The following is a 55,777-nucleotide window of genomic DNA, read 5'->3' on the forward strand; positions in this document are numbered from 1 at the left end:
GGCGGCACGGGTGGGCACAGCCCACGGTGCCGGGGGCCGCGAACGGAGGCGCAAGCACGGTGCAGGCGGGGCGTCGCCCGCGGTGCGGGGAGGAGGGAAGTCCCGCCCAGCGCCCCAGGCACTGGCGGACGGCAGATACTCTGGAAGGCGACCTGTCAGCCCGCCCCCAGATCCGAGGATTCGCGACCGCCGTGTTCGATACTCTCTCCGACCGCCTCGCAGCGACATTCAAGAACCTCCGGGGCAAGGGCCGCCTGTCCGAGGCGGACATCGACGCCACGGCGCGCGAGATCCGCATCGCCCTGCTCGAGGCGGACGTGGCCCTCCCCGTCGTCCGCGCCTTCATCAAGCAGATCAAGGAGCGCGCGGCCGGCGCCGAGGTCTCCCAGGCGCTCAACCCCGCCCAGCAGGTCATCAAGATCGTCAATGAGGAGCTCATTGGCATTCTGGGTGGCGAGACCCGGCGCCTGCGGTTCGCGAAGACCGCGCCGACGGTCATCATGCTCGCGGGTCTGCAGGGTGCCGGTAAGACGACCCTCGCGGGAAAGCTGGGCCTCTGGCTGAAGGGGCAGGGCCACTCCCCGCTCCTGGTGGCGTGTGACCTGCAGCGCCCGAACGCCGTCAACCAGCTGAGCGTCGTCGCGGAGCGCGCCGGCGTCGGCGTCTACGCGCCCCAGCCGGGCAACGGCGTGGGTGACCCGGTCCAGGTCGCCAAGGACTCGGTCGAGTTCGCCAGGACGAAGCAGTACGACGTGGTCATCGTCGACACCGCCGGTCGTCTCGGCATCGACCAGGAGCTGATGCAGCAGGCCGCGGACATCCGCGACGCCGTCAGCCCCGACGAGGTGCTCTTCGTCGTCGACGCGATGATCGGTCAGGACGCCGTCAACACGGCCGAGGCCTTCCGGGACGGCGTCGGCTTCGACGGCGTCGTCCTGTCGAAGCTCGACGGTGACGCCCGTGGTGGTGCCGCGCTGTCGATCGCGCAGGTCACCGGGCGTCAGATCATGTTCGCCTCGAATGGCGAGAAGCTGGACGACTTCGACGCGTTCCACCCGGACCGCATGGCGTCCCGCATCCTCGGCATGGGCGACATGCTCACGCTCATCGAGAAGGCCGAGCAGACCTTCTCGCAGCAAGAGGCCGAGAAGATGGCCTCGAAGTTGGCCTCCAAGAAGGGCCAGGACTTCACGCTCGATGACTTCCTGGCTCAGATGGAGCAGGTCAGGAAGATGGGCAGCATCAGCAAGCTGCTCGGGATGATGCCCGGCATGGGGCAGATCAAGGACCAGATCAACAACCTCGACGAGCGGGACGTCGACCGCACCGCCGCCATCATCAAGTCGATGACGCCCGGCGAGCGCCAGGAGCCGACGATCATCAACGGCTCGCGGCGTGCGCGTATCGCCAAGGGTTCGGGTGTCGAGGTCAGCGCCGTCAAGAACCTGGTGGAGCGGTTCTTCGAGGCGCGGAAGATGATGTCCCGCATGGCCCAGGGCGGCGGCATGCCGGGTATGCCCGGGATGCCGGGCATGGGCGGCGGCGCCGGCAAGCAGAAGAAGAAGCAGAAGCAGGCCAAGGGCAAGCAGCGCTCCGGCAACCCGATGAAGCGCAAGCAGCAGGAGCAGGAGGCCGCCACGCGCCGCGAGCAGGGCGGTCAGCCCGGTGGCGCGTTCGGTCTTCCGGGCGGGCAGGCCGGGCAGGACTTCGAGCTGCCGGACGAGTTCAAGAAGTTCATGGGCTGAGGTTCTCGCCGTCGCGCGCGTTCCTTCTCGTACGAGATCCAGGGCGCTCCTCTACGGAGGGGCGCCCTCGGTGCGTTCCGGGCGGGGGAGCGGGTGCCCGGGTATGCTTTGTGACGTAACGTCCCCATATGAGCAACCCTGTGCCGCCGCGCCAGGCGCCCGATCAGCCGTGGCGCTCCGAGGGCGCGCCCCCGCCCGAGCCCACACCGCCGCCGAAGAAGAAGATGCCGGGCGGGTGGGGGAGTCTCATCCTCACCGCGCTCATCGTCTATCTCATCGCGAACCTCGTGCTGTCGTTCTTCAACGACGGCGACGAGCCGACCATCTCGTACACGGAGTTCAGCAAGCAGGTCGACGACGGCAACGTCACGAAGATCTACGCCAAGGGTGACGCGATCCAGGGGCAGCTCAAGAAGGAGCAGCCGAACCCGGACGGCGACAAGGGGAACTACACCAAGTTCACGACGCAGCGGCCCGCCTTCGCCGACGACAAGCTCTGGGACGACCTGACCAAGCACCAGGTCACCGTCACCGCCGAGCCCGTGGTGCAGGAGCGCAGTTTCCTCTCCAACCTGCTCATCTCGCTCGCCCCGATGCTGCTTCTCGTGGTGCTGTGGATCTTCATCGCGCGGCGCATGAGCGCGGGCATGGGCGGCGGTGGCGGCATGCTCGGGCGCAAGACGCCGCCCAAGCCCGTCGAGCTGGAGCCCGGTGCCAAGCGGACGACGTTCGAGGACGTGGCCGGCATCGACGAGGTCGAGGGCGAGCTCAATGACGTCGTCGACTTCCTGAAGAACCCCGACGCCTATCGCACGATGGGCGCCAAGATGCCGCGCGGCGTGCTCCTCGCGGGGCCGCCCGGCACCGGCAAGACGCTGCTCGCACGCGCCGTCGCGGGCGAGGCGGGCGTGCCTTTCTTCTCCGCGTCCGCCTCGGAGTTCATCGAGATGATCGTGGGCGTGGGCGCCTCGCGCGTACGGGAACTCTTCGCCGAGGCCCGCAAGGTCGCCCCCTCGATCATCTTCATCGACGAGATCGACACCATCGGACGCGCACGGGGTGGCGGCAGCGGGATGGGCGGGCACGACGAGCGCGAGCAGACCCTGAACCAGATCCTCACCGAGATGGACGGCTTCTCGGGCGCGGAAGGCGTCATCGTGCTCGCCGCCACCAACCGGGCCGACATCCTCGACCCCGCCCTCACCAGGCCGGGCCGGTTCGACCGCGTCGTCAACGTCTCGCCCCCCGACCGCGGCGGCCGCGAGGCCATCCTCAAGATCCATACGCGGGCCATTCCGCTGGCCGACGACGTCGACCTCGCCCAAGTCGCCCGTACGACCCCGGGCATGACCGGCGCCGAACTCGCCAACCTCGCCAACGAAGCCGCCCTCCTCGCCGTCAAGCGCAAGCAGAAGACGGTCACGCAGTCCGACCTCTCCGAAGCCATCGAGAAGGTGCAGCTGGGCGCCGAGCGGCCGCTGGTCATGCCGGAGGAGGAGCGTCGGCGCACGGCGTATCACGAGAGCGGGCACGCCCTGCTCGGCATGCTGCAGCCGGGCGCCGACCCGGTCCGCAAGATCACGATCGTCCCGCGCGGGCGGGCCCTCGGCGTGACCCTCTCGACTCCGGACTCCGACAAGTACGCCTACACGGAGGAGTATCTTCGCGGTCGAATTATCGGTGCCCTAGGGGGCATGGCTGCCGAACACGTCGTCTACGGAGTCATCACCACCGGCGCCGAGAACGACCTGGAGCAGGTCACCAACATCGCGCGCGGCATGGTCGGCCGCTGGGGCATGAGCGAGCGCGTGGGCCGTCTGTCGGCCCTCCCGAACGACGCCCAGCAGGCCTACGGACTCGCGGCCGCCCCGGAGACCCTCGACGCCATCGACGGCGAGATGCGGCGGATCGTCGACGAGTGCTACGAGAGCGCCTGCCGCCAGCTGCGCGAGCACCGAGGGCAACTGGACGACCTGGCCGCGGCGTTGCTGGAGAACGAGACGCTGGAGGAGGCGGAGGCGTACCGGGTCGCGGGCATCACACGGATGTCCAAGGACGGCTAGCGCCCCGGCGAGGAGGGCCCGGGCGCCCGATCGGGGTCCTGGCCCCTACGTCGTACGCGCGATCAAGTACCGGAAGACGTTCGGCATCCACACCGTCCCGTCCCTGCGCCGGTGCGGATGCAGCGCCTCAGCGAGTTCCTTGTCGACCTGCGCCTGGTCCGTCGCGCCCACCGCCGCGTCGAACAGCCCCGTCGAGAGCAGCCCGCGGGCCGCGCTCTCCATGTCCGCGTACCCGAAGGGGCACGCCACACGCCCCGAGCCGTCCGGCTTGAGCCCTGCCCTGTGGGCGACCTCCTCCAGGTCGTCCCGCAGCGCGGGGCGCCAACTGCCCGTACTGCGCAGGGGGTCGGCGAGCTTGGTCGCCACCCGCAGGACCGAAGAGGTCGCACACCGCTCCGGCGGACCCCATCCGGCGAGCACCACAGGGGTGCCCCGGGCGGCGAGCGGCGCGGCCGCCTCCAGGAGGGCCGACAGGCCTTCGGAGTCACCGGCCATGCAGCCGATCGGGTGGAACGCCGTCACCATGTTGTACGGGAGTGCGTCCGGGCCCGCCGCGTCCGCCGGGCCGCCCTCCACGAGCCGGGTGTCGGTACGCGCGCGTGCGCCCCCGGCGGTGTCCGGCAGCAGGCGTTCGCGCGCCAGGGCGAGACGTTCGGGGGCCGACGGATCGACGCCGGTGACCGCGGCGCCCCGCGACGCCGCCATCAGCAGGGCGAGGCCGGAGCCGCAGCCGAGGCCGAGGAGCCGGGTGCCCGTGCCCACTTCGAGCCGTTCGTACACCGCCTCGTAGAGCGGGACCAGCATCCGTTCCTGTATCTCCGCCCAGTCACGCGCGCGTGCCCCCAGGTCCACGCGAGGGGTCGCGCCCGCGTGGAGGTGGTGCGACTGCACGAGCGTTGGTGTCATCGAAAGCGCCCCAATCCGCCGAGAGTTACTGCCGTGCCGGAATTCAACGGTTCGTCCGCCCCCGTGTAGTGCGCTCGCACTCCCCCCGTATGCCAGAGAACTCCGCATCCGTCGTGGCGTCCAGAGGTTGTGGGCCAATGCTTGTGTGCCACCGTTGTGCGCCCCCTGGGGGATAAGGATTCCCGCTCTCCGGGGCCCCGCCCCTACGATGCGCGCCATGGCCAAAACACCCGTGCTCACGCCCCAGGCGGACGATTTCCCGCGCTGGTACCAGGACTTGATCAACAAGGCCGAGCTGGCCGACAACGGCCCGGTGCGCGGCACCATGGTGATCCGACCGTACGGGTACGGCCTGTGGGAGCGGATGCAGCAGGACATGGACGCCCGCATCAAGGCGACCGGCACCCAGAACGCGTACTTCCCGCTCTTCATCCCGCAGTCGTACCTGACCAGGGAGGCCGAGCACGTCGAGGGCTTCGCGCCGGAGCTCGCCGTCGTCACGCACGGCGGCGGCAAGGAGCTGGAGGAGCCGGTCGTCGTCCGCCCCACCTCGGAGACGATCGTCAACGAGTACTTCTCCAAGTGGGTGCAGAGCTACCGCGACCTGCCCCTGCTGATCAACCAGTGGGCCAACGTGGTCCGTTGGGAGATGCGCCCGCGCCTGTTCCTGCGCACGTCGGAGTTCCTGTGGCAGGAGGGCCACACCGCCCACGCGACGTACGAAGAGGCCCGCGACTTCGCCGCCCTCATCCACCGCCACGTCTACGGAGACTTCATGCGGGACGTCCTCGCCATGGACTTCGTGCTGGGCCGCAAGACCGCCAAGGAGCGCTTCGCCGGCGCCATCAACACCCTCACGCTCGAAGGCATGATGGGCGACGGCAAGGCCCTCCAGCTCGGCACCAGCCACGAGCTCGGCCAGAACTTCGCCAAGGCCTTCCACACCCAGTACCTGTCCAAGGACGGCAAGCAGGAACTGGTCTGGCAGACCTCCTGGGGCAGTACGACGCGGCTGGTCGGCGCCCTGGTGATGATGCACGGCGACGACGACGGCCTGCGCGTGCCGCCGCGCCTCGCGCCCGTCCAGGCCGTCGTCCTCGCCATCAAGGGGGACGACGCCGTGCTCGCCAAGGTCCGCGAGATCGGCGAGACCCTGACGGCCGCAGGCGTCCGCGTCCAGGTCGACGACCGCACGGACACCCCCTTCGGGAGGCGCGCCGTCGACTGGGAGCTCAAAGGGGTGCCGGTCCGCATCGAGGTCGGCCCGCGCGACCTGGAGAACGGCACCGCGATGCTGGCCCGGCGCATCCGGGGCGGCAAGGAGCCGGTCGCGATCGACGCCCTCGGCGCCCTGCTGCCCACCGTCCTCGAAGAGGACCAGGAACTGCTCCTGACCCAGGCCCGCGAGCGCCGTGAGTCCCGCACCGCGGACGTCCGCACCCTCGACGAGGCCGTGGAGGCGACCGCCGCGGGCAACTGGGCGCGCATCCCCTGGGCCGTGCTCGGCGAAGAAGGCGAGGCCGGGCTGGCCGAGCACTCCGTGACCGTACGGTGTCTGGTCGCGGAGGACGGGGCGGTGCCGGAGGCCGATGAGACCCCGGGTAACGTCGCTCTTGTGGCCCGCTCCTACTGAGGAGGGTGCCTCCGCTACCGACGCGCTCGATCCCGGCTCGTACGCCTGCCTCGGCAACACAAGCCCCGGCGCGAGGAGTTGCCCTACGCGCCGGGGCGTACGCGCCACTACGTACCGGCTTGATGCGAGCTGTGAAGCTTCTCCGCAGATCAGCGCACCCGCCCTCGTCCGGACGCATCAACGGCAACTGACGGGTACGTGCAAATTATTTGAGATGCCCCGGAATGGAACCCCCAGGGCCCCCGGCTCGTTGTTCACGACGTGAGCACGACACCACCTGTTCTCGCCGCAGAGCTGGCACAGGCGTGGGCCGACATTCAGCGGCACCACCCCGAGCTGCCCGACCTTGCCGCGCCCGAATCCCTGATCGGAGAATCGTCGTCCGCCTGCGGCGCCGAGCTCTCCTTCGAGCGACTGCTTCATGAGGCAGTCCATGGCATCGCCGCCTCGCGCGGCGTACGCGACACCTCACGCGCCGGCCGCTATCACAACCGCAGATTCCTGGCGATCGCCGAGGAGCTGGGCCTTGACCACTCCGACGAGCCGCACCCCAGCAGCGGCTTCTCGCTGGTCACGCTCAACCCCGAGGCGAAGAAGCGCTATCGCCCGACGATCGAGCGGCTGCAGCGCGCCCTGAAGGCGCACACCGCAGCGACGACCGCGGACACCGCACGCAGCTTCCGGGGCCCGGCCGCCCGGCACGGCTCCTCCGGAGGCGGCGTGCGCGTCAAGGCGGTCTGCGACTGCGGGCGCAACGTCCGCGTCGTGCCGTCCGTGCTCGCCCAGGCGCCGATCATGTGCGGCGGCTGCGGCAAGCCCTTCCGCATCCCGGAAGCGATCGGCGCGGGCGTGGGCTGAGCTGGTGCGGGGCGGCCGAACCGGGTTTCGGTCGCCCCGTCGGCGTATGGCACAATGGCTAGCTGTACTCGACAGCCGCATAGGACCCCTCTCTCCTCCGGCTGACGCGTCCATCGGGCACTCGAGTACCGCAACCCCACGCGGCATCGTCGTTGTGCCCACCCACGTCAAGACCAGGAGACACCACTCCCGTGGCAGTCAAGATCAAGCTGAAGCGTCTGGGCAAGATCCGTTCGCCTCACTACCGCATCGTCGTCGCCGACTCCCGTACCCGCCGTGACGGCCGGGCCATCGAGGAGATCGGTCTGTACCACCCGGTGCAGAACCCCTCGCGCATCGAGGTCAACTCGGAGCGTGCCCAGTACTGGCTGTCCGTCGGCGCCCAGCCGACCGAGCCGGTCATGGCCATCCTGAAGCTCACCGGTGACTGGCAGAAGCACAAGGGCCTGCCGGCCCCGGCGCCGCTGCTCGTCGCGGAGCCCAAGGACAAGCGCGCCGCGTTCGAGGCCTTCACCAAGGGTCTCGAGGGCGACGACGCCAAGGGCGAGGCCATCACCCAGAAGGCCAAGAAGGCTGACAAGAAGGCGGACGAGGCCGAGGTCGCGTCCACCGAGTCGACCGAGGCCTGAGCATGCTCGAGGAGGCTCTCGAGCACCTCGTGAAGGGCATCGTCGACAACCCCGACGACGTGCAGGTCGCCTCGCGCAACCTGCGCCGCGGACGCGTCCTCGAGGTCCGGGTCCATCCCGACGACCTCGGCAAGGTGATCGGCCGTAACGGCCGCACCGCGCGCGCTCTGCGTACCGTCGTGGGCGCCATCGGCGGCCGCGGTGTCCGCGTCGACCTCGTCGACGTGGACCAGGTTCGCTGAACCGGGTTCCCAGGACCGATAGGTTCGTAGAACCACAGCAGCACCGGCTCGGGCCGGGGAGGGCTTCAGGGCCTTCCCCGGCCCGTAGTCGTTGGATGAGGAGAAACGCAGTGCAGTTGGTAGTCGCCCGCATCGGCCGGGCCCACGGCATCAAGGGCGAGGTCACCGTCGAGGTCCGCACCGACGAGCCGGAGCTGCGGCTCGGCCCCGGCGCCGTGCTCGCCACCGACCCCGCCGCCACGGGTCCGCTGACCATCGAGACCGGCCGGGTGCACAGCGGCCGCCTCCTGCTGCGCTTCGAGGGCGTGCGCGACCGCACGGGCGCCGAGGCGCTGCGCAACACGCTCCTGATCGCCGAGGTGGACCCGGAAGAGCTCCCCGAGGACGAGGACGAGTACTACGACCACCAGCTCATGGACCTCGACGTCGTCACCAAGGACGGCACCGAGGTCGGCCGGATCACCGAGATCTCGCACCTGCCCTCGCAGGACCTGTTCATCGTGGAGCGCCCCGACGGCAGCGAGGTCATGATCCCCTTCGTCGAGGAGATCGTCACCGAGATCGACCTGGAGGAGCAGCGGGCGGTCATCGACCCGCCTCCGGGGCTCATCGACGACCGCGCCGAGATCGCCTCCACGCGCGACGCCGAAGCGGCTTCGGAGGACCAGGCGTAATGCGGCTCGACGTCGTCACGATCTTCCCCGAGTACCTGGAACCCCTGAACGTCTCCCTCGTGGGCAAGGCACGCGCGCGTGGGCAGCTCGACGTCAACGTGCACGACCTCAGGGAGTGGACGTACGACCGCCACAACACGGTCGACGACACCCCCTACGGCGGCGGCCCCGGCATGGTCATGAAGACCGACCCCTGGGGCGCGGCACTCGACGACGTGCTCGCCGACGGGTACGAGAGCGGGGCGCACGGGCCCGTCCTGGTCGTCCCCACGCCCAGCGGACGCCCCTTCACCCAGGAACTCGCCGTCGAACTCTCCGAGCGCCCCTGGCTGGTCTTCACGCCCGCGCGCTACGAGGGCATCGACCGCCGCGTCATGGACGAGTACGCGACCCGTATGCCCGTCTACGAGGTATCCATCGGCGACTACGTCCTCGCGGGCGGAGAAGCCGCCGTACTCGTCGTCACGGAGGCAGTGGCCCGGCTCCTGCCCGGTGTCCTGGGCAACGCCGAGTCCCACCAGGACGACTCCTTCGCGCCCGGAGCCATGGCCAACCTGCTCGAAGGCCCCGTCTACACGAAGCCTCCCCAGTGGCGCGGGCACGGCATCCCGGACGTCCTGCTCAGCGGCCACCACGGCAAGATCGCGCGCTGGCGCCGTGACGAGGCGCTGCGGCGCACCACCCGCAACAGGCCCGATCTGATCGAGCGTTGCGACCCCGGCGCCTTCGACAAGAAGGACCGCGAGATGCTCTCGATCCTGGGGTGGCGGCCGGGGCCCGACGGCCGATTTGGGCGAGACCCCGAAGCCGTGGAAGAATAGACCGCTGCTGTACGTCCAGCGTGCGCCCCTGCCACAGGGGGATCGACCGTTGCTCACCGTGTACACGGGGATGGTCCAGACGCCCGCCCGACGCGATCAGCTAACGAATCCTTCATCACGAACTCCCGCTGATGACCTGTGGCATCGGCGAAGAAAGCAGACGATCATGGCTAACCTGCTCGACTCGGTCGACAGCGCGTCGCTGCGCAGCGACATCCCGTCCTTCCGCCCGGGTGACACCGTCAACGTCCACGTCCGCGTCATCGAGGGCAACCGCTCCCGTGTGCAGCAGTTCAAGGGCGTAGTCATCCGTCGCCAGGGTGCCGGCGTGCGCGAGACCTTCACGGTGCGCAAGGTCTCCTTCTCCGTCGGCGTCGAGCGCACGTTCCCGGTGCACACCCCGATCGTCGAGAAGATCGAGCTCGTCACCCGCGGTGACGTCCGTCGCGCGAAGCTGTACTACCTCCGTGACCTGCGCGGCAAGGCCGCGAAGATCAAGGAGAAGCGCGACAGCTGAGCTCGCGCGCGGGTCCACATCGGGGCCGGATAGCATCTGGCCCCGATGGACACCGAAGCACGGCACACGGAGCGCGACCGCTCCTCCCCACCCTCCGATTCCGGAGACGTCACGAACGTCCCCGAAGCATCCGAGGAGGCGGAGGAACGGTCGCGCTCCGTTTTCATGTCACTGGTCTCCTGGCTGCCGGGCGGCCGGATCACCCTGTCGATCCTGGTGTGCATGGGGTTCCTGCTGCTCCTGAGCACATTCGTGGTGCAGCCCTTCCAGATCCCCAGCGGCTCCATGGAGCCCGCGTTCCGGGTCGGGGACCGCGTGCTCGTCAACAAGTTGGCGTACCGTTTCGGTTCCGAGCCGCAGCGGGGTGACGCGGTCGTCTTCGACGGCAGCGGCTACTTCGGAGACGCCAACTACATCAAGCGGGTCGTGGGCACAGGGGGAGACCGGGTGGTCTGCTGCGACAGGCGGGGGAGGGTCAAGGTGAACGGCGAGCCCATCGACGAGCCGTACCTGTACCCCGGCGACACCCCCTCGCAGGTGCCCTTCAAAGCCGTCGTCCCTGAAGACAGCCTCTTCGTCCTCGGCGACCACCGCAGCGACTCCCGGGACTCCCGCGACCATCTGGGGCAGCCCGGCGGCGGCATGGTCCCCGTCGACGAGGTGATCGGCAGGGCCGACTGGATCGTCTGGCCCATCGGCCACTGGACGTCCCTGGAGCGCCCCGACAGCTACGCGCGCGTGCCGGCACCAGGCGGCGCGCATGGGTAGCCGCGGGCGGACACGCTCCGGCCACCGTGCGGACACCGGGCTGCCCACCGGGTCCCGGCCGACCGGCGATCCCGTACTGCCGGGCCGGGCCGAGCGGCGCAAGCTGGCCAAGAAGGTCAAGCGGCGCAGGCGGCGTTCGGCGATCAAGGAGATACCCCTCCTCATAGGCGTGGCCCTGCTGATAGCCCTCGTCCTGAAGACCTTCCTGGTGCAGGCCTTCGTGATCCCCTCGGGTTCCATGGAGCAGACGATCCGGATCGGTGACCGGGTCCTGGTCGACAAACTCACACCCTGGTTCGGGTCGAAGCCGGAACGCGGCGACGTCGTCGTCTTCAAGGACCCCGGCAACTGGCTCGAAGAGGAACAGGGCAAGAAGAAGGACGACCCCGTGGTCGTCAAACAGATCAAGGAAGGCCTCACCCAGATCGGTCTGCTGCCCTCCGACAGCGAACGGGACCTGATCAAGCGCGTCGTCGGCGTCGGCGGCGACACCGTGCAGTGCTGCGACAAGAACGACAAGGTCACCGTCAACGGAGTGCCGCTCGACGAGCCGTACATCCACCCCGGGGACAAGCCCTCGGCCTTCGAGTTCAAGGTGAAGGTCCCTAAGGGGCGCCTGTTCATGATGGGCGACCACCGCAGCGACTCGGCCGACTCCCGGTTCCACCGCACCGAGAAGTTCAGCGGCACCGTCGCCGAGGACCAGGTGGTGGGGCGGGCTCTGGTCATCGCCTGGCCCTTCGGCCACTGGCGCAAACTGGAAGAGCCGGACACGTACGCGTCCGTACCCGACGCGCGTGCGGGGTCGGACACCGTCACAGGGGCGTCGCATAGGGTGGCCCCCGGCGATCGATACGGATTGATCCGACTCCCGACCCCTGCGGAACTCCCGCTCGTTATGGGAGTGGTGGGCCTGCATCGCATCTGGGGCAGGCGGCGGCACGGACTGAGGAGTGGATGTGGGGGATTTGGCGGTCGGCGCACGATCCGGACACGAAGGGCCCGAGGAGCGGCCGGGGCGATCCGACGAGCCGGTCGACGAGGCCGTCGCGGACGGTGTGAACCCCGGGAGTGACGCCGTGGGAGGCGACGGCGAGGCGAAGAGCGGGCAGGACGGCAAGCGGCCGAAGAAGCCCCGCTCCTTCTGGAAGGAGCTTCCGCTCCTCATCGGCATCGCCCTCGTCCTGGCCCTGGTCATCAAGACCTTCCTGGTGCAGGCGTTCTCGATCCCCTCGGACTCGATGCAGGACACGCTCCAGCAGGGCGACCGGGTCCTCGTCGACAAGCTGACGCCGTGGTTCGGCTCCGAGCCCGAGCGTGGCGAGGTCGTCGTCTTCCGGGACCCGGGCCACTGGCTCGACGGCGAGCCGACCCCCGACCCGAACGCGGTCCAGCGGGTGCTCGGCTGGGTCGGTCTGATGCCGTCCGCCGACGAGAAGGACCTCATCAAGCGCGTCATCGGCGTCGGCGGCGACACCGTGGAGTGCAAGGGCACCGGACCGGTGAAGGTCAACGGCAAGGCGCTGAACGAGCCGTACGTCTTCCCCGGGAACACCCCGTGCACCGTCGACGACCAGGGCGGCCAGTTCAAGGTCACCGTTCCCAAGGGCAAAATCTGGGTCATGGGTGACCACCGGCAGAACTCGCTGGACTCCCGCTACCACCAGAACCAGCCCGGCGGCGGTGCGGTGCCCGTGGACAACGTCGTGGGCCGCGCCATCGTGATCGCCTGGCCGCCCACCCGCTGGGCGACGCTGCCCAAGCCGGACACCTTCGACCAGCCGGGCATCAACGCGCTCGCCGGTGCGGCCCCGGGCGCCCTCGGGCTCGCCGGTGCGGTGCCGATCGTGCTGTGGCGCAGGCGTCGGCTCACGGTGGCGGCCGCACAGGGCGCGAGGGTTACTGGTGGAGGTACCGACAGGTAGGGTGCCGTCCCAGATCGCCGATCTTCCGCCGTACCCACGGGCGGCGGGGTCGTCTTGAGACGGGGGAGCACCGGGATGAGCAGGACACGTCGTACGGACGAGGGCCGCGGACGGCTCGGCAGCGTGCTGTCGGGTGTCGCCGTGGCCCTCGGCTGTGTGCTCTTCCTCGGCGGGTTTGCCTGGGGCGCCGTCCAGTACCAGCCGTACACCGTCCCGACCGGATCCATGACGCCGACCATCGGCTCCGGTGACCGGGTTCTCGCGCAGCGGATAGACGGCGACGACGTGCGCCGCGGTGATGTCGTCGTCTTCAAGCAGTCGACCTGGGGCGACCTGCCCATGGTCAAGCGCGTGGTCGGCGTCGGCGGCGACAGGATCGCCTGCTGCGAGGACGGCAAGCTGACCGTCAACGGCAAGGAAGTCGCAGAACCGTATCTCCCCGAGGGCAAGGGCGCGTCGGCCACCGGCATCCCCACCACGACCGTCCCCAAGGGCCGCCTCTTCCTGCTCGGCGACGAGCGCAGCGGCTCCCTGGACTCCAGCGTGCACCTGGGCGACGCGGACCACGGCTCGGTGCCGCGCGATGCCGTACAGGCGCGGGTCGACGCGGTGGCCTGGCCCATGGACAAGTTCGGGATGCTCGAACGCCCCGAGGGCTTCGCGGACATGCCGGGCGGCATCTCCCGGCCGGGGCCGCTGCGGATGGTGGTGATCGCGGTGGTGGCCGGCATGGTGCTCGTCCTCGGCGGCGCGGCGTACGGCCCGATCGCCAAGCGGATCGGCCGCAGGCGCGGGACGAGCAGCCCGCGGGAGGCGGCCACCGGTGTCGGATGAGGAAGCCGTGTCGCCCATGACGTCCGAGTCCGGGCGGCCGCTGCGCAGGGTCGCGCGGGTGGTGCTCCTCGACCCGTGCGACCGCATCCTGCTGCTGTACGGCCATGAGCCGGAGGACCCGGCGGACGACTGGTGGTTCACGCCGGGCGGCGGCCTGGAGGGCGACGAGACGCGCGAGCAGGCGGCCCTGCGCGAGCTGCGCGAGGAGACGGGCATCACGGACGTCGAGCTCGGCCCCGTCCTGTGGCAGCGGATCTGCTCCTTCCCGTTCGACGGGCGGCGCTGGGACCAGGACGAGTGGTACTTCCTCGCCCGTACGTCACAGACGGCGACCGCCCCCGAAGGGCTGACGGAGCTGGAACGGCGCAGTGTCGCCGGAGCACGTTGGTGGTCGTGCCGGGAACTGACCGAGGCTCATGAGACGGTGTATCCGACCAGGCTCGCCGAGCTGCTTCGCAGACTGCTCGACGAGGGGCCCCCGAACCGGCCCGAGATCCTCGACACGGAAATCGTGTAGGGGCTCGCGGGGCTGACGCACAATAGGGGGACGCACGGCTGAAGGGGAACATGCCATGAGCGCCGAGGACCTCGAGAAGTACGAGACCGAGATGGAGCTGAAGCTCTACCGGGAGTACCGCGATGTCGTCGGTCTGTTCAAATACGTGATCGAGACCGAACGGCGCTTCTACCTCACCAATGACTACGAGATGCAGGTGCACTCGGTCCAGGGCGAGGTGTTCTTCGAGGTGTCCATGGCGGACGCCTGGGTGTGGGACATGTACAGGCCCGCCCGTTTCGTGAAGCAGGTGCGGGTCCTCACGTTCAAGGACGTGAACATCGAGGAGCTGAACAAGAGCGACCTCGAGCTTCCGGGCGGCTGAGCACCGCCGGGGCGCGGGGGCGTTCACGTTCACTCGGCCGGGTGGCGGAGTTTTCCACAACCGGCGAGTAGTGCACCAAGATCCAATAGGTGCGCGCTGATCCGTGACCGTGGGTGCCGGAGGTGGTGCCCACATGAACGCACGGGGAGCACTCGGGAAGTACGGCGAAGAACTGGCCGCGCGGCGGCTGGTCGAGTCCGGCATGACGGTTCTGGAGCGCAACTGGCGCGCGGGCAGAGCCGGTGAGATCGACATCGTGGCGATGGACGGCGAGGCCCTCGTCGTCTGCGAGGTCAAGACGCGCAGGGCGGGCCTCGCGGGCCTGCCCTTCGAACACCCCATGGCATCCGTCGGCCCGGCCAAGGTGGCACGGCTGCGGCGGCTTGCTGAGCACTGGATCGAGGAGCGCGGAGGACTACCGCCCGGCGGCGTCCGCATCGACCTGGTCGGCGTCGTGGTCCCCCGGCGCGGCGCACCCGTCGTCGAGCACGCGCGAGGGGTGTCCTGATGGGATTCGCGCGTACGTGTTCCGTGGCCCTGGTCGGCGTCGAGGGCGTGGTCGTCGAGGTGCAGGCCGATCTGGAGCCCGGCGTCGCGGCCTTCACGCTGGTGGGACTGCCTGACAAGAGCCTGACCGAGAGCCGCGACAGGGTCAGGGCGGCGGTGGTCAACTCGGGCGGCGAATGGCCCCAGAAGAAGCTCACCGTGGGGCTGAGCCCGGCGTCGGTGCCCAAAGGCGGCAGCGGCTTCGATCTCGCGGTGGCCTGTGCCGTGCTCGGGGCGTCCGAGCGGATCGACCCGAGAGTGCTCGCCGACATCGTGATGATCGGCGAGCTGGGACTCGACGGACGGGTGCGGCCCGTCCGCGGAGTCCTGCCCGCCGTCCTCGCGGCGGCCGACGCGGGGTACGAACAGGTGGTCGTCCCCGAGTGCACCGCCGCCGAAGCCTCCCTCGTGCCGGGCGTCTCGGTCCTCGGCGTACGGAGCCTGCGACAACTCGTCGCGGTCCTCACCGACGAGCCGGTGCCGGACGAGGAACCGGAGGAGGCGGGGCGGCCCGACCCGATGCTCGCCGGGCTCTGCGTGCCGGGCACGGGGGTCGGCACGGGCCTCAGCGGCGCCCTGGACGACGCCCACGCCCTCGACCTGGCCGAGGTCGTGGGGCAGACGTCGGCACGCACCGCCGTGGAGGTGGCCGCGGCCGGATCGCACCACCTCTTCCTCCAGGGACCGCCGGGAGCCGGGAAGACGATGCTCGCGGAGCGGCTGCCCGCCATCCTGCCCCGGCTGTCCCGCGAGGAATCGCTCGAGGTCACTGCCGTGCACTCGGTCGCGGGCATGCTGCCTCCGGGCAGGCCACTGGTGGACGTCGCGCCGTACTGCGCGCCGCACCACTCCGCGACGATGCAGTCGCTGGTGGGCGGCGGCAAGGGGATCGCCAGGCCCGGCGCGGTCTCGCTCGCCCACCGAGGCGTGCTCTTCCTGGACGAGGCACCGGAATTCAGCAGCCAGTCCCTGGACTCCCTGCGCCAGCCCCTCGAATCCGGGCATGTGGTGATCGCACGCAGCGCCGGAGTGGTGCGGCTGCCCGCCAAGTTCCTGATGGTGCTCGCCGCCAACCCCTGTCCCTGCGGTCGGCATACGTTGCTGGGGGACGGCTGCGAGTGCCCCGCGTCCGTCGTCCGCCGGTATCAGGCACGGCTCTCCGGCCCGCTGCTCGACCGCGTCGACCTGAAGGTGGAGGTGGAGCCCGTCACCCGGTCCGAACTGGCGGGGTACGGCACGCCGGGGGAGACCACGCGGACCGTCGCCGACCGGGTCCGTGCCGCGCGTGAGAGAGCGGTCGCCAGGCTGGTCGGCACCGGCTGGCGGACCAACAGCGAGGTCCCGGGGCACGCGCTGCGCACACGCTGGCCCGCGGCACCCGGCGCCCTGGACGCGGCCGAGCTCGACCTGGAGCGCGGCTTCCTGACCGCCCGTGGACTCGACCGCGTCCTGCGGGTGGCGTGGACCGTCGCGGACCTCGCGGGGCACGACAGGCCCTCCGCGCAGGATGTGGCCCTGGCGCTGCAGCTGCGCACCGGAATCGCGCGCGGCGTGCCCATGGCGATCGGATCGGGGACATGACCACCGGATCCGCGCCGGGCGAGGAGCGGCTCGCCCGGGTCGCACTGACGCGGGTGCTCGAACCGGGAGACGCCGTGGCCGGGCGGTGGCTCCGCGAACACGGGGCCGTCGAGGTGCTGCACCGGATCGGCGCGGGCGACGAGCGGCTGCCGGGCGTGACCGGGCGCCGGTGGGAAGGGCTGCGGGCGCGGGCCGCCAGGATACGGCCCGAGCAGGACCTTGAGGTGGCGCGGGGCGTCGGGGCGCGATTCGTGATCCCGGGGGACGGGGAGTGGCCGGTGCCCCTGGACGACCTGGGCGACGCACGGCCGGTCGGGCTCTGGGTGCGCGGACGGCCCTCCCTGCGGTTATGGGCGCTGCGGTCCGTCGCCGTCGTCGGGGCGCGGGCCTGCACGGAGTACGGCGCGCACATGGCGGCGGGGATCGGCGCGGGGCTCGCGGAGCGCGGCTGGGTCGTGGTGTCCGGTGGGGCGTACGGCGTGGATGGCGCCGCGCACCGGGGAGCGCTGGGCGCCGGTGGGGCGACCGTGGCGGTGCTCGCCTGCGGGGTGGACCGGCCCTATCCGCGCGGGCATGCCCAGTTGATCGGGCGGATCGCGGAACAGGGCCTCGTCGTCGGGGAGTTGCCGCCGGGCGATCATCCGACGCCGAGCCGGTTCATCCTGCGGAACAGAGTGATCGCCGCGCTGACCCGGGGCACGGTGGTGGTCGAGGCCGCGTACCGGAGCGGCGCACTCGCCACGGCGCGCGGCGCCCAGGAGTTGGGGCGCTTCACCATGGGGGTGCCGGGGCCCGCGACCAGCGGACTCTCCGCCGGGGTGCATGAACTCCTGCGGGGCGACGGTGTCCTCGTGACCGATGCCGCGGAAGTCGTCGAGCTGGTCGGGGACATGGGCGAGCTGGCGCCGGAGCGGCGGGGCCCCGTCGTGCCGCGCGATCTGCTCGCCCCGGGAGCGGCGAGGGTGCTGGCCGCGCTGCCCGCGCAGGGGTGCACGGTGGCATGCGACATCGCTCGTGGCGCGGGGACGACCGAGGACGACGCCGTAAGTCGACTGTACGAGCTTCGCTCTCTCGGGTTCGTCGAACGACACGGCGATGGCTGGCAGTTGACACGCCAGGCGTTTCTGTCCGTCTCCAGCGCCGGAGGTGAATCGTGACCGAGCGTGTTCCACCGGACGGATGACACCCGACGACCTTGGGAAATCGTGCAGTTGACAGTCCGGAATCGTCACGCAGCGCGATGAAATCGACTGCTTGGCACACCCAGCGGAACGTATCTGCGCACGCAGGATCCCATAGTCTTCGCACACTGCGACACTTCAGTCACGCTACGCTCACAAGGATTCCGACGCGGACAGGCGAACCAGACGGACAACCTCATTCACTTCACGCAAGCTCCCCACCGCACCGAACCGAGCGGCGCCGACGAATCCGGCGACTCGCGCGACCGCGACCTCACCGACCGACGCAACCTCAACAGTTCACGGCAGAACGGCTCAAGGCGACGAATGCCCCAGCACACCTCAGGGTCCGACCGGGCAGCGGTTCCCCCCGCTGCCCGTAGCGGGGAGCGGGAGCGGCCCCCCGCTCCCTCGTCGCTGGACGAGTTGTGGCGGTCGTACAAGGAGACCGGGGACGGGCGGCTGCGGGAGCAGCTGATCCTGCACTACTCGCCGCTGGTGAAGTACGTCGCGGGACGGGTGAGCGTGGGGCTGCCGCCCAATGTGGAGCAGGCCGACTTCGTCTCGTCGGGGGTGTTCGGGCTCATCGACGCCATCGAGAAGTTCGACATCGAGCGGTCCATCAAGTTCGAGACCTATGCGATCACCCGCATTCGCGGGGCGATGATCGACGAACTGCGGGCGCTCGACTGGATCCCGCGTTCCGTGCGGCAGAAGGCACGCAATGTCGAGCGGGCCTACGCCACCCTGGAGGCCCAGCTCCGCAGGACGCCTTCGGAGAGCGAGGTCGCCTCGGAGATGGGGATCGCGCTGGAGGAACTGCACGCCGTTTTCAGCCAGTTGTCGCTCGCCAACGTGGTGGCGCTGGAGGAGCTGCTGCACGTCGGCGGCGACGGCGGCGACCGGCTGAGCCTCATGGACACCCTTGAGGACCACGCGGCCGACAACCCCGTGGAGGTCGCGGAGGACCGGGAGCTGCGCAGGCTCCTCGCGCGGGCGATCAACACGCTGCCGGAGCGGGAGAAGACCGTCGTGACGCTCTACTACTACGAGGGGCTCACGCTCGCCGAGATCGGTCATGTGCTGGGTGTGACCGAGAGCCGGGTGAGCCAGATCCACACCAAGTCGGTGCTGCAATTGCGGGCGAAGCTGGCGAGTTTTGGGCGCTGAGTGCGCTGAATCGTCCCTGCCCAGCGGGGTGTGAGCGGGGAGTCACTCCCGCGCGGGGCGTCCCGTCCGTAAAGTGGAGCTGTGCCAAGGATTCGAGCGGCCTCTGTGGCCGAGCACCGGTCGATGCAGCGCGGCGCCCTGCTGGACGCTGCGCGATCCCTGCTGTCCGAAGGCGGTACGGAGGCGTTGACCTTCCCCGCCCTCGCCGAGCGCACCGGGCTCGCCCGGTCGTCCGTGTACGAGTACTTCCGGTCACGGGCCGCCGTGGTGGAAGAGCTGTGCGAGGTCGACTTTCCCGTCTGGGCCGCGGAGGTTTCCGCGGCGATGGAGGGAGCGGAATCGGCAGAGGGCAAGGTCGAGGCGTATGTGCGTCGGCAGCTGGCGCTGGTCGGGGACCGGCGTCACCGTGCGGTTGTGGCCATCTCCGCGAGTGAACTCGACGCCGGTGCCCGCGAGAAGATCCGGGCCGCGCACGGCGGGCTCATCGCGATGATCGTCGAGGCGCTCGAGGCCCTGGGGCACGAGCAGCCCCGGCTCGCGGCGATGCTGCTGCAGGGCGTCGTGGACGCGGCCGTGCGGCGGATCGAGCTCGGTGCCGCGGAGGATCCGTCGGCCATCACCGAGGCGGCCGTCGCCATGGCCCTGCGGGGCGTGCGGGGCTGAGACCCCGCTCATCGGCCGCGCGGCGTCAGCGGCAGCAGTCGTGAGGGCCCCCGGCGCAGCAGCCACGGGGGCAGCAGGGTCAGCGGGTTGAGGTAGGTCCCGGCTCTGCGCAGGCCCCAGTGCAGGCAGCTGTCGGGGCAGTGGCCCGTCGGGGATTCCAGGACGCCCACCGGGTCGCCCGCGTCCACCTCGGCGCCCTTCTTCAGCGTGGCCCGCACCGGTTCGTACGTCGTACGCAGGGGCGGATCCCCGGCGCCGTCCAGCTCCACCGAGATCACGCCGCGGCCCGCCACGCGTCCGGCGAAGGAGATCCGGCCCGGGGCGACCGCCCGTACCGGGGTGCCCTCGGGGGCGGCGAGGTCCACGCCGCGGTGGCCCGCCGCGTACGGCGTTGCAGGCGGGTCCCAGCCTCGTACGACCGGAGGGTGGGTGCCCACCGGCCAGGTCGTGGCCGTCGGTGTCGTGTCCGGCGGTGGGGCAGGGGGCGGGGGCAGGAAGGTCGCGAGCAGGGCCGCCAGCGTCGGCAGCAGCAGTTCCGGGCGCGGGGGAGACATGGGAGAACCGTCCCGTGCCGGGCGGCGCCGTGGGGATCTTGGTCGGGATCTGTGGGTTACCGGCCGGTTGTGGACAGTCCCGTCACCCGGACGGGGACGGCGCCGCCCCCCGGCGCACGCCCGGACACCCGGCGCACGCCCGGTCGCGGATACCCGAGGAACGGGGCTCGGACGCTCCTGGGCAGCGGCGTCACCCGGTACCTCGCGGGTCCCGTACACTTCTTGTGGCGATCCGGGTCACCGGGTCGACTTCGCACGCCCCAACATCAGGCCATGAAACAGCCGGTGTCAGCGCCCCTCGGTCCCTAGTGGCAAGGCGCAACGCGGGCGTCAGGCGCGAGTGCCGTCCGGCACACGCGGCACAACCGAGAAACTCAAGGAGAACGGCCATGGCCGTCGTCACGATGCGGGAGCTGCTGGAAAGCGGCGTCCACTTCGGTCACCAGACCCGTCGCTGGAACCCGAAGATGAAGCGCTTCATCTTCACCGAGCGCAACGGCATCTACATCATCGACCTGCTCCAGTCGCTGTCGTACATCGACCGCGCCTACGAGTTCGTCAAGGAGACCGTCGCCCACGGCGGCACGGTCATGTTCGTCGGCACGAAGAAGCAGGCGCAGGAGGCGATCGCCGAGCAGGCGACCCGCGTCGGCATGCCCTACGTCAACCAGCGCTGGCTGGGCGGCATGCTCACCAACTTCTCGACCGTCTACAAGCGTCTGCAGCGCCTCAAGGAGCTCGAGCAGATCGACTTCGAGGACGTCGCCGCGTCGGGCCTCACCAAGAAGGAGCTTCTCGTGCTCTCGCGCGAGAAGGCCAAGCTGGAGAAGACCCTCGGTGGTATCCGCGAGATGCAGAAGGTGCCCAGCGCCGTCTGGATCGTGGACACCAAGAAGGAGCACATCGCGGTCGGCGAGGCCCGGAAGCTCAACATCCCGGTCGTCGCCATCCTCGACACCAACTGCGACCCCGACGAGGTCGACTACAAGATCCCGGGCAACGACGACGCGATCCGCTCCGTCACCCTGCTCACCCGCGTGATCGCCGACGCCGTCGCCGAGGGCCTCATCGCCCGTTCCGGCGTTGCCGCCGGTGACTCGAAGCCGGGCGAGAAGGCCCAGGGCGAGCCGCTGGCCGAGTGGGAGCGCGACCTGCTCGAGGGCGAGAAGAAGGCCGACGAGGCCCCCAAGGCTGACGAGGCCGCCGAGGCCCCCAAGGCCGAGGACAAGCCGGCCGAGGCCGCTGCCGAGGCGCCCGCCGCCGAGGCTCCGGCCGCCGAGGCCCCGGCCGCGGACGCCGAGCAGGCCTGACCCTCACAGGTTCGGTAGTTGACGGCGGGGGCCCGATCGGCCCCCGCCGTTCACCCGTAGACCTTCGTAGATCTTTCAGACTTCGAGAGAGAATTTTCGATCATGGCGAACTACACCGCCGCCGACGTCAAGAAGCTCCGTGAGCTCACGGGCGCCGGCATGATGGACTGCAAGAAGGCGCTCGACGAGGCCGAGGGTGATGTCGACAAGGCCGTGGAGGCCCTGCGCATCAAGGGCCAGAAGGGCGTCGCCAAGCGCGAGGGCCGCTCCGCCGAGAACGGCGCCGTGGTCTCCCTCATCGCCGACGACAACACCTCCGGTGTCATCGTCGAGCTGAAGTGCGAGACGGACTTCGTCGCCAAGGGTGAGAAGTTCCAGGCCGTGGCGAACAACCTCGCCGCCCACGTCGCCAAGACCTCCCCGGCCGACCTCGAGGCGCTGCTCGCGTCCGAGATCGAGGCCGGCAAGACCGTCCAGGCGTACGTCGACGAGGCCAACGCCAACCTCGGCGAGAAGATCGTCCTCGACCGCTTCGCGCAGTTCTCCGGCGCCTACGTCGCCGCGTACATGCACCGCACGATGCCCGACCTGCCCCCGCAGATCGGTGTCCTCGTCGAGCTGGACAAGGCCGACGCCGACCTCGCCAAGGGTGTCGCGCAGCACATCGCCGCCTTCGCGCCGAAGTACCTCTCCAAGGAGGACGTGCCGGCCGAGGTCGTCGAGTCCGAGCGCCGCGTCGCCGAGGAGACCACCCGCGCCGAGGGCAAGCCCGAGGCCGCGCTGCCGAAGATCGTCGAGGGTCGCGTCAACGGCTTCTTCAAGGAGGCCACCCTCCTCGGCCAGCCGTACGCGCTGGACAACAAGAAGTCGGTCGAGAAGGTTCTCGCCGAGGCCGGTGTCACCCTGAAGCGCTTCTCGCGCATCAAGGTCGGCATCTGAGTCCGTACCGCGATCGACGGTAGACCCCGCTAGGGTCGACAGCGGTCGCCCGCGCACGGCACCTCGTGCGTGACGTACGACCGCAGGATCTGACGAGGAGGCCATTGCCGAGCATGGGATGCGAACAACACCCCGCCGGCAGTGGCCTTCTTCGTATGTGTGCCAAGTAAGAGATAGCGAGAACCACATGACCACCAAGGCCGACTCTAAGAGTGACGACGGCAAAGTTGCCGGGCGTTTCCTCCTGAAGCTCTCCGGCGAGGCGTTCGCCGGTGGGGGCGGCCTCGGTGTCGACCCCGACGTGGTGCACGCCATCGCGCGTGAGATCGCCGCCGTCGTCCGCGACGGCGCCCAGATCGCCGTCGTCATCGGCGGCGGCAACTTCTTCCGCGGTGCCGAGCTCCAGCAGCGCGGCATGGACCGGGCCCGTTCCGACTACATGGGCATGCTCGGCACGGTCATGAACTGCCTCGCCCTGCAGGACTTCCTGGAGAAGGAAGGCATCGACTGCCGCGTCCAGACCGCCATCACCATGGGGCAGGTCGCGGAGCCGTACATCCCGCTGCGCGCCGTGCGTCACCTGGAGAAGGGCCGTGTGGTCATCTTCGGTGCGGGCATGGGCATGCCGTACTTCTCCACCGACACCACCGCAGCGCAGCGAGCCCTGGAGATCGACGCCGAGGCGCTGCTCATGGGCAAGAACGGCGTGGACGGCGTCTATGACTCCGACCCGAAGACCAACCCCGACGCGGTGAAGTTCGACGCGCTCGGCTACGGCGAGGTCATCACCCGCGACCTCAAGGTCGCCGACATGACCGCGATCACGCTGTGCCGGGACAACAAACTGCCCATCCTCGTCTTCGAGCTGCTCTCCGAAGGCAATATCGCCCGTGCCGTCAAGGGTGAGAAGATCGGCACACTCGTGGGCGACCAGGGAAACCGGGCCTGACCCCAGGGACCTGGGCCAGTCTCAAGGGACGTGCGCGAGACGCCCCTTGAGGGGATGGACAAAGCCCTGCCGGTCGGACACCGTGCAGGAAAGAGACGCGACGCAGCCGGCCGCCCCCGTGCAATGCCGGGCCTACTCAAGACACGCAGGAGCAAGTGGTGATCGAAGAGACCCTCCTCGAGGCCGAGGAGAAGATGGAGAAGGCCGTCGTGGTCGCCAAGGAGGACTTCGCCGCGATCCGCACCGGCCGTGCGCACCCGGCGATGTTCAACAAGATCGTGGCTGACTACTACGGCGCGCTGACGCCGATCAACCAGCTGGCCTCGTTCTCGGTGCCGGAGCCGCGGATGGCCGTGGTGACCCCGTTCGACAAGAGCGCGCTGCGCAACATCGAGCAGGCGATCCGCGACTCCGACCTCGGCGTCAACCCGAGCAACGACGGCAACATCATCCGTGTGACGTTCCCCGAGCTCACCGAAGAGCGCCGCCGCGAGTACATCAAGGTCGCCAAGGCCAAGGCCGAGGACTCGAAGGTGTCGATCCGCTCGATCCGCCGCAAGGCCAAGGACGCCCTCGACAAGCTCGTCAAGGACAAGGAGTCCGGCGAGGACGAGGTGCGCCGCGCCGAGAAGGAGCTCGACGACACCACCGCGAAGTACGTCGCACAGGTGGACGAGCTGCTCAAGCACAAGGAAGCCGAGCTGCTCGAGGTCTGACCGAGGTCTGATCGAGGCTGATCGAAGTCTGAGGAATCAGGAAAGCGATCCGTGAACGACTCTTCCTGGGGGGCGCCGCCCAGAGCCGGGTATTGGGGGCCGCCCGACCAGGGGCCTGCTCAGGGGGCGACCCCCGCAGGTCCCGCGTACGATGCGCAGGACGCGCTGTTTCCGTCTGAGACGCAGCCCATGCCCATCGTGCCCGAGGTACCCGTGAGCGGCGGAGACCAGGACGACGACCGGGGGGCCACTCGGATGGGCGGCCCCCTGTTCCGTGACGAGCCTCCGCAGGAGCCCATGCCCAGCGCACCACAGCCCGCCCCGGCAGCACCGCAGAAGAAGAGCGCGGGCCGCGACCTCGGGGCGGCCATAGGAGTCGGTGTGGCACTCGGCGCGGTGATCATCGCGTCGCTGTTCATCGTGAAGGCCGTCTTCGTCGGCGTCATAGCGGTCGCCGTCGTAGTCGGTCTTTGGGAGCTCACCTCCCGGCTCGAGGAGCGCAAGGGCATCAAGGCTCCGCTGGTGCCGCTCGCGGTCGGCGGCGCGGCGATGGTCGTCGCCGGCTATGTCCGCGGCGCCGAGGGCGCCTGGGTGGCGATGGCGCTCACCGCGCTCGCCGTCCTGGTGTGGCGCATGACCGAGCCGCCCGAGGGCTATCTGAAGGACGTCACGGCGGGGGTCTTCGCGGCCTTCTACGTCCCGTTCCTCGCGACCTTCGTGGCGCTGATGCTCACCGCGGACGACGGTGCGCAGCGGGTGCTCACGTTCCTGCTCCTGACCGTGGTCAGCGACACCGGGGCGTATGCGATCGGCTGGCGCTTCGGCAAGCACAAGCTGGCCCCGCGCATCAGCCCCGGCAAGACCCGCGAGGGCCTGGTCGGCGCGGTCACCTTCGCGATGGCCGCGGGTGCACTGTGCATGCAGTTCATGATCGACGACGGGACCTGGTGGCAGGGCCTGCTGCTCGGCCTCGCGGTCGCAGCCAGCGCCACGCTCGGTGACCTCGGCGAGTCGATGATCAAGCGGGACCTCGGGATCAAGGACATGGGCACGCTGCTGCCGGGCCACGGCGGGATCATGGACCGGCTCGACTCCCTGCTGCCGACCGCTCCGGTGGTCTGGCTGCTGCTCGTGGTCTTCGTCGGCTCCGGCTGAGCCGGGTCCGTCCCGCGGATCTTGTACGGGCCCCCTTCCTGCACCGGGAGGGGGCCCGTTGTCGTAGAGTCCCGGCCATGGGGCGGGCACGAGTGGAGAAGGACGGCACCTACCACGGGGATCTGCCGTGCAAGTGGTGCGAGACGCTGATAGGGCAGGGCGGGCGGCGCAGGCCGCGCCTGTACTGCCGGACGTCGCACCGCTGGAAGACCTACGGATCCCGGGTGGCCGTGGTGATCGGCGGGGTCTTCGGCTGAGGCCCGGGATCTTGACCTGAGACGGGGGTCGACGGGGGCCGGCCGGGCGGCATTTTCGGCCGCGAGAGGCATGGGCGTGCATCTGCGACACTAGTAGAGCCATGCCTAAGCCCGGAGAACTCACTTTCGTCGCCCCCCGCGGAGCCAAGAAGCCGCCGCGGCACCTCGCCGACCTCACGCCCGCAGAGCGCAAGGAGGCGGTTGCCGCCATCGGCGAGAAGCCGTTTCGCGCCAAGCAGCTGTCGCAGCACTACTTCGCGCGGTACGCGCACGACCCGGCGGAGTGGACCGACATCCCCGCCGGTGCGCGCGAGAAGCTCCGGGAGGCGCTGCTGCCGGATCTGATGTCCGTGGTGCGGCACATCAGCTGTGACGACGACACCACCCGCAAGACGCTCTGGCGGCTCTTCGACGGGACGCTCGTGGAGTCGGTGCTCATGCGGTACCCGGACCGGGTGACCATGTGCATCAGCTCCCAGGCGGGCTGTGGCATGAACTGTCCGTTCTGTGCCACGGGACAGGCCGGGCTCGACCGGAACCTGTCGACCGGTGAGATCGTGCACCAGATCGTGGACGGCATGCGGGCGCTCCGCGACGGCGAGATCCCGGGCGGCCCCGCGCGGCTTTCCAACATCGTCTTCATGGGCATGGGCGAGCCGCTCGCCAACTACAAGCGGGTCGTCGGCGCCATCCGTGCGCTGACCGACCCGGAGCCGGACGGTCTCGGGCTCTCGCAGCGCGGGATCACGGTGTCGACGGTGGGGCTCGTGCCCGCCATCCACCGGTTCTCGGACGAGGGCTTCAAGTGCCGCCTCGCGATCTCGCTGCACGCGCCGGACGACGAGCTGCGCGACACCCTCGTACCGGTCAATACGCGGTGGCAGGTGCGGGAGGTGCTCGACGCGGGGTGGGAGTACGCCGCGAAGTCGGGGCGTCGCCTCTCCATCGAGTACGCGCTGATCCGGGACATCAACGACCAGGCGTGGCGTGGTGACCGGCTCGGGCGGCTACTCAAGGGCAAGCCGGTGCACGTCAATCTCATTCCGCTGAACCCGACGCCGGGCTCGAAGTGGACGGCGTCGCGGCCCGAGGACGAGAAGGCGTTCGTGGAGGCCATCGCCGCCCATGGGGTGCCGGTGACCATCCGGGACACCCGTGGCCAGGAGATCGACGGAGCGTGCGGCCAGCTCGCCGCGTCCGAGCGGTAGGCCGAGGGGTAGTCTGGCGGGCGTACGTCCTCGTACACACATCTGCATATTCCGACAGGGGAGCGCCACAGCGCTGAGAGTGCGGCACCTTGGACAGGTGGGCCGCAGACCCTCTGAACCTCGCCCAGGTCATTCTGGGTAGGAAGTTCGGTCATTACTCAAGCTGTTGCGCCCTGCACGCGGATCGCTCGGTCCGCGCGCAGGGCCGCGTCTTCTCCTGGTCACCCAGGAGGAAGTTCCAGTGAGCACCACCAAGAAGGTCACGTTCACCGCCGTCGCGGTGGGCATCGGGCTCGTCGCGGTCTCCGCGTGCGGCAGCTCCGACAGCGGGTCGGGGAAGACCGACTCCAAGAACGTCACGCTCGTCAGCCACGACTCCTTCAACGTCTCCAAGGACGTACTGAAGGACTTCGAGAAGCGCTCCGGATACAAGGTCAACGTCCTCAAGGACGGTGACGCGGGCGCCGCGGTGAACAAGGCGATCCTGTCCAAGGACAACCCGCAGGGCGATGTCTTCTTCGGCGTCGACAACACCCTGCTCTCGCGCGCGCTCGACAACGGGCTCTTCCAGTCGTACGAGGCCAAGGGCTCGGACAAGATCAAGCCCGAGTTCCGGGTCGACCAGGACAAGCACCGGGTCACGCCCGTCGACAGCGGTGACATCTGCGTCAACTACGACAAGAAGTACTTCGCCGACAAGAAGCTGGCGCCGCCGAAGTCCTTCGACGACCTGGTCAAGCCCGCGTACAAGGACCTGCTCGTCACCGAGAACGCCTCGACCTCGTCGCCCGGGCTCGGCTTCCTGCTCGGCACCGCCGCCAAGTACGGCGACGACGGCTGGCAGGACTACTGGAAGAAGCTCAAGGCCAACGGCGTCAAGGTCGTCGACGGCTGGGAGCAGGCCTACAACGAGGAGTTCTCCGGGTCCTCCGGCGGCAAGAAGGCCAAGGGCGACCGGCCGCTCGTCGTGTCGTACGCCTCGTCCCCGCCCGTCGAGGTCCTCTACGCCAAGCCGCAGCCCAAGCAGGCGCCGACCGGCGTCGCGACCGGCACCTGCTTCCGGCAGGTCGAGTACGCGGGCCTGCTCAGCAACGCCAAGAACGAGAAGGGCGGCAAGGCGCTCCTCGACTTCCTCGCGGGCAAGGAGTTCCAGGAGGACATGCCGCTGAACATGTTCGTGAACCCGGTGCGCGAGGGCACCAAGCTGCCCGAGCTGTTCACCGAGCACGGTGTGACGGTCGACAAGCCCGAGACCATGGCCCCCAAGAAGATCGCCGACAACCGTGAGCCGTGGATCAAGTCGTGGACCTCGCTCGTACTGAAGTAGCCAAGGCCCGCTCCCGCGCGGGACTGAGCAGGGGAAGCGCGGCGCGGCTCGGTCTGATGGCCGTGCCCGTCGCGTTCTTCGCGCTCTTCTTCGCCTATCCGGTCACGGCGATCGTCGCGCGCGGGCTGCACATCGACGGGGTCTGGCAGTTCGGGCGGATCGCGGACGTGCTCGGGCAGTCCGACATCCGGCACGTGCTGTGGTTCACCACCTGGCAGGCGCTCGCGTCGACCGCGCTCACGCTGTTGATCGCGCTCCCCGGCGCGTATGTCTTCGCGCGCTTCGACTTCCCGGGCAAGCAGGTCCTCCGGGCCGTCGTCACGGTGCCGTTCGTGCTGCCGACCGTCGTCGTCGGGACGGCCTTCCTCGCGCTGCTCGGGCGGGGCGGGCTGCTCGACGAGCTGTGGGGCGTGCGCCTGGACACCACGGTGTGGGCGATCCTGCTCGCGCACGTCTTCTTCAACTACGCGGTCGTCGTACGGACGGTGGGCGGCCTCTGGTCGCAGCTCGACCCGCGGCAGGAGGAGGCCGCGCGGATGCTCGGGGCCTCCCGGTTCCGTGCCTGGCGGACGGTGACGCTGCCCGCGCTCGGCCCTGCGGTGGCCGCGGCCGCGCTCATGGTCTTCCTCTTCACCTTCACCTCGTTCGGTGTCGTGCAGATCCTCGGAGGGCCCGCGTACTCCACGCTCGAAGTGGAGATCTACCGGCAGACCGCACAGCTGCTCGACCTGCCGACGGCCGCCGTCCTGACCCTGGTGCAGTTCGCGGCGGTGGGGCTGATCCTCGCGATCCACGCGTGGACGGTGCGGCGGCGCGAGAGCGCGCTGAAGCTGGTCGACGCCTCGACGGTGGCGCGGCGGCCGCGCGGGGCGGGGCAGTGGACGCTGCTCGGCCTGGTCATGGCGACGGTCGTCGTACTGATCCTGCTGCCGCTCGGGGTGCTGATCCAGCGCTCCTTCGGAGGCGCCGCCGGTCCCGAGGGCTTCGGATTCGCGTACTACAAGGAGCTGACCTCGGCGGAGGGCGGCGCCTTCCTGGTGCCGCCGATCGAGGCGGTCTGGAATTCGCTGCAGTACGCGGTCGTGGCCACGGCCATCGCGGTCGTCATCGGCGGGCTTGCCGCGGCCGCGCTCACCCGGCGCGCGGGACGTCTGGTCCGGGGGTTCGACGCGCTGCTCATGCTGCCGCTCGGGGTGTCCGCGGTGACCGTGGGCTTCGGGTTCCTGATCACGCTCGACAAGCCGCCGCTCGATCTGCGGTCCTCCTGGATCCTGGTGCCGCTCGCGCAGGCGCTGGTGGGCGTGCCCTTCGTCGTCCGCACCATGCTGCCCGTCCTGCGCGCGGTGGACGGACGGCTGCGCGAGGCGGCGGCCGTGCTCGGGGCGTCGCCGCTGCGGGCCTGGCGGGAGGTGGACCTGCCGATGGTGCGGCGGGCGCTGCTCATCGCCGCCGGGTTCGCGTTCGCCGTGTCGCTCGGCGAGTTCGGGGCGACCGTCTTCATCGCGCGGCCCGACAACCCGACGCTTCCGGTCGCCGTGGCGCGGCTGCTCGGGCGGGCCGGTGACCTCAACTACGGGCAGGCGATGGCCCTTTCGACGATTCTCATGGTGGTGTGCGCGGTGTCGCTGCTGCTCCTGGAACGCATCCGCACCGACCGCACCACGGGGGAGTTCTGATGACGACCGCCTTGCTGAGCCTGCGCGACGCGACGGTGCGGTTCGGGGCGCGGGCCGTGCTCGACGCCGTCGACCTCGATGTCGCCCCGCACGAGATCGTGTGCGTGCTCGGGCCGAGCGGCAGCGGCAAGTCGACGCTGCTGCGGGCGGTCGCCGGGCTGCAGGGGCTCGACGCGGGACGGGTGCTGCTCGACGGGCAGGACCAGAGCGGGGTGCCCGCGCACAAGCGGGGCGTCGGCCTGATGTTCCAGGACCATCAGCTCTTCCCGCAGCGCGATGTGGCGGGCAACGTCGCCTTCGGTCTTCGTATGCACGGTGCGTCGCGCGGTGAACAGGCCGACCGGGTCGCCGAGTTGCTGGAGCTCGTCGGGCTGCCGAAGGCGCAGCGGCGTGCGGTGGCCGCGCTGTCCGGCGGCGAACAGCAGCGGGTGGCCCTCGCGCGGGCGCTGGCTCCGCGGCCCCGGCTGCTGATGCTGGACGAGCCGCTCGGGCAGCTCGACCGCTCGCTCAGGGAGCGGCTCGTCGTCGAACTCCGGGAACTCTTCGACGAGTTGGGTACGACCGTGCTGGCCGTCACGCACGACCAGGGCGAGGCCTTCGCGCTCGCCGACCGCGTCGTCGTGATGCGGGACGGGCGGATCGCCCAGTCCGGCACGCCGCTTGAAGTGTGGCAGCACCCCGCGGACGAGTTCGTGGCGCGGTTCCTCGGTTTCGACAACATCGTCGGGGCGACCGTGTCGGGCGGCGGCGCGGACACGGTGTGGGGCAAGGTCCCGGTGCCCGACGGCACCCCGGCGGGGCGGCACAGGATCCTGGTGCGCCCGGCCGGTGTGCGGCTCGTCCCCGCCGACGAGGGGCTGCCGTGCGCGGTGACCGCGCGCACCTTCCGCGGCACGCATGTCGCCGTGCATCTGCAGCCGAAGGAAGGGCCGCGTCTGGAGGCGGCGTGCGCGCTGCGTCGGGCGCCCGCTGTGGGGGAGGCGGTCGGGGTCGTTTTCGACGCGGACGACGTGGTGGTGCTCGCCGGGGAGGCGGGGCGAAACACAGGTGCCGCCCCGGCGAAGTCGATCTAAGGTTCGATTCATGACGACACTGAGCCATGATCGGTACTGCGACGAAGTCACCCACCAGCTCGACCTGCTGAGGACCACGCTGGCCGGAGCCGACCTCTCCGTCACCGTGCCGACCTGCCCCGACTGGACGCTGGGGCAGCTCGCCCGGCACATGGGCGGGGCGGTGCGCTGGAGCGGGCACCTCGTGGCGACCCGCGCCGAGCGGAACGTCGCCGACGAGGCCGTGCCGAACGCGACGGGCCCCGAGGGCGACGACCCGGCCGCCCTCGACGACTGGCTCGCCGGGACCGCCGAGTTCGGCGCGCGCACCTTCCGCGACGCCGGTGCCGGGGCCGCGGTGTGGTCGTGGACCGAGGACCACACCGCGGGATTCTGGGCGCGGCGCATGACGCACGAACTGGCGATCCACCGTGCGGACGCCGCGATCGCCGCCGGGGTCGCGTACGAGGTCGCGCCGGAGGTGGCGGCCGACGCGATCGACGAATGGCTGGAGATCGTCCAGTTCGTGCAGCGCGTCTCTCCCGAGGACAGCGCGTCCGAGCTGAAGGGCGCGGGACGCAGCATCCATCTGCACGCCACCGACGCGCCCGCCGGCCTCGACGCCGAGTGGCTCATCGAGTTCGGCGACGACGGGTTCACCTGGCGGCGCGGGCACGCGAAGGCGACGGTCGCGCTGCGCGGGCCGCTCACCGAGGTGCTGCTCGCCTTCTACCGGCGGCGGCCGCTGGACGCCGGTGGCGTGGAGGTCCTGGGGGAGCGGGAGTTGCTCGACTTCTGGCTGGAGCGCGCGACGTTCGGCTGAGGTCAGCCCGGTGCCGAGGGCCTGACGAGCCCCAACTCGTACGCCAGGATCACCGCCTGCGCCCGGTCGCGCAGTTCCATCTTGGTGAAGAGGCGGTTGATGTGCGTCTTCACGGTGTGGTCGGTGATGGTCAGGCGGTCCCCGATCTCCGCGTTCGACAGGCCCTGCGCGATGAGGACGAGCACCTCGGCCTCGCGGGCCGTCAGGCCGTCGATGTCCCGTGCCGGGGGTACGGCGGCCCGCTGGCGCGCGAACTCGGCGACGAGGCGCTGGGTGATCTCGGGCGAGAGGAGCGCGTTGCCCGCCGCCACGACCCGTACGGCGTGCAGGAGTTCGGGGAACGTGCAGTCCTTGAGCAGGAACCCGGAGGCTCCGGCGGCCAGCGCCTCGTACACGTACTCGTCGAGCCCGAAGGTCGTCAGGATCAGCGCCCTCGTCGTGCCGCCGGACGCGGCGAGGATCTCACGGGCCGCGTCGATGCCGTTCTTGTGGGGCATGCGGATGTCGAGGAGGACCAGGTCGGGGCGGTGCTCGGCGGCGATCCTGACGGCCTCGGCGCCGTCCTCGGCCTCGGCGATCACCTCGATGTCGTCCTGGGTGTTGAGGAGGTTCACGAATCCGGTGCGGACGACGGCCTGGTCGTCGGCCACGAGGGTTCTGATCACGCGGGTCCCGTTCTGGTGCGGTGCGCTCCATGTGTGCGGCGCGTCAAAGGGTGTGGTCACCACGGCAGTTCCGCCTCCACCGTGAAGCCGCCGGTGCGGCCCGCGCCCGCGGTGAGGCTGCCGCCGACCAGGGCCGCGCGCTCGCGCATGCCGGTCAGGCCGTGGCCGCGCGACGAGCCGCCGTCCGGCGGGCCGGGTCCGTCGTTGGCCACGCGGAGCGTCAACCGGTCCTTGCGGTAGCCGAGTTCGACCACGGCGTGGGCGCCCGGCGCGTGCTTGCGGGTGTTGGTCAGGGACTCCTGCACGATGCGGTACGCCGAGAGTTCCCAGGCCGCGGCGAGCGGCACCCGGTCACCGGTGACGCGCAGTTCGGCGCTGCCGCCCACCGCCCGGTGCTGTTCGAGGAGTTCGCCGAGCCGGTCGAGGGTGGGTTGCGGGGCGGTCGCCGCGGTCTCCTGAGCGGTGCACTGGGGGGTGCGCAGGACGCCGAGGAGACGGCGCAGTTCGGCCATCGAGTCACGGGCCGTGCCCGCGATCTGCTGGAAGCCGTCGCGGGCCTGCGGGGTGAGGCCCGGTGTCGTGTACGTGGCGCTCTCCGCCTGCACGGCGATCATCGACACCGAGTGCGAGACGATGTCGTGCAGCTCGCGGGCGATCGCCGCCCGCTCCGCCGCCGCGGCATGCCGCCGCTCCATCGCGATCAACTGGGCCTGGGCGAGCGCCCGTTCGTGCCGTGTCTCCTCACGGGCGCGCACCGCGTCGCCCATGCTGACCGCGCCGAGGATCACCGCGGAGAGCCCGAACGCCTCGGCGAACAGGCCCAGCGAGCCCGCGTTGCCGAGTGCGGGCACATCGGGGAGGCGGTCGTCGCGGGCCCAGCTCAGGATGTGCCACAGGTTGGTCGCGAGCGCGCCGAGCGTGCCGCCGGCCACCAGCAGCGCCGGGTGCAGGACGCGGTGGCGGCCGAGGACGTAGCAGCCGATGAGGCCACTGATCATCACGGCGATCGACAGGGACGTGTCGGCACCGAAGCTGAGCAGCCCGGCGGCGACGGTCACCAGGGCGACCGGCGGGAAGGCCCTGCGCCACATCAGGGAGGCCGTGGAGACCAGGATCGCGGTCGCGTTGGTCACCGAGCCGGGGAACGCCATGAGTTCGGCGGCCGCCCCCGCGGTCAGGGCCGCGCCGGTGATCCACGGGTAGGCGGGGGCGGCGGCCAGGGCGCGCAGGCGCCGCCGCAGGGCGGTCGGCCGTCGCGGGGCGGCTGGTGCAAGCGGGGTGGCTGGTGCCAGTGGGGCGGCCGGGGCCCGCCGGGCGGTCGGCTCCGGCACGGTGGTCGGTTCCGGCGAGGCGGTCGGTTCCGGCGGGGTGGTCGTGCTCATGGACCCGATTCTTCCGGCCCTGCCGGGGCGGCTGCGTCGGCGTCAGGGTGGAGGCGGTCGGCGGATGTCATGCCACGGGTTGACGTGCGGGTCCGGAGCCTCGGGTGACGCCCGGTGCGCCGCCGCTTCCTAGCGTGGGGTCATGCCTCGCACCCTTGTCGTCACCAATGACTTCCCGCCCCGGCAGGGCGGCATCGAGACCTTCGTGGACCTGCTCGTACGACGCTTTCCGCCCGGCTCGGCCGTCGTGTACACCTCCGCCGAGCCCGGCGACACGGCGTACGACCGGACGTTCCCCCACCCCGTCGTACGCGACAGGGCGCGCACCCTGCTGCCCACCCGCCGCACCGGGGAGCGTGCCGTGGCCCTCGCCCGGCGGTACGGCTGCGACCGCGTCTGGTTCGGGGCCGCGGCGCCGCTCGGGCTGCTCGCCGGGCGGCTGCGGCGTGAGGCGTCGGTGCGGACGGTGGTCGCCACCACGCACGGCCACGAGGTGTGGTGGGCCCGCACCCCGGGCGCGCGGGCGCTGCTGCGGCGCATCGGGGCCGGGGCCGACTGCGTGACGTATCTCGGGGACAGCACCCGCGGGCCCGTCCGGTGGGCGATGGATCCCGGGGTGCGGTTCGAGCGCCTGGTGCCGGGGGTCGACGCCGCGGGGTTCAGGCCCGGCGTCGACGGGCGTGCGGTGCGGGAGCGGTACGGGCTCGGCGACGGCAGGCCCGTCGTCCTGTGCGCCTCCCGGCTCGTGCCGCGCAAGGGGCAGGACACCCTGATCGAGGCGCTGCCGATGGTGCGCAGGGCGGTCGCCGACGCCACGCTGCTGCTGGTCGGCGCGGGGCCCTACGAGTCCAGGCTGCGCCGGCTCGCCGAGGAGCACGGCGTCCAGGACGGCGTCGTCTTCGCGGGCGGCCACCCGCACGAGGCGATGCCGCCCTTCTACGCCGCGGCCGACGCCTTCGCCATGCCGTGCCGCACCCGCAGGCGCGGCCTGGAGGTGGAGGGGCTCGGCATCGTCTTCCTGGAGGCGGCCGCGGCGGGACTGCCCGTCGTGGCGGGCGACTCGGGCGGCGCGCCGGACACCGTGCGGGACGGCGAGACCGGTTACGTCGTCGACGGCCGCTCCCCGGCGGCCGTCGCGGACCGCCTCGTACGACTGCTGAGGGACCGTGAACTCGCCCGTTCCATGGGTGAGAAGGGGCGGGCGTGGGTGCGCGGGGAGTGGAACTGGGACCGGTCCTACGAGGCGCTCGCGGAGCTGCTGGAGGGGTGAGCGGACCGTGGGGCGTGGGCCGGAAGGAGGGCGGTGAGCGTGCCGGGTGCCTCCTCCACCGTGTCCACCAGTGCGATCCGCGACTCCATCGACCTCGCGCGCGCCAGCGCCTGCAGCAGCGGCCAGGCGGGCAGGCGCTCCGTCCAGTGCGCCCGGTCCACCAGGACCATCGGGGTGGGTTCGCCCCGCGACTCGTAGTAGTTGGGGGTGGCGTTGTCGAAGATCTCCTGGACCGTGCCCGCCGCGCCGGGCAGGAAGACGACGCCCGCGTTCGAGCGGGCGAGCAGGCCGTCCTCGCGGGTGGCGTTGGCGAAGTACTTGGCGAGGTGCGCCGCGAAGGCGTTCGGCGGCTCGTGGCCGTAGAACCAGGTGGGGATGCCCACCGAGGATCCGCCGTCCGGCCAGCGCTCGCGGACGGCGAAGGCGGCCTTCGCCCATTCGGTGACCGACGGCGTGAACGACGGCGCCTTGGCGAGGAGTTCGAGGGCCTCGTCCAGCATCTCGTCGTCGAAGGGGGCCGCGTAGGCGCCGAGGTTCGCCGCCTCCATGGCGCCGGGGCCGCCGCCCGTCGCGACGGTGAAACCGGCCCGGGCCAGCTCGCGGCCGAGCCGCGCCGCGCCCGCGTACGCGTCCGTGCCGCGGGCCATCGCATGCCCGCCCATGACGCCCACCACCCGCGCCCCGACGAGGAGTTCGTCGAGGGCGTCGGAGATGGAGTCGTCGTGGATGGCGCGCAGCATCGACGAGAAGACGTCACCGTCCGCCTTGGTCCGCTGGAACCAGGCGTACGCGTGGGCGTCCGGTGTCGCGTCGTACCCGCCGTCGGCGAGCCCCGCGAACAGGTCGTCGGGGGAGTAGAGCAGACCGCGGTAGGGATTGAACGGCAGTCCGGGGACCGGCGGGAAGACCAGCGCCCCCGCGGACCGCACCCGGTCCGCCGCCTCCTGCCCCATCGGGCAGCCGAGGAAGACGGCGCCCGTCACGTCGGCGGTGAGCAGCGCGGACGTGCGCCCCGTCAGGTCGACGGCCTGGACGCGGTACCCGGAGAGGGTGCCGCGGGCCGAGACCTCGTCGAACTCGGCGAGGGTCTCGATCTCGCGGTCCTCGCCGGGGAGTTGCGGGGCGGATGCGTGTTCGGGGTTCGGCTGCATCCGCCCATGCTAAGCAGCACCTGGCCGGGCGGGCTCGGTCAGCCCTTGACCTCGGACGGGTCCATCCACATGACCTCCCAGGTGTGGCCGTCCAGGTCGTCGTAGGCGCGGCCGTACATCGTGCCGTAGTCCTGGACCTTGCCGGCCGTGCCGCCCGCGGCGATCGCCTTGTCGACGAGCTCGTCGACCTTCTCGCGGCTCTCGGCGCTCAGACAGATCAGGGTCTCGCTGACCTTCGTCGGGTCGGCGATCTCCTTCTGCGTGAAGTTCGCGTAGTGCTCCTTGCTCAGCATCATCGCGATGATGGTGTCGCTGATGACCACGCACGCGCAGTCGTCGGACGAGAACTGCGGGTTGATCCCGTAGCCGAGCTCCGTGAAGAACTTCTTCGACGCCGCGACGTCGTTCACGGCAAGGTTCACGAAGATCATCTGCTGGTACATGAGCGTCTCTCCCGGTGGGTGCGTGTCCCGTACGTGTGTGCCTTACGGAGGGGTAGACAGCCGTTCGATCAGGAACTCATCGCCCGTCACGAACTTTTTTCCCACGCGTTTCTTCACGGCGCGAGCGGCAGCGCCGCCAGCTCCGCGACCACCCAGGTCAGCGGCCCGAACACGGCGGCGAGCGCACCCGCCCGCAGCGCCGCGGAACTCCGCAGCATCGTCGCGGGCGCCCCGAGCCGCAGCAGCGCGGCCGTCGTGTGCGAGCGGGCCTGCCTGGCCTCGATCGAGGCCGTCGCAAGCGTCAGCACCGCGCAGCCCGCGACGAGCAGCGCCCCGAGGGCGGTGAGCGGCCCGACGTCCGGGCGCGGCCCCGCATAGAGAACGACCGAGGCGTACGCCCCCGACGCCACCGCGCACACCACACCGAGCGGCCGCCCGATGCGCCGCGCCTCCTGCTGGAGGACGCGCCCGGCGAGCAGCCGCACCGCCCCGGGCCGCACGGACTGCAGGACCCGGCCGCACAGATGGGTGAGGCCGGGGCCCGCGAGCGCCAGGCCCAGTGCGGTCAGCGCCCAGCCCGCGAGCACGCCCGCCGGGCTGCCCGCGAGCCCGCCCGGCATGGGGAAGCCGGTGCCCGTTCCCGGCCCGTCTCCGGAACGGCTCGCGTACGTCTCGACGGCGAGGCCCGCGGCGAGCAGCGCGACGCCCCAGGGCAGGCCGCTCGGGGCGGCGGCCGGGGCGTCCGGTTCCGCCTCGGGCCCGGTGCCGCTCGTCGTGCCCGCCTTGGCGGTCCGCGGCCGCAGCACCAGGGCGCTCGCGGCCGACGCGATCACGGGGACCAGGGCGAGCAGGGTGAGCGCGGCGGCGAGCGGCAGCGGCTCGTCGGCGGCGAGCAGTTCGGCCGCCGCCCCGTCGAACGGCAGGCCCGACAGGTCGCCGCGCAGATGCAGGAAGAAGAGCAGCGCCAGCATCGAGCCGAGGGTGCACGCCACCGCGGTGGAGATCGCGGCGAGCACCATCAGGCGTCCCGGCCCGAGGCCCACCGCGGAGAGTCCGGCGCGCGGCCGGGTGCCCGGGTCGGTGCGGGCCACGGCGACGGCGAAGTACACCGTCGCCGCGATCGGCGCGACGCACCAGGCCAGGCGCAGGACGGCGCCCGCGCCGGGGTGTTCCATCGCGTACGCCAGGGTGCACAGGAGCAGGAAGCCGGTGCCCGCGGCCGCGGCGGCGACCAGCAGGCGGCGCAGCTGGACGAGCGGGTGGGCGCCGCGGGCTAGACGGAGAGCGAGCACGCGGCCCGGCCTTCCGCGTCGGTGGCGCCGGCCACCGGCCTCGCGAGGTCGCCGGAGCCCGGCAGGTGCACCGTGTTCACCCGCCGTCCGTCGAGCAGCGTGATGGTGCGGTCGGCGAGGGTGGCGACCTCCGCGTCGTGCGTGGCGAGGACGACGGTGATGCCGTGCGAGCGGGCCGCGGTCGTCAGGGTGCGCAGGACGTGCGCGCGGTCGGCGCGGTGCAGCGGGGCGGTGGGCTCGTCGGCGAAGAGCACGGACGGCGTGGTGACCAGGGCGCGGGCGATGGCGACGCGCTGGCGTTCGGCCTGGAGGAGGGCGTGCGGGCGCTTGCGGGCGCACATGCCGATGTCGAGGCGCTCGAGCCACTCCTGGGCGGCGGGCTTGGAGACGCGGTGCGAGGCGCCGCGCAGCATCAGCGGCAGCGCGACGTTCTCCCAGGCGGTGAGTTCGGGAACGAGCTGCGGCTCGGGGTCGATCCAGCCGAAGCGGTCGCGGCGCAGGCGTTCGCGGACGAGGGGGCCCATCGTGTGGACGGGGGTGCTGTTGAACCACACCTCGCCCTGCTGGGGCAGGAGTTGGCCCGACAGGCACTGCAGGAGGGTCGTCTTGCCGCAGCCGCGGGGGCCGTTGACGGCGAGGATCTCGCCCTCGCGGACACCGAGCGAGACGCCGGTGAGGGCGGGTGAGCCGTTGTGCTTGACGTGCAGAGCGCGTGCCCACAGCACGTCGTTGTCCGGTGGGGCAACCATCGCGTACACCTCGGTTCAGATCAGTTTGCCTCCCCCGTACGGGGGAACGAAGGCGGGGCCGATCGGTCACTGGGCACGCTAGGTATTCGGCGGGACTTGCCCGGAAACGACGCGGCCCGGGGGCGCCCGTTCTCACTCGAACGGGCGCCCCCGGGGCCGGTGTTGATTCCGCGGGTGCGGACTACAGCTTCGTCCAGGCCTCCGTGAGGACCTTGCGCAGGATGCCCTCGATCTCGTCGAAGGTGTCCTGGGTGGAGATCAGCGGCGGGGCCAGCTGGACGACCGGGTCGCCGCGGTCGTCGGCACGGCAGTACAGGCCGTTGTCGTAGAGCGCCTTGGAGAGGAAGCCGTACAGAACGCGCTCGGTCTCCTCGTCGTTGAAGGTCTCCTTGGTGTCCTTGTCCTTCACCAGCTCGATGCCGTAGAAGAAGCCGTTGCCGCGGACGTCGCCGACGATCGGCAGGTCGTGCAGCTTGCGCAGGGTCTGGAAGAACGCGTCCTCGTTGTCCAGGACGTGCTGGTTCAGGCCCTCCTTCTCGAAGATGTCGAGGTTGGCGAGGCCGACCGCTGCGGACACCGGGTGGCCGCCGAAGGTGTAGCCGTGCAGGAAGGTGTTGTCGCCCTTGTAGAACGGCTCGGCGATGCGGTCCGAGACGATGCACGCGCCGATCGGGGAGTAGCCCGAGGTCATGCCCTTGGCGCAGGTGATCATGTCCGGTACGTAGCCGAACTTGTCGCAGGCGAACATCGTGCCGAGGCGGCCGAAGGCGCAGATGACCTCGTCCGAGACGAGCAGCACGTCGTACTTGTCGCAGATCTCGCGCACGCGCTGGAAGTAGCCGGGCGGGGGCGGGAAGCAGCCGCCCGCGTTCTGCACCGGCTCCAGGAAGACGGCGGCGACCGTCTCCGGGCCCTCGAAGAGGATCTCCTGCTCGATCTGGTCGGCGGCCCAGCGGCCGAAGGCCTCGGGATCGTCGCCGTGGATCGGGGCGCGGTAGATGTTGGTGTTCGGGACCTTGTGCGCGCCGGGGACGAGCGGCTCGAACGGGGCCTTGAGGGCCGGGAGTCCGGTGATGGACAGGGCGCCCTGCGGGGTGCCGTGGTAGGCGACCGCGCGCGAGATGACCTTGTACTTCGTGTGGTTGCCGTTGAGCTTGTGGTACTGCTTCGCCAGCTTCCACGCAGTCTCGACGGCCTCGCCGCCACCGGTGGTGAAGAAGACCTTGTTGAGGTCGCCGGGCGCGTAGTCGGCGAGACGTTCCGCCAGTTCGACGGCCTTCGGGTGGGCGTAGGACCACACCGGGAAGAAGGCCAGCTCCTGCGCCTGCTTGTAGGCGGTCTCGGCGAGCTCGTGACGGCCGTGGCCCGCGTTGACGACGAACAGTCCGGAGAGACCGTCGATGTACTTCTTGCCCTTGTCGTCGAAGATGTAGGTGCCCTCGCCACGCACGATGGTGGGGACGGGCGCGTTCTCGTACGACGACATGCGGGTGAAGTGCATCCACAGGTGGTCGTAGGCGGTCTGGCTGAGGTCCTTGCTCACGGCTATCGGGTTCCCCACATATAGGTCTGCTTCTTGAGCTTCAGGTAGACGAAGCTCTCGGTGGAGCGCACGCCGGGGAGGGCGCGGATGCGCTTGTTGATGACTTCGAGCAGGTGGTCGTCGTCCTCGCAGACGATCTCCACCAGGAGGTCGTGCGAGCCCGCGGTCATCACCACGTACTCGGCCTCCGGCATGGCGGCCACGGCGTCCGCGACCGGGTCCACGTCGCCCTCGACATTGATGCCGACCATCGCCTGCCTGCGGAAGCCCACGGTGAGCGGGTCCGTGACGGCGACGATCTGCATCACGCCCTGGTCGAGCAGCTTCTGGACGCGCTGGCGCACGGCCGCTTCGGAGAGGCCCACGGCCTTGCCGATGGCGGCGTACGGGCGGCGTCCGTCCTCCTGGAGCTGTTCGATGATCGCCAGAGAGACGGCGTCCACGGGCGGGGTGCCGTTCCCACTGCCGTTCCCGCCCGGATTCCCGGTGCGGGAGCTGCGGGGGTTGCTGGGGTCTGCGCTGCGACTGGCCACGACCTCACTGTGCACGACGTCTCGTCACTTCCGCAAGGCCAGAGCGATGAAATTCGTTGTCTGGGACTTCAATCGTCACGGATTCCGCAGTTCTGGGCCGCTGGGTATGTTGAAAGCGTCGGTGCAGCGACTAGGGTGGGTGTCTCATCCACTGGACATCTCACTTGGAGGGCCGGGAGTGACCACCGAGCTGCGCCGTCTGCGCAACTACATCAACGGAGAGTTCCGGGACGCGGCCGACGGACGGACCACCGAGGTCATCAATCCGGCGACCGGCGAGGCGTACGCGACCGCGCCGCTGTCGGGCCAGGCCGACGTCGACGCCGCCATGAAGGCCGCCGCCGACGCGTTCCCCGCCTGGCGCGACCTCACCCCCGCCGAGCGCCAGAAGGCCCTGCTGAAGATCGCCGACGCCTTCGAGGAGCGCGCCGAGGAGCTCATCGCGGCCGAGGTCGAGAACACGGGCAAGCCGATCGGGCTCACGCGGTCCGAGGAGATCCCGCCCATGGTCGACCAGATCCGCTTCTTCGCGGGTGCGGCCCGGATGCTCGAAGGCCGTGCCGCGGGCGAGTACATGGAGGGCCTGACCTCCATCGTCCGCCGCGAGCCGATCGGTGTCTGCGCCCAGGTCGCGCCGTGGAACTACCCCATGATGATGGGCGTCTGGAAGTTCGCCCCGGCCCTCGCCGCCGGTAACACCGTCGTCCTCAAGCCCTCGGACACGACGCCCGCGTCGACCGTCCTGATGGCCGAGATCATCGGCTCCGTCGTGCCGCCCGGCGTCTTCAACGTCGTCACCGGCGACCGCGACACCGGCCGTCTGATGGTCGAGCACAAGACGCCCGCGATGGCCTCCATCACCGGCTCCGTGCGCGCCGGCATGCAGGTCGCCGAGTCCGCGTCCAAGGACCTCAAGCGCGTCCACCTGGAGCTCGGCGGCAAGGCGCCGGTCGTCGTCTTCGAGGACACCGACATCGCCAAGGCCGTCGAGGACATCTCGGTCGCGGGCTTCTTCAACGCGGGCCAGGACTGTACGGCCGCGACCCGCGTGCTCGTCCACGAGTCCATCCACGACGAGTTCGTGACGGCGCTCGCGAAGGCCGCCGCCGACACGAAGACCGGGCAGCCGGACGACGAGGACGTGCTGTACGGCCCGCTCAATAACGCCAACCAGCTCAAGCAGGTCTCCGGGTTCATCGACCGGCTTCCGGCGCACGCCAAGGTCGAGGCGGGCGGTCAGCGGGTCGGCGAGAAGGGCTACTTCTACGCGCCGACCGTCGTCTCGGGCCTCAAGCAGGACGACGAGATCATCCAGAACGAGGTCTTCGGGCCCGTCATCACGGTGCAGTCCTTCACGGACGAGGCGCAGGCCGTCGAGTACGCGAACGGCGTCGAGTACGCGCTGGCGTCCTCCGTGTGGACCAAGGACCACGCGCGCGCGATGCGGATGTCCAAGGTGCTCGACTTCGGGTGCGTGTGGATCAACACGCACATTCCGCTCGTCGCGGAGATGCCGCACGGCGGCTTCAAGAAGTCCGGGTACGGCAAGGACCTTTCGGCATACGGGTTCGACGACTACACGCGCATCAAGCACGTGATGACGTCGATCGAGGGCTAGTACGTCGGCCGCGGGTGCGTGGGGGCTGGTCGCGCAGTTCCCCGCGCCCCTATGGGGCCCCGGCGATATTTGTGTGACGGGTCTTCCGCCCCCGCGTACCGTTGCGTACGCGGGGGCGGCTCCGTGATGTGCTTCCTTCTTTTCTTCTCTGCAAAAGATCCGTAGCGCATCCACTTCCCGCCCCCGTCTTTCTGTACGACGGGGGTGTGACCTGATGAAGACGACGACGGCCGACGATCTCGCCGGGCTGCTGCTGCGGCGCCGGCAGAGCGTGCGCGTGGCCGCCGGTGCCGGGCGGTCCGCCGTGACCGACTCCGCGGTGGTCGTGCTCGAAGCCGAACTCGCCGACCGCGGGCACCTGTTGACCGCTCCGCTGCGGCGCGCGCTGACCTCGCTCTCCGTGGCCGACCTCGCCGTGACCGGGCGCAAGCTGCTCGCCGACGTCGACGCGCTGATGGGCTCCGACCGACACCACGCGCAGCTGTTCCGCCGGTTCCCCGACGAGATCCCGTACCAGTACGCGCACCAGCACTTCACCTCCGTCGTCGCCGCGCGCCTCGCCGCCCAGCCGCACCAGCCCTGCATGAACTGCGCGGGCACCAAGGGCCGGGTGCGCGCGCTCGGGCCCTGCGCCCATCTGCTCTGCGACGCCTGCATCACCAAGATCGACGACTGGGGCTGCTGCGACGAATGCTGCGTCTGGTACGCCTGCCCCATCTGCGAGCAGCGGTACGAGACCGACGGGCCCACCGACCCCTGGCTCGACACGGGGGCCGGGCTCGGCGGTGACGGCGGTGAGGTCCTGCGCACGCTGCGCCTCGGCGCGCCCGGCGACGCCGCCGCCGAACTCGCCGCGCTGCTCGCCCGCCGTACGCCCCTGAACCCCCAGGACCACGACGACCTGGTGCTGCTCCTGGGGCACCTGGACCCGGCCGACGCCGACGACTGGCTGCCCGAGTCCATTCCGCTGCGCGAGAGCAAGGCGCTCGCCCTCGCGCCGCTGCTCGACCTGCCCGCGGTGCGGCCGCTGGCCGTACGGCACGTGGACACCGCCACCGATGTGCTGCGCATCCTCGCCGTACGTTCCGGTGGCGATCCCGACCTGCTCGAACTGCCGAGGCTGCGCGGGCTCCCACGGCCGGTGCGCCGTGAACTCCTCGGACTGCTCGACGGGTTGGACCTCCGGCGCATGGTCGAGGACATGGCCCGCAACCCGCGCGCCTGGAAGCGGGTCGGGGAGATCCTGCACCCCTTCGAGCAGGCCCACCGGCACGCGCGCGTGGCGCTCGCCTTCGCGGTGCTGCGCGAGACGCGCATCGGGGACGGCGCCCTGGGCGAGGTGCTGCTCGCCGAGGCCGCCCGGCACGAGGACGTCCGGCTCGCCGGTGACCGGCTGCGCGTCGCCACCTGGCAGGGGCGGGTCGAGGAGGCGCTCGACCGCTGGGACATCCCGGCCGCCGTACGGCTCCTCGGCGAGCGGCCCGGTGAACTCCTGCGCCGCGTCGACCTGTTGCTGGCCCGCTCGGGCGAGACGACGCTCCCTGAGACGGTGGGCGAGGCGCTCGCCGACGCCCTGCCGCGCTCCGGGCCCGGGCCGCTGCTCGGCGCGTACGGCCGGATGAAGATCCGTGCCGTGCCGGGGCGCCGCCGCGTCTTCTTCCCGCGCGGGCGGGTCACCAAGGCGTACGCCATCGAGGACCACCGGCCGCCGCTGCCCTCGCGGGTCGCGGGCCGTGCCGGTGAGCTGATCGGGGCGGAGGCCGTGCGGCGGCTCGCCGAGCGGGCGGGGGACCGGTACGACGTGGCCGTCCTCGACGCCTCGCTCGCCGACCTGCCGGTGCCCTTCGCCGAGCGCGCGTCGGCCGCGTCGCTGGTCGCCGTGCCGCGCGGCAGCTCCCTGCCCATGCCCGCGGACAGCGAGACCGTACGGCTGTTCCTGCACTGGATGCAGCCCCAGGGCAGGCGCGTCGACCTCGACCTGTCCGTCGCGCTCTACGACGACCTGTGGCGCTTCGTCGGCCTGTGCGACTACACGCACCTCGAGTACGCGGGCGGCGCGGCACGGCACTCCGGTGACTTCACCTCCGCGCCCGCCCCGCTGGGCGCCACCGAGTACCTGGACCTCGACCTGCCGCGGCTCGCGAACGCGGGCGTGCGGTTCGTGGTGCCCGCCGTCATCTCGTACAACGACGTGCCCTTCGACGAACTCCCGGACGCCTTCGCGGGGTTCATGGCCGTCGAGGGCAAGGAGCGGGCCGTCTACGACCCGCGCACGGTCCGGCAGCGCTTCGACCTCGCGGGCGACGCCAAGCTGTGCGTGCCGATGATCGTCGACCTGCGGACACGGCACGCGTGGTGGACGGACGTCACCCTCGCCACGACGGGCATCGGCCACGACGTGTGGGGCTACCGCAGGCAGCTCGGGCGGATGGGGAACGATCTGCTCGACACCTTCCAGCCGTGCGGCCGCGCCACCCTGTGGGACCTGGCCTGCTGGACGGCCGCCGCCCGCACCGACGGCGACGTCTATGTGCGCGGCCGCGGGCACGTCCTGTGGGGCTACCGCCGCGCCGACGACGAGCCGCGCGCCGACTTCGCGCTGCGCATCCGCGACGGCTGGGAACCCGACGCGCTGCGCGCCGAGCCGGAGCTCGCCGACCGCAGGGCCCTGCTCGCCCTGCTGCACGGCGAGTTGGCGGGCGCGGAGGACGCCGCGTCCGGCACGGCGTACCGGCTCTACCCGGGGCCCGTCGACGCCGCGCCGCTGGAGCGGGTCACGGCGGGGGACCTGGCGGGGTGGCTGGAGCCCGAGTGAGGGGCCGCGCCCCGCGGCGGGTGCCGTGCGCCCGACCCGCGTCGGGCGCTGTGTGACCGACCCGCGGCGGACGTCGTGTGACCGACCCGCGGCGGACGTCGTGCGATCGACAGGGTGTCGGGTCAGGCCCGCCCGGCTCGACGCTGCGTCCATTGCCGCGCCGACGTGCGAAGGCGCATGCTGCCGGGGTGCGAGCGAACCCCAGAGCCTCCTTCGTGTCCCGCCGTTCCCTGCTGCGCGCCGTCGGCGGCGGGGCGGCCGTCAGTACGCTCGCGGGCTGCGGAGTGCCCGCCGCGTACATCGGACCCGGCGAGCGGGCCGCCGACGACCGCTCCCGGCAGGACAAGAAGCTGGCCTTCGCCAACTGGCCGCTGTACATCGACACCGATGACGACGACAAGACGAAGCGCCCCTCGCTGGACGCCTTCGAGAAGCGGACCGGGATCGACGTCCGCTACACGGAGGAGATCAACGACAACGACGAGTTCTTCGGCAAGATCAGCCCGTCCCTGATGAACCACCAGGAGACGGGCCGCGACCTCATCGTCATCAGCGACTGGATGTGCGCCCGCTTCGTACGGCTCGGCTGGGTGCAAGAGATGGACCGGGCGCGCCAGCCCAACGTCACCAAGTACCTCGACCCGCTGCTGCGTTCGCCGCACTTCGACCGGGGCCGGAAGTTCACCGTGCCCTGGCAGTCGGGCATCACCGGCATCGCGTACAACAAGCGCAGGGTCGGCCGCGAGATCAAGCAGGTCTCCGACCTGTGGGCCGACGACCTCAAGGGCCGGGTCACGCTGCTCTCCGGACTCGACGAGGCGTTCGCGCTCCTCATGCAGGGCGACGGCGTCGACATCACCCAGTGGACCGCGGACGACTTCCACCGGATGTGCGACCAGGTCGAGAAGATGGTGAACAGCCACCACATCCGCCGCTTCACCGGCAACGACTACATCAAGGACCTCTCCAGCGGCGACGTCCTGGCCTGCCAGGCCTACAGCGGCGACGTCATCCAGCTCCAGGCGGACGACCCGGACATCGAGTTCATCGTCCCCGAAGAGGGCGCCGAACTGTGGGCCGAGTCCCTGATGGTCCCCAACCTCGCGCGCCACAAGCAGAACGCCGAGCGGCTCATCGACTACTACTACGACCCCGAGGTCGCCGCGGAGCTCGCCGCCTGGGTCAACTACGTCTGCCCGGTCCCGGCCGCCCGCGACGTCCTCGCCTCCTCCAAGGACAAGGAACTCGCGGCCCTCGCCGAGGACCCGCTGATCTTCCCGGACGACGCGATGCGCAAGCGGCTCGCGATCGCGCGGGACATCACGTCGAAGGAGCGCACGGAGTTCGCGAAGCGGTGGAACGCGTTGGCGGGGTTGTAGCGCGGGGGCGTTCGGGAGCGTTCAAGGTCGTTCGGGAGTGTTCAGGGGCGGTCGGGCGCGTTCAGGGGAGTTCGGCGGCGGGTGTCACGTGCTGCCCGGGCCGCCGCTGCCGAAGGCTCCGCTGCTGTTGCGGCTCCAGCGGCGGCGCCGCTGGTCCTCGCTGCGGCGGCCGGACGTGTTGCCGTGTGCCTTGAGTTCGTGCGGGGTCAGGCGCGCGCGGTGGTCCTCCGTCAGCGGGACCTCGTCGGGCTCGCGTGCCTCCTGGACCTCGCGCACCGGGCCCGACGGCGGGAGCCCGGGGTGCTCGTGCGGCGCGGGCGGGGCCGGTGCGCGGCGGCGGGCCCGGATGCCGATCCAGACGGCCCAGATCAGGGCCAGCGCCACGATGAGACCACCGGCGAACGGCAGCAGCGCGGCGGCGGCCTCCGGGAAGGCGACGGGGGCGGTGCCGGGCGGTTGCTTCATCAGGGCCGGGTAACCAGGGGCGGGCGCTCGATGCCGGGCGGGTGGGCACTTTGTGCCTGACCGGGCTTCCGGTTGTGCCTGACCTGGTCGACGTACGCGGTCGCGTCACCTTCTGCGCAGGAAGCGCCGGACGTCCTCGGCCGCGTACCCGGCCCGCAGCCGCCAGGCAGCCAGCTTGTCCGTCACCGCGAGGAGGACCTTCCGCCGCTTGAACCACGGCGGAAGATCGCGGAACGGCACGAAGGTGAGGGTGTCCCTGATGGCGTTGTCCGCGACGCCGCCGAGCCCCTCGGCGCGCAGCGCCGCGTACAGCTCCGGGGTCAGCTCGCCGTTGAGCCGGGCCGCGGCGCCCGCCGCCGTGAAGGCGAAGCCGCGCTGATGGCGGTCCGCGAGGCCCATCGCCCTGATGATCCGGGGTGACGCCTCGGCCGGCGGGCAGTTGAAGGCCAGCCCGATGACCGCCGTGCCGAGCCGCCGCTCGCCCCGTGCGAAGGCGGCGTCGACCTCGGCGGGGTCGTCGATGCGGATCAGTCCTTCGCCGTCCGCCCAGTCGTACGTCATGGTGCCCCGGTCATGCCGAGCGCCCCCGCGGGCAGCCTGGCCGCCTCCCGTACGGCGGCGATCAGGCGCGGGGCCGGGGTGCCGGTGCGGGCGGTGACCGTGACCGCGGCGAGGGTGCGGCCCGTGTGCAACACCGGTGCGGCATAGGCGAGTTCACCCAGGCGGTACTCCTCGTGGGCCGCCGCGATGCCCCGCGCGCGGACCTCCGCGAGGCCGGTCATGAGCCTGGCGGGGGAGGTCACCGTGTGCGGGGTGTGACGGGTGAGGGGGCCGCCCCCGCGCAGCTCCGCGAGTCCGGCCGCCAGCAGGATCTTGCCCGCGGCCGTCGCGTGCAGGGGCAGCCGCTCGCCGCTGACCAGGAACAGCGCGGCGCCGTCCGACTCCACCGCCAGGTCCGCGTGGCCGCCGGTCCGCGTCGAGAGCAGCCGCAGCGCGGGGAGCGCCGCCGTCAGGAGCGATCTGGGGCAGGGCGCGGCGGCGCCGAGTGCCCTCAGGCGCGTACCCAGTCGGTAGGAGCCGTCCGACGCGCGTTCGAGGCCGCCCCATGCGACGAGTTCCCGCACCCTGCGCAGCGCGGTCGGCAGGGGGAGGCCCGTGCGGTGTGCGATGTCGGTGAGGCGGAGGCTGTCCGGTCCTTCCGCGAACGCGTCGAGCACCGAGAAGATCCGCCCGGCCACGCTGTCGCCCATGTCCGCCCCGCTCCCTTGTCCGTTGCCCGACCGTCCGTTGCCCGACTCTCTTCCGGCCGCCGTCCGCCCGCGCTTTCGTTCAGTGAAAGCGGTCCGTTGCCGGGTGTGCGGTCCGCCCGGGAGGGTCAACGCATGACACTCGATCTCTCTTCCGACCAGCTTCTGTCCACCACGCGCGCGGTACGTCACCGGCTCGACCTCACCCGCCCGGTCGCCCGCGAACTCCTGGAGGAATGCGTGGACTTGGCGGTCCAGGCGCCCACCGGGCGCAACCGGCAGCGCTGGCACTTCGTGATCGTCACCGACCCGGACCGGCGTGCCGCGCTCGCCGACGCCTGGCGCGCGGGAGTGTCGGCGCCGGGCACTTCACCGGCGCTGCGCGACCGGGACCTGCGGCGCATGAACGTCGTGGACGGTGTGATGGACCGGGTCTTCTCGGGCGCCGCCCACCTCTACGAGCGGCTGCACGAGGTTCCCGCCCTGGTGGTGCCCTGCGTCGAGGGGCGCACGGACGACGCCGCCGTCGTGCACCAGGCGGGGACGTGGGGTTCGATCCTGCCGGCCGCCTGGAGCTTCATGCTGGCGGCCCGCGCGCGGGGGCTCGGCACCTGCTGGACGTCGGGGAACGTGGCCAACGAGAAGGAGGCCGCCCGCATCCTCGACATCCCTTACGGGGAGGTGATGCAGGCGGCCCTGATTCCCGTGGCGCACACGATCGGCACGGACTTCCGGCCCGCGCGGCGCGTGCCGCGTGACGAGGTGCTGCACTGGGACCGGTGGTGAGCCGTGCGCGCGGGCCGGGTCAGCGCAGCGCGGCCAGGGCGATGCGCTGGGCCACCGGGTTCGTGCCGTCGCCCTTGGCGTCGGTGGCGTTGACCGAGTAGACGAGGGTGCGGGAGCCGTCCTCGGTGCTGGCGATGATGTTCGTGTAGCCGTAGCGGGCGCCGGTCTTGAGCCAGACCACCTTGTCGCCGATCTTCTGGCGCTGGAGTCCCGCCCCGAAGGTCGCGCCGTCGATCTTCTTCGGCACCGTGAGCATCTCCTTCAACTGCGGCCGCGGCAGCACCTTCCCGCCGAACAGTGCCTGGGTGAACCGCTCCAGGTCGGCCGTGGAGGAGATCATGTCGCCCGCGGCGAACCGGTCGTACTGATTCCACTCGGTGACGTCGACGAGGCGGGTGGTGCCGTCCGGCCGCTCCACCTTCTGGTACCCGCGGTTGTGCGGGCCGCGGATGCGCGGGTCGGTGCCGGGGAAGTACGTGTCGCGCATGTGCAGCGGCTTGAAGATCCGCTTCGCGGCCTGGTGCGCGTACGAGTCCCCGGTGACCTTCTCGACCAGCAGGCCGAGCACGGTGTAGCCGATGTTGCGGTAGTGCTGCTCGTCGCCCGGGGCGTGCTCGGGGCCCTTGGCGATGGCGGAGGCGAGCACCGTGCGCGGGTCCAACGTGTCGTAGCGGTGGGCGAGTTCGTCGTCGAAGCCGTCGCCCGACTTGAGGCCGCTGGTGTAGTTGAGCAGGCTGCGTACGGGGATGGGGTCGAACTTCTCCGTGAACAGGCCCGGCATGTAGTCCTGCACGGGTCTGTCGAGGTCGATCCGGCCCTCGGCGGCCAACTGCAGCACCACGGCCGCCGTCACGACCTTCGTCGTGGACCCGGCGCGGAACCGCCCGTTCGGATCGGCCTTGCGGTGCGTGACCAGATCGTGCACGCCCGCACTGCCGCGCCATGCCCCGCCCGTGCCGCCGACACGGACGAGCGCGGCGGTCGCGTCGGCGTTCGGCAGGCCCTTGATCGCGTCGCGCAGGGCCGTGCCGTCGGGCCGGTCCGCCGTGGTGCCGGCCGCCGCGTGGGCCGTCGCGGCGTGGGGCGCGTGCGCGAGGGCGGGGGCGGCAGCGGCGCCGGTCAGGCCGAGGACGAGAGCGGCGGCGAGGGCGGCACGGGCGGGGAACTTCACGGTGGCTCCTGGTTCGACTGAGGTGCGGTGTGCTGCGGTGCTCTCATCCTGGTGATCACCGGAGCGGGGCGGATCGTCGGTGGGGAGGGCACGGACCCCGGAAGCCATCGGGGTCAGGAGGCGGTCGGATCAGGGGTGTTGACCGGGGTGTCCCCTAGGGGGCGCCATGGCGGCCGGGGTGGGCGTGGGCATCGGCGTCGGTGTCCGCGCCGATGCGGGTGTCGGCATCGGCGTGGGCGTCGGCGCGGTCCTGGGCCGCCATCACCTCGTCCCCGTGCTCGTACGCCCACGCCCCGAAGGCCTCGATCGGATCGAGCAACGTACGGCCCAGCGCGCTGAGTTCGTACTCGACCCGGGGCGGCGAACCGGCGTACGGCACACGGGTCACCAGACCGTTGTACGTCAGGCGCCGCAGCGACCACAGCACCACCGCGTTCCAGGTGTGGGCGAGCAGGTCGAAGGCGAGGCGGGCACGGCAGTCGGCGAGCAGATCGCGGTCGGTCGTCACGTACCGAATGGTGCCCGAGCCGCTTCCTGCTGTCGTCCCTGATCCCGGCGGACCGGCCGGGCGACGAGGGGACATGAGGGGAACCGGCATGCGGATCGGAATCATCGGCACGGGCAACATGGCGGACGCGCTCGGGGCGCAGTGGGTGCGGGCGGGGCACGACGTGCTGGTCGGCGGGCGCGACGGGGCCGCCGCCGCGGCACTCGCCGCGCGCATCGGGGCGGGTCGGCACGGATCACCGCGCGCCGCCGCGGAGTTCGGCGACGCGGTGCTGCTCGCGCTGCCGTACGAGGCGGGGGCCGAGGTCGCCGCCGAGCTGGAAGTCGCCCTGCGCGGGCGGGTGCTGATCGACTGCTCCAACCCGGTGGGTGCGGGGTTCGCCCTGCTCACGGAGGCGGACGGCGGCCCGTCCGCGGCCCGCCGCATCGCCGCCGCGGCACCCGGCGCCCGGGTGGTGAAGGCGTTCAACCTCTGCCACGAGGACATCTGGCGCATGACCCCGCCGGTCTTCGCAGGGCGGCCGCTCGCGGTGCCGGTCTGCGGGGACGACGGGCAGGCGCTGGATGTCGTACGCGCGTTGGTGCGGGACGTCGGCTGCACGCCGATCGCGGCGGGCGGCCTGGCGCGGGCGGGGCTGCTGGAGGCCACGGCGGCGCTGGTGATCGGGAGGGGGTCCCCCTGCTCATTAAGAGCTTGGGGGAGGGGGCGGACGTGCAGGCGATGCTGCCGCCGCTGGTCTGACGGGGCGCGCCCGGGCCCTTCGGATCCCTCGGGTTCAGGCGCTCCGCAGAGCGTGCAGGACGTCGACGCGGTTCGTGGTGATCGAGTCGACGCCCGCGTCGAGCAGCCGGCGCATCGAGCGGCGGGTGTCCGGGGTCCAGGCCGAGAGCAGGAAGCCCTCGCGGTGGACGTGGTGGGCGAGTTCGCGGTCGACCAGGGCGAAGCGGTAGTTGAGCCAGCGCGGCTTCACCGCGTCGAGCACGGCGCGGCGCGGCGGGGCCAGGCTCGTCCAGGTCAGGGCGATCTCGGCGGCCGGGTCCGCGTCGCGCACCGCGAGCATGGTCCGCGCGCCCGCGCAGTAGTACGCCCGCTCGGCCGCGCCGCAGTCGGCGACGACCCCGACGACCGTGCGGACCGCGTCGGGCGTCGCCCCCGGCAGGTCGACCATGAGGCGGTGCCCTTCGGTGGCCTTCAGCGCCGCTTCGAGGGTCGGTACGCCGCCCTCGGTGAGGCCGTCGAGCTCGGCGGAGGACAGCGCGGCGAGCGGCCGGTCGTACCCCCACAGCCGCTTGAGCGTCTCGTCGTGCAGCAGCACGGGCACGCCGTCACCGGCGAGGCGGACGTCGATCTCCACCGCGTCCGCGCCCCGTTCGAGCGCGGAGCGCAGGGACGGGAGGGTGTTCTCGCGGACGCGGTAGGGATCGCCTCGGTGGGCCACAGCAGTCACGGTGCGCATGGGCCCATTGTGGTGCCGTGCTTACGGGGCGAGCCAGGTCTCCGTGTACGTGTCGATCTCGGCGGCGATCCGCGCCTTGCCCGCCGGGTCGAGGAAGGACGCCTCGACGGCGTTCTTCGCGAGGGCCGCGATGCCGCGCTCGTCGAGGCCGAGGAGACGGGCGGCGACGGCGTACTCCGTGTTCAGGTCGGTGCCGAACATGGGCGGGTCGTCGGAGTTGATGGTCACGGTCACACCGGCCTCGACGAACTGCCTGATCGGGTGCTCTTCGAGGGTGCGGACCGCGCGGGTCGCGATGTTCGAGGTCGGGCAGACCTCCAGCGGGATGCCGTGCTCGGCGAGGTGGGCGAGCAGCTTCGGGTCCTGCGCGGCGGTGGTGCCGTGGCCGATGCGCTCGGCGCCGAGGTGGTTCAGGGCGTCCCAGACGGTCTCCGGGCCCGTCGTCTCGCCCGCGTGCGGCACCGAGTGCAGGCCCGCGGCGATCGCCCGGTCGAAGTAGGGCTTGAACTGCGGGCGCGGTACGCCGATCTCGGGCCCGCCGAGCCCGAAGGAGACCAGGCCCTCGGGGCGCAGCTTGTCGGTGGTGGCGAGCCGGAGCGTCTCCTCGGCCGACACGAGCCCCGCCTCGCCGGGGATGTCGAAGCACCAGCGCAGTACGGTGCCGAACTCGTCCTCCGCGGCCTTGCGGGCGTCCTCGATGGCGTCCATGAAGGCGCGGTCGTCGATGCCGCGGCGCACGGAGGAGTACGGGGTGATGGTCAGCTCGGCGTAGCGGACGTTCTGCCGGGCCATGTCGCGGGCCACCTCGTAGGTGAGGAGGCGGACGTCGTCCGGGGTGCGGATCAGGTCCACGACGGACAGATACACCTTGATGAAGTGCGCGAAGTCCGTGAACGTGAAGTAGTCGGCAAGCGCCTCCGGGTCGGTCGGCACCGCGGAATCCGGGTGCCGGGCCGCCAGCTCGGAGACGATGCGCGGGGAGGCCGAGCCCACGTGGTGCACATGCAGTTCCGCCTTGGGCAGTCCTGCGATGAAGGCATGCGGGTCTCTGTCCTGCGCGGCTGCGGTCTGCTGCTCGGTCACGGTTTCCTCCCCAGGAACGGGCTTGATCGGCTGATCGGGACGGGGATCATCGTAGGTCGGTGCCGGTCGGCGCGGGGGAACCAGGGGCCGTAGCATGACGGAACGTACGAAAGAGGTGACCCGTCATGTCCGAGGACGAGGCCGCGGGGGGCGCGGAGGCGCCTCAGGAGCGGGATCCCTGGGCGCCGCCTGCGGAAGACGCGGAGCCGCTGTCGCCGGACAAGCGGGGGGCCTGGACGCAGGGTCCTGTTCCTGGTCCCGGGTGGTCCGGGCCTGCGGGTCCGCCTCCGCCGCACCCGTCGCAGGGGGATCCGTTCGCTCCTCCTCCGCCGCCGCCCGGCGCCGGGCAGGGCGAGGCGGTGCCGCCGCCTCCGGTGTCGCCGGACGGGCCGGGGCAGATGCCGCCGTACGGATATCCGGGGCCCGGGTATCCGGGGTACCCCGGCTATCCCGGACATCAGGGGCAGGGCTACGACGGATACCAGGGCTATCCCGGCTACCCGGTCCAAGGACAGCCCGGATACGGCTGGCCCGCGATGCCGATGGCGCCCGCCAACGGCATGGGCGTGGCCGCGCTCGTCCTGGGCATCATCGCGGCGGTCGGCTTCTGCCTGTGGCCGCTGGCCATCGTGCTCGGCGTCCTCGCGGTGATCTTCGGCGCGGTGGGGCGCGGGAAGGCGCGGCGCGGCGAGGCCACGAACGGCGGGCAGGCGCTGGCCGGGATCATCTGCGGTGCGGTCGGCATCGTGCTCGGCGTGGCCCTCCTGGTCATCCTCGTCGTGGCGCCGGACGACGAGGGCGACGCGGGCTCCTCGGACGACCCGGGCTTCTCGACCACGCTGGCCGCCGGACCCCGGGGCCTGGCATAGCGACGCGGGGTCGGTGCTGATCCGCCGGACAGGCCCTGGTCCGCGTAGGGGCAGTCCCCCTCGCGCGGCGCGGACTCACCCCCCGTACGTGGCCTCGGACTCGTCGAGCACGGCGGAGAAGTCCGCGGCGAGCCGGACCGCGTCCGTCGCCTCCAGCGCGGACGTGGTGATGCGCACGGCGGTGGGCGTGGCGATGCGGAACCGCGCCCCCGCGGCCACCCACCACCCTCGCGAGCGCAGCCCGTTGACGACCGCCGCCTCGTCCCGCACGGGCACCCATACGTTCATCCCGCTCGCCCCGTGCGCCGTGATGCCGTGCCGCGCGAGCTCACGGAGCAGGGCTTCGCGCCGCTCCGTGTAGGCGCGCTCGGCCCGGCCCACCACCCGGAGTGCCGCGGGGTCGGTCAGCGTCCGCTCGACGGTCTCCTGCAGTACGTGGCTGACCCACCCCGAAGTGAGCAGCATCCGCCCCTCGTGCCTGGCGAGCGTGGTGGCGTCGCAGGCGAGGGCCGCCCACCGCAGGTCGATGCTCAGATGCTTGGAGACGGTGCGCACCTGCGCCCAGCGCGCGAGTCCGCCGGTGGTCAATGAGTGCGGGGCCGCCCCCGCCACTTCGGCGTTGTGGTCGTCCTCGACGACGAGCACATCCGGGAAGCCGTCGAGGACATCGAGCAGCGCCTCCCGCCGCGCCGCCGTGAAGCGGCCGCCCACCGGGTTCTGCCCCCGAGGGCTGCACACCAGGGCCCTGGCGCCCGCCCGCAGCGCCGTGCGCAGCGCTTCCGGCCTGATGCCCTCGTCGTCCACGGCCACCGGCGCCATGCGAAACCCCAACGCCGGTACGAGGTCGAGGAGATGGTGGAAGCCCGGATCCTCCACCGCCACCGTGTCGCCCGGCTTCAGCTCCACCGAGAGCAGCCGGGCCATGCAGTCCAGCGCTCCGTGTGCGAAGGTCACCCGGTCGTCGGGCACCCCGTCCCGCGCGAACCACTCCCGGGCCAGCTCCTCAAGGCCCGCGAGGCGCGGCACCGCGCGGTGCGAACCACCCACGGGATCCACCCGGGCAGGAGGCCTGAGGACCGGCAGCAGGGCCGAATCAGGATGCCCGCCCGCCAGATCGCGCACCCCCTGCGGCGCTCTGGGCGGCCTGCGGGCCCCGACTGCCGGAGCCTGCGCCACGACCGTGCCGCCCCGGCCGCGGGTGACCACGATCCCGCGCTGCCGCAGTTCCTTGTAGGCCGTCGCGACCGTGCCGGCGCTGACCCCCAGATCGTCGGCGAGCCTGCGCACCGGAGGCAGGGCGTCGCCCGGTGCCAACCCGCCGTCGGCCACGGCCTGTTCGACCGACGCGGTGATTCCCTTGGCGGTCGAGCCACTGATCCCATATTGTGCTGCCACGTAAACAATTATGTACCGGTACAAAAAAGCGAGTCAAGTCGACGCCGCCGAAGTCAGGGGGACGGGTGAGCTTCAGTCGTCAACGGTCCGCGCTGTACGCACGCATACCAGGGGGTGCCGACGGCCGCCGCATGCTCTGGATCGCCCTGATCAACAAGGCGGGGACCGGTCTCTGGATGGGGGCGGCCGCCCTCTACTTCACCCTGGTGACCGGCCTTTCCGTCGCCGAGGTCGGCGTGCTCCTCGGTGTCTCGGGCGCCGTCGGCATCGCGGGCGCACCGCTCGCGGGCCACCTCGCCGACCGCTTCCCGGTCACCCGCATCATCATCGGGGCCCAACTCCAGCAGGCCGCGG

Annotated in this window: 56 protein-coding genes, 1 pseudogene and 1 riboswitch (1 of these 58 cut by a window edge); of the genes and pseudogenes, 39 read left to right on the top strand and 18 right to left on the bottom strand. The window is 71.2% G+C overall.

Features of this window, described 5'->3' with window-relative positions; translation table 11 throughout:
• The first annotated feature begins 191 nt into the window (after positions 1-191).
• Positions 192-1,745, top strand: a complete 1,554-nt coding sequence (gene ffh, locus ACFWZ2_RS33995) for a signal recognition particle protein (protein ID WP_384552334.1) — start codon at positions 192-194, stop codon at positions 1,743-1,745.
• A 128-nt stretch (positions 1,746-1,873) separates the two neighbouring features.
• Positions 1,874-3,808 (top strand): ATP-dependent zinc metalloprotease FtsH, encoded by a 1,935-nt coding sequence (gene ftsH, locus ACFWZ2_RS34000; RefSeq protein WP_384552336.1) that lies wholly within the window; start codon positions 1,874-1,876, stop codon positions 3,806-3,808.
• Positions 3,809-3,853: 45 nt separating this feature from the next.
• On the opposite strand, the gene ACFWZ2_RS34005 is transcribed toward ftsH, so the two are convergent.
• The gene (locus tag ACFWZ2_RS34005; RefSeq protein WP_384552338.1) at positions 3,854-4,714 is read right to left on the bottom strand and encodes an SAM-dependent methyltransferase; all 861 of its coding nucleotides are present in this window, start codon (positions 4,712-4,714) and stop codon (positions 3,854-3,856) included.
• A gap of 217 nt (positions 4,715-4,931) precedes the next feature.
• Here ACFWZ2_RS34005 and proS point away from each other — a divergent pair, with 217 nt between their 5' ends.
• The 18 genes from proS to ACFWZ2_RS34095 all read left to right on the top strand — a co-directional run bounded on the left by proS (position 4,932) and on the right by ACFWZ2_RS34095 (position 19,637).
• Entirely contained in the window at positions 4,932-6,347 is a 1,416-nt protein-coding gene (gene proS, locus ACFWZ2_RS34010) for a proline--tRNA ligase (RefSeq protein WP_384552340.1), read from the top strand.
• 261 nt (positions 6,348-6,608) lie between these two features.
• A complete protein-coding gene (locus ACFWZ2_RS34015) occupies positions 6,609-7,205 on the top strand; it encodes a hypothetical protein (RefSeq protein ID WP_384552342.1) in 597 nt (198 codons plus the stop codon).
• Positions 7,206-7,396: 191 nt separating this feature from the next.
• On the top strand, positions 7,397-7,834 hold the full coding sequence (rpsP, locus tag ACFWZ2_RS34020; RefSeq protein WP_384552344.1) for a 30S ribosomal protein S16: 438 nt from the start codon (positions 7,397-7,399) through the stop codon (positions 7,832-7,834).
• 2 nt (positions 7,835-7,836) lie between these two features.
• Positions 7,837-8,076 (top strand): RNA-binding protein, encoded by a 240-nt coding sequence (locus tag ACFWZ2_RS34025; protein ID WP_014176063.1) that lies wholly within the window; start codon positions 7,837-7,839, stop codon positions 8,074-8,076.
• A 110-nt stretch (positions 8,077-8,186) separates the two neighbouring features.
• Positions 8,187-8,750, top strand: a complete 564-nt coding sequence (gene rimM, locus ACFWZ2_RS34030) for a ribosome maturation factor RimM (RefSeq protein ID WP_384552347.1) — start codon at positions 8,187-8,189, stop codon at positions 8,748-8,750.
• Entirely contained in the window at positions 8,750-9,571 is an 822-nt protein-coding gene (trmD, locus tag ACFWZ2_RS34035) for a tRNA (guanosine(37)-N1)-methyltransferase TrmD (RefSeq protein ID WP_384552349.1), read from the top strand. Before rimM ends, trmD begins: the two co-directional genes overlap by 1 nt.
• 166 nt (positions 9,572-9,737) lie before the next feature.
• Positions 9,738-10,088, top strand: a complete 351-nt coding sequence (gene rplS, locus ACFWZ2_RS34040; RefSeq protein WP_384552351.1) for a 50S ribosomal protein L19 — start codon at positions 9,738-9,740, stop codon at positions 10,086-10,088.
• Between the two features lie 45 nt (positions 10,089-10,133).
• Positions 10,134-10,856 (top strand): signal peptidase I, encoded by a 723-nt coding sequence (gene lepB / locus ACFWZ2_RS34045; protein ID WP_384552353.1) that lies wholly within the window; start codon positions 10,134-10,136, stop codon positions 10,854-10,856.
• Positions 10,849-11,931 carry a signal peptidase I gene (gene lepB / locus ACFWZ2_RS34050; RefSeq protein ID WP_384552355.1) on the top strand — a complete coding sequence of 361 codons (1,083 nt, stop codon included), beginning with the start codon at positions 10,849-10,851 and terminating at the stop codon, positions 11,929-11,931. The genes lepB (ACFWZ2_RS34045) and lepB (ACFWZ2_RS34050) overlap by 8 nt, the downstream gene beginning before the upstream one ends.
• Entirely contained in the window at positions 11,816-12,781 is a 966-nt protein-coding gene (lepB, locus tag ACFWZ2_RS34055) for a signal peptidase I (RefSeq protein WP_384552356.1), read from the top strand. Before lepB (ACFWZ2_RS34050) ends, lepB (ACFWZ2_RS34055) begins: the two co-directional genes overlap by 116 nt.
• A 75-nt stretch (positions 12,782-12,856) precedes the next feature.
• On the top strand, positions 12,857-13,615 hold the full coding sequence (gene lepB / locus ACFWZ2_RS34060) for a signal peptidase I (RefSeq protein ID WP_384552358.1): 759 nt from the start codon (positions 12,857-12,859) through the stop codon (positions 13,613-13,615).
• 16 nt (positions 13,616-13,631) lie between these two features.
• Positions 13,632-14,132 carry an NUDIX hydrolase gene (locus ACFWZ2_RS34065; RefSeq protein ID WP_384552360.1) on the top strand — a complete coding sequence of 167 codons (501 nt, stop codon included), beginning with the start codon at positions 13,632-13,634 and terminating at the stop codon, positions 14,130-14,132.
• 55 nt (positions 14,133-14,187) lie between these two features.
• Positions 14,188-14,496, top strand: coding sequence for a DUF2469 domain-containing protein (locus tag ACFWZ2_RS34070; protein WP_003965949.1), 309 nt, complete (start codon positions 14,188-14,190; stop codon positions 14,494-14,496).
• Between the two features lie 133 nt (positions 14,497-14,629).
• On the top strand, positions 14,630-15,004 hold the full coding sequence (locus ACFWZ2_RS34075; RefSeq protein WP_384552362.1) for a YraN family protein: 375 nt from the start codon (positions 14,630-14,632) through the stop codon (positions 15,002-15,004).
• Entirely contained in the window at positions 15,004-16,623 is a 1,620-nt protein-coding gene (locus ACFWZ2_RS34080; protein ID WP_384552364.1) for a YifB family Mg chelatase-like AAA ATPase, read from the top strand. Before ACFWZ2_RS34075 ends, ACFWZ2_RS34080 begins: the two co-directional genes overlap by 1 nt.
• Positions 16,620-17,780 (top strand): DNA-processing protein DprA, encoded by a 1,161-nt coding sequence (gene dprA, locus ACFWZ2_RS34085; RefSeq protein ID WP_384552366.1) that lies wholly within the window; start codon positions 16,620-16,622, stop codon positions 17,778-17,780. Before ACFWZ2_RS34080 ends, dprA begins: the two co-directional genes overlap by 4 nt.
• 351 nt (positions 17,781-18,131) lie before the next feature.
• Entirely contained in the window at positions 18,132-18,974 is an 843-nt protein-coding gene (whiG, locus tag ACFWZ2_RS34090) for an RNA polymerase sigma factor WhiG (RefSeq protein WP_384552367.1), read from the top strand.
• A 105-nt stretch (positions 18,975-19,079) separates the two neighbouring features.
• Positions 19,080-19,637, top strand: coding sequence for a TetR/AcrR family transcriptional regulator (locus ACFWZ2_RS34095; RefSeq protein ID WP_384552453.1), 558 nt, complete (start codon positions 19,080-19,082; stop codon positions 19,635-19,637).
• 8 nt (positions 19,638-19,645) lie between these two features.
• Here ACFWZ2_RS34095 and ACFWZ2_RS34100 read toward each other — a convergent pair whose 3' ends face one another.
• Positions 19,646-20,191: a M23 family metallopeptidase gene (locus ACFWZ2_RS34100; protein ID WP_384552369.1), complete on the bottom strand. Its 546-nt coding sequence runs from the start codon at positions 20,189-20,191 to the stop codon at positions 19,646-19,648.
• A 389-nt stretch (positions 20,192-20,580) separates the two neighbouring features.
• On the opposite strand from ACFWZ2_RS34100, the gene rpsB reads away from it, so the two are divergent.
• The 11 genes from rpsB (at position 20,581) to ACFWZ2_RS34155 (ending at position 31,603) form a co-directional block, all read left to right on the top strand.
• A complete protein-coding gene (rpsB, locus tag ACFWZ2_RS34105) occupies positions 20,581-21,501 on the top strand; it encodes a 30S ribosomal protein S2 (protein WP_384552371.1) in 921 nt (306 codons plus the stop codon).
• A gap of 102 nt (positions 21,502-21,603) precedes the next feature.
• Positions 21,604-22,440 carry a translation elongation factor Ts gene (gene tsf / locus ACFWZ2_RS34110; protein WP_384552373.1) on the top strand — a complete coding sequence of 279 codons (837 nt, stop codon included), beginning with the start codon at positions 21,604-21,606 and terminating at the stop codon, positions 22,438-22,440.
• Positions 22,441-22,627: 187 nt separating this feature from the next.
• Positions 22,628-23,389, top strand: coding sequence for a UMP kinase (gene pyrH / locus ACFWZ2_RS34115; protein ID WP_384552375.1), 762 nt, complete (start codon positions 22,628-22,630; stop codon positions 23,387-23,389).
• 158 nt (positions 23,390-23,547) lie between these two features.
• On the top strand, positions 23,548-24,105 hold the full coding sequence (gene frr / locus ACFWZ2_RS34120; protein ID WP_384552377.1) for a ribosome recycling factor: 558 nt from the start codon (positions 23,548-23,550) through the stop codon (positions 24,103-24,105).
• Positions 24,106-24,156: 51 nt separating this feature from the next.
• Positions 24,157-25,260 carry a phosphatidate cytidylyltransferase gene (locus ACFWZ2_RS34125; protein ID WP_384552379.1) on the top strand — a complete coding sequence of 368 codons (1,104 nt, stop codon included), beginning with the start codon at positions 24,157-24,159 and terminating at the stop codon, positions 25,258-25,260.
• Between the two features lie 77 nt (positions 25,261-25,337).
• Positions 25,338-25,517: a hypothetical protein gene (locus tag ACFWZ2_RS34130; protein ID WP_384552381.1), complete on the top strand. Its 180-nt coding sequence runs from the start codon at positions 25,338-25,340 to the stop codon at positions 25,515-25,517.
• A gap of 101 nt (positions 25,518-25,618) precedes the next feature.
• Entirely contained in the window at positions 25,619-26,725 is a 1,107-nt protein-coding gene (rlmN, locus tag ACFWZ2_RS34135) for a 23S rRNA (adenine(2503)-C(2))-methyltransferase RlmN (protein ID WP_384552382.1), read from the top strand.
• Positions 26,726-26,771: 46 nt separating this feature from the next.
• A riboswitch (TPP riboswitch) is annotated at positions 26,772-26,888 on the top strand.
• A 78-nt stretch (positions 26,889-26,966) separates the two neighbouring features.
• Positions 26,967-28,052, top strand: coding sequence for a thiamine ABC transporter substrate binding subunit (locus ACFWZ2_RS34140; RefSeq protein WP_384552384.1), 1,086 nt, complete (start codon positions 26,967-26,969; stop codon positions 28,050-28,052).
• Entirely contained in the window at positions 28,028-29,728 is a 1,701-nt protein-coding gene (locus ACFWZ2_RS34145) for an ABC transporter permease (RefSeq protein ID WP_384552386.1), read from the top strand. Before ACFWZ2_RS34140 ends, ACFWZ2_RS34145 begins: the two co-directional genes overlap by 25 nt.
• Positions 29,728-30,801, top strand: coding sequence for an ABC transporter ATP-binding protein (locus tag ACFWZ2_RS34150; protein WP_384552388.1), 1,074 nt, complete (start codon positions 29,728-29,730; stop codon positions 30,799-30,801). Before ACFWZ2_RS34145 ends, ACFWZ2_RS34150 begins: the two co-directional genes overlap by 1 nt.
• A 10-nt stretch (positions 30,802-30,811) precedes the next feature.
• Positions 30,812-31,603: a maleylpyruvate isomerase family mycothiol-dependent enzyme gene (locus tag ACFWZ2_RS34155; RefSeq protein WP_384552390.1), complete on the top strand. Its 792-nt coding sequence runs from the start codon at positions 30,812-30,814 to the stop codon at positions 31,601-31,603.
• A gap of 2 nt (positions 31,604-31,605) precedes the next feature.
• Here ACFWZ2_RS34155 and ACFWZ2_RS34160 read toward each other — a convergent pair whose 3' ends face one another.
• The gene (locus ACFWZ2_RS34160) at positions 31,606-32,268 is read right to left on the bottom strand and encodes a response regulator (protein WP_384552392.1); all 663 of its coding nucleotides are present in this window, start codon (positions 32,266-32,268) and stop codon (positions 31,606-31,608) included.
• Positions 32,269-32,324: 56 nt separating this feature from the next.
• Positions 32,325-33,650: a sensor histidine kinase gene (locus tag ACFWZ2_RS34165; RefSeq protein ID WP_384552394.1), complete on the bottom strand. Its 1,326-nt coding sequence runs from the start codon at positions 33,648-33,650 to the stop codon at positions 32,325-32,327.
• Between the two features lie 142 nt (positions 33,651-33,792).
• Here ACFWZ2_RS34165 and ACFWZ2_RS34170 point away from each other — a divergent pair, with 142 nt between their 5' ends.
• Positions 33,793-34,920, top strand: coding sequence for a glycosyltransferase family 4 protein (locus ACFWZ2_RS34170; protein WP_384552396.1), 1,128 nt, complete (start codon positions 33,793-33,795; stop codon positions 34,918-34,920).
• Here the strand turns inward: ACFWZ2_RS34170 and ACFWZ2_RS34175 are convergent.
• From ACFWZ2_RS34175 to ACFWZ2_RS34200, 6 genes are all read right to left on the bottom strand, one after another.
• The gene (locus ACFWZ2_RS34175) at positions 34,887-36,071 is read right to left on the bottom strand and encodes an LOG family protein (protein WP_384552398.1); all 1,185 of its coding nucleotides are present in this window, start codon (positions 36,069-36,071) and stop codon (positions 34,887-34,889) included. The two genes, ACFWZ2_RS34170 and ACFWZ2_RS34175, sit on opposite strands and share 34 nt — an antisense overlap.
• Before the next feature lie 38 nt (positions 36,072-36,109).
• The gene (locus ACFWZ2_RS34180; RefSeq protein ID WP_384552400.1) at positions 36,110-36,514 is read right to left on the bottom strand and encodes a VOC family protein; all 405 of its coding nucleotides are present in this window, start codon (positions 36,512-36,514) and stop codon (positions 36,110-36,112) included.
• Positions 36,515-36,627: 113 nt separating this feature from the next.
• Positions 36,628-37,806 carry a hypothetical protein gene (locus tag ACFWZ2_RS34185; RefSeq protein ID WP_384552402.1) on the bottom strand — a complete coding sequence of 393 codons (1,179 nt, stop codon included), beginning with the start codon at positions 37,804-37,806 and terminating at the stop codon, positions 36,628-36,630.
• Positions 37,788-38,555 carry an ABC transporter ATP-binding protein gene (locus ACFWZ2_RS34190; RefSeq protein ID WP_384552404.1) on the bottom strand — a complete coding sequence of 256 codons (768 nt, stop codon included), beginning with the start codon at positions 38,553-38,555 and terminating at the stop codon, positions 37,788-37,790. The genes ACFWZ2_RS34185 and ACFWZ2_RS34190 overlap by 19 nt, the downstream gene beginning before the upstream one ends.
• Positions 38,556-38,736: 181 nt before the next feature.
• Positions 38,737-40,116, bottom strand: coding sequence for an aspartate aminotransferase family protein (locus ACFWZ2_RS34195; protein WP_384552406.1), 1,380 nt, complete (start codon positions 40,114-40,116; stop codon positions 38,737-38,739).
• Positions 40,101-40,646, bottom strand: a complete 546-nt coding sequence (locus ACFWZ2_RS34200) for an Lrp/AsnC family transcriptional regulator (protein ID WP_384552408.1) — start codon at positions 40,644-40,646, stop codon at positions 40,101-40,103. Before ACFWZ2_RS34200 ends, ACFWZ2_RS34195 begins: the two co-directional genes overlap by 16 nt.
• 163 nt (positions 40,647-40,809) lie before the next feature.
• Between ACFWZ2_RS34200 and ACFWZ2_RS34205 the strand changes: the two genes are divergently transcribed.
• The 3 genes from ACFWZ2_RS34205 (at position 40,810) to ACFWZ2_RS34215 (ending at position 46,443) form a co-directional block, all read left to right on the top strand.
• Complete coding sequence (locus ACFWZ2_RS34205; RefSeq protein WP_384552410.1) at positions 40,810-42,249, top strand: gamma-aminobutyraldehyde dehydrogenase; 1,440 nt, start codon at positions 40,810-40,812, stop codon at positions 42,247-42,249.
• 214 nt (positions 42,250-42,463) lie between these two features.
• Positions 42,464-45,064 (top strand): MXAN_6230/SCO0854 family RING domain-containing protein, encoded by a 2,601-nt coding sequence (locus tag ACFWZ2_RS34210; RefSeq protein ID WP_384552412.1) that lies wholly within the window; start codon positions 42,464-42,466, stop codon positions 45,062-45,064.
• 215 nt (positions 45,065-45,279) lie between these two features.
• On the top strand, positions 45,280-46,443 hold the full coding sequence (locus ACFWZ2_RS34215) for a PotD/PotF family extracellular solute-binding protein (protein ID WP_384552414.1): 1,164 nt from the start codon (positions 45,280-45,282) through the stop codon (positions 46,441-46,443).
• Positions 46,444-46,527: 84 nt separating this feature from the next.
• On the opposite strand, the gene ACFWZ2_RS34220 is transcribed toward ACFWZ2_RS34215, so the two are convergent.
• The 3 genes from ACFWZ2_RS34220 to ACFWZ2_RS34230 all read right to left on the bottom strand — a co-directional run bounded on the left by ACFWZ2_RS34220 (position 46,528) and on the right by ACFWZ2_RS34230 (position 48,158).
• Complete coding sequence (locus ACFWZ2_RS34220; RefSeq protein ID WP_384552416.1) at positions 46,528-46,908, bottom strand: DUF6479 family protein; 381 nt, start codon at positions 46,906-46,908, stop codon at positions 46,528-46,530.
• A 105-nt stretch (positions 46,909-47,013) separates the two neighbouring features.
• Positions 47,014-47,469 carry a hypothetical protein gene (locus ACFWZ2_RS34225; protein ID WP_384552418.1) on the bottom strand — a complete coding sequence of 152 codons (456 nt, stop codon included), beginning with the start codon at positions 47,467-47,469 and terminating at the stop codon, positions 47,014-47,016.
• Positions 47,466-48,158, bottom strand: a complete 693-nt coding sequence (locus ACFWZ2_RS34230; protein ID WP_384552420.1) for an IclR family transcriptional regulator — start codon at positions 48,156-48,158, stop codon at positions 47,466-47,468. The genes ACFWZ2_RS34225 and ACFWZ2_RS34230 overlap by 4 nt, the downstream gene beginning before the upstream one ends.
• 132 nt (positions 48,159-48,290) lie before the next feature.
• On the opposite strand from ACFWZ2_RS34230, the gene ACFWZ2_RS34235 reads away from it, so the two are divergent.
• Positions 48,291-48,941 carry a nitroreductase family protein gene (locus ACFWZ2_RS34235; RefSeq protein ID WP_384552421.1) on the top strand — a complete coding sequence of 217 codons (651 nt, stop codon included), beginning with the start codon at positions 48,291-48,293 and terminating at the stop codon, positions 48,939-48,941.
• A 19-nt stretch (positions 48,942-48,960) separates the two neighbouring features.
• Here the strand turns inward: ACFWZ2_RS34235 and ACFWZ2_RS34240 are convergent, their stop codons facing one another.
• Both ACFWZ2_RS34240 and ACFWZ2_RS34245 read right to left on the bottom strand, forming a co-directional pair.
• On the bottom strand, positions 48,961-50,112 hold the full coding sequence (locus tag ACFWZ2_RS34240; RefSeq protein WP_384552423.1) for a serine hydrolase domain-containing protein: 1,152 nt from the start codon (positions 50,110-50,112) through the stop codon (positions 48,961-48,963).
• A gap of 154 nt (positions 50,113-50,266) precedes the next feature.
• The gene (locus ACFWZ2_RS34245) at positions 50,267-50,620 is read right to left on the bottom strand and encodes a winged helix-turn-helix transcriptional regulator (RefSeq protein ID WP_384552425.1); all 354 of its coding nucleotides are present in this window, start codon (positions 50,618-50,620) and stop codon (positions 50,267-50,269) included.
• 88 nt (positions 50,621-50,708) lie between these two features.
• On the opposite strand from ACFWZ2_RS34245, the pseudogene ACFWZ2_RS34250 reads away from it, so the two are divergent.
• Positions 50,709-51,361 (top strand): annotated as a pseudogene (locus ACFWZ2_RS34250) (NADPH-dependent F420 reductase).
• 34 nt (positions 51,362-51,395) lie between these two features.
• On the opposite strand, the gene ACFWZ2_RS34255 reads toward ACFWZ2_RS34250, so the two are convergent.
• Together ACFWZ2_RS34255 and ACFWZ2_RS34260 are read right to left on the bottom strand one after the other, a co-directional pair.
• On the bottom strand, positions 51,396-52,076 hold the full coding sequence (locus ACFWZ2_RS34255; protein ID WP_384552427.1) for a glycerophosphodiester phosphodiesterase: 681 nt from the start codon (positions 52,074-52,076) through the stop codon (positions 51,396-51,398).
• 21 nt (positions 52,077-52,097) lie between these two features.
• Positions 52,098-53,255, bottom strand: coding sequence for an adenosine deaminase (locus ACFWZ2_RS34260; RefSeq protein WP_384552429.1), 1,158 nt, complete (start codon positions 53,253-53,255; stop codon positions 52,098-52,100).
• 263 nt (positions 53,256-53,518) lie between these two features.
• Between ACFWZ2_RS34260 and ACFWZ2_RS34265 the strand changes: the two genes are divergently transcribed.
• Positions 53,519-54,028: a DUF4190 domain-containing protein gene (locus ACFWZ2_RS34265; protein ID WP_384552431.1), complete on the top strand. Its 510-nt coding sequence runs from the start codon at positions 53,519-53,521 to the stop codon at positions 54,026-54,028.
• Between the two features lie 75 nt (positions 54,029-54,103).
• On the opposite strand, the gene ACFWZ2_RS34270 is transcribed toward ACFWZ2_RS34265, so the two are convergent.
• Complete coding sequence (locus ACFWZ2_RS34270) at positions 54,104-55,423, bottom strand: aminotransferase class I/II-fold pyridoxal phosphate-dependent enzyme (protein ID WP_384552433.1); 1,320 nt, start codon at positions 55,421-55,423, stop codon at positions 54,104-54,106.
• A gap of 65 nt (positions 55,424-55,488) precedes the next feature.
• Between ACFWZ2_RS34270 and ACFWZ2_RS34275 the strand changes: the two genes are divergently transcribed.
• Positions 55,489-55,777: the 5' portion of an MFS transporter gene (locus ACFWZ2_RS34275; protein WP_384552435.1), read on the top strand. Its footprint extends 1,100 nt past the window's final position; only the first 289 of its 1,389 coding nucleotides appear in the window; its start codon is at positions 55,489-55,491; its stop codon lies beyond the right edge, outside the window.

This window comes from Streptomyces sp. NPDC059002 (assembly GCF_042740435.1).
In the GTDB taxonomy this organism is placed as follows: Bacteria; Actinomycetota; Actinomycetes; order Streptomycetales; family Streptomycetaceae; genus Streptomyces.

Bases quoted from the DNA above. Each gene is read 5' to 3' on its own strand.
- dprA (WP_384552366.1), top strand. From the start codon at position 16,620: ATGACCACCGGATCCGCGCCGGGCGAGGAGCGGCTCGCCCGGGTCGCA.
- lepB (WP_384552355.1), top strand. From the start codon at position 10,849: ATGGGTAGCCGCGGGCGGACACGCTCCGGCCACCGTGCGGACACCGGG.
- trmD (WP_384552349.1), top strand. From the start codon at position 8,750: ATGCGGCTCGACGTCGTCACGATCTTCCCCGAGTACCTGGAACCCCTG.
- pyrH (WP_384552375.1), top strand. From the start codon at position 22,628: ATGACCACCAAGGCCGACTCTAAGAGTGACGACGGCAAAGTTGCCGGG.
- ACFWZ2_RS34065 (WP_384552360.1), top strand. From the start codon at position 13,632: ATGACGTCCGAGTCCGGGCGGCCGCTGCGCAGGGTCGCGCGGGTGGTG.
- ACFWZ2_RS34230 (WP_384552420.1), bottom strand. From the start codon at position 48,158: ATGGGCGACAGCGTGGCCGGGCGGATCTTCTCGGTGCTCGACGCGTTC.
- ACFWZ2_RS34190 (WP_384552404.1), bottom strand. From the start codon at position 38,555: ATGGTTGCCCCACCGGACAACGACGTGCTGTGGGCACGCGCTCTGCAC.
- ACFWZ2_RS34210 (WP_384552412.1), top strand. From the start codon at position 42,464: ATGAAGACGACGACGGCCGACGATCTCGCCGGGCTGCTGCTGCGGCGC.
- rplS (WP_384552351.1), top strand. From the start codon at position 9,738: ATGGCTAACCTGCTCGACTCGGTCGACAGCGCGTCGCTGCGCAGCGAC.
- lepB (WP_384552358.1), top strand. From the start codon at position 12,857: ATGAGCAGGACACGTCGTACGGACGAGGGCCGCGGACGGCTCGGCAGC.
- ACFWZ2_RS34170 (WP_384552396.1), top strand. From the start codon at position 33,793: ATGCCTCGCACCCTTGTCGTCACCAATGACTTCCCGCCCCGGCAGGGC.
- ACFWZ2_RS34260 (WP_384552429.1), bottom strand. From the start codon at position 53,255: ATGCTACGGCCCCTGGTTCCCCCGCGCCGACCGGCACCGACCTACGAT.
- ACFWZ2_RS34220 (WP_384552416.1), bottom strand. From the start codon at position 46,908: ATGAAGCAACCGCCCGGCACCGCCCCCGTCGCCTTCCCGGAGGCCGCC.
- rlmN (WP_384552382.1), top strand. From the start codon at position 25,619: ATGCCTAAGCCCGGAGAACTCACTTTCGTCGCCCCCCGCGGAGCCAAG.
- ACFWZ2_RS34025 (WP_014176063.1), top strand. From the start codon at position 7,837: ATGCTCGAGGAGGCTCTCGAGCACCTCGTGAAGGGCATCGTCGACAAC.
- ACFWZ2_RS34225 (WP_384552418.1), bottom strand. From the start codon at position 47,469: ATGACGTACGACTGGGCGGACGGCGAAGGACTGATCCGCATCGACGAC.
- ACFWZ2_RS34080 (WP_384552364.1), top strand. From the start codon at position 15,004: ATGGGATTCGCGCGTACGTGTTCCGTGGCCCTGGTCGGCGTCGAGGGC.
- ACFWZ2_RS34255 (WP_384552427.1), bottom strand. From the start codon at position 52,076: ATGCGCACCGTGACTGCTGTGGCCCACCGAGGCGATCCCTACCGCGTC.
- ftsH (WP_384552336.1), top strand. From the start codon at position 1,874: ATGAGCAACCCTGTGCCGCCGCGCCAGGCGCCCGATCAGCCGTGGCGC.
- ACFWZ2_RS34175 (WP_384552398.1), bottom strand. From the start codon at position 36,071: ATGCAGCCGAACCCCGAACACGCATCCGCCCCGCAACTCCCCGGCGAG.
- proS (WP_384552340.1), top strand. From the start codon at position 4,932: ATGGCCAAAACACCCGTGCTCACGCCCCAGGCGGACGATTTCCCGCGC.
- ACFWZ2_RS34130 (WP_384552381.1), top strand. From the start codon at position 25,338: ATGGGGCGGGCACGAGTGGAGAAGGACGGCACCTACCACGGGGATCTG.
- whiG (WP_384552367.1), top strand. From the start codon at position 18,132: ATGCCCCAGCACACCTCAGGGTCCGACCGGGCAGCGGTTCCCCCCGCT.
- ACFWZ2_RS34165 (WP_384552394.1), bottom strand. From the start codon at position 33,650: ATGAGCACGACCACCCCGCCGGAACCGACCGCCTCGCCGGAACCGACC.
- rpsB (WP_384552371.1), top strand. From the start codon at position 20,581: ATGGCCGTCGTCACGATGCGGGAGCTGCTGGAAAGCGGCGTCCACTTC.
- ACFWZ2_RS34180 (WP_384552400.1), bottom strand. From the start codon at position 36,514: ATGTACCAGCAGATGATCTTCGTGAACCTTGCCGTGAACGACGTCGCG.
- ACFWZ2_RS34075 (WP_384552362.1), top strand. From the start codon at position 14,630: ATGAACGCACGGGGAGCACTCGGGAAGTACGGCGAAGAACTGGCCGCG.
- ACFWZ2_RS34150 (WP_384552388.1), top strand. From the start codon at position 29,728: ATGACGACCGCCTTGCTGAGCCTGCGCGACGCGACGGTGCGGTTCGGG.
- ACFWZ2_RS34005 (WP_384552338.1), bottom strand. From the start codon at position 4,714: ATGACACCAACGCTCGTGCAGTCGCACCACCTCCACGCGGGCGCGACC.
- ACFWZ2_RS34155 (WP_384552390.1), top strand. From the start codon at position 30,812: ATGACGACACTGAGCCATGATCGGTACTGCGACGAAGTCACCCACCAG.
- ACFWZ2_RS34070 (WP_003965949.1), top strand. From the start codon at position 14,188: ATGAGCGCCGAGGACCTCGAGAAGTACGAGACCGAGATGGAGCTGAAG.
- ACFWZ2_RS34235 (WP_384552421.1), top strand. From the start codon at position 48,291: ATGACACTCGATCTCTCTTCCGACCAGCTTCTGTCCACCACGCGCGCG.
- tsf (WP_384552373.1), top strand. From the start codon at position 21,604: ATGGCGAACTACACCGCCGCCGACGTCAAGAAGCTCCGTGAGCTCACG.
- ACFWZ2_RS34100 (WP_384552369.1), bottom strand. From the start codon at position 20,191: ATGTCTCCCCCGCGCCCGGAACTGCTGCTGCCGACGCTGGCGGCCCTG.
- lepB (WP_384552353.1), top strand. From the start codon at position 10,134: ATGGACACCGAAGCACGGCACACGGAGCGCGACCGCTCCTCCCCACCC.